Below are 57,671 nucleotides of genomic sequence, written 5' to 3'. Positions count from 1 at the left end.
ACCGACTCCCATACGGTAAACGCCGGCGGTCTCGGCATGCTCGCCATTGGCGTGGGCGGTGCAGACGCCGTGGACGCCATGGTGGGCCTCCCGTGGGAACTCAAGTACCCGAAGATGATCGGCGTGAAGCTCACGGGTAAGCTCCGTGGCTTTGCTACCGCCAAGGACATTATTCTTAAGCTCGCCGGTATCCTTACCGTGAAGGGCGGCACCAACGCCATCATCGAATACTTCGGCGAAGGCGCCCGCAGCCTCTCCGCTACCGGCAAGGCAACCATTGCCAACATGGGTGCCGAAGTGGGCGCTACCTGCTCCACCTTCAGCTACGACGACTCCATGAGCCGCTACCTCAAGGTCACCGGCCGCGCCGACGTCGCCGCCGCCGCCGACAAGATTGCCGAACACCTCAAGGCCGACCCCGAAGTCGAAGCCAATCCGGAAAAGTTCTTCGACCGCGTCGTGGAAATCAACCTCGACGAACTGGTGCCGCACTACAACGGCCCCTTCAGCCCGGACCGCGCTTACGCCGTCACCGACATGGCTGAATCTATTAAGGCCACCGAAACGAAGGCCGAATCTACGCCGGTCGTGAGCGCCGCCCTCATCGGTTCTTGCACCAACTCCAGCTACGAAGACCTGTTCATGGCCGCCAACATGATCAAGCAGGCTCTCGCCAAGGGTCTTACCCCGAAGTGCCCGCTCCTCATCAACCCGGGTTCCGAACAGGTGCGCTACACCGCCGAACGCGACGGCCTCATGGACTTGTTCAAGCAGTTCGGAGCAACCGTCATGACCAACGCCTGCGGTCCTTGCATTGGCCGTTGGGACCGTGCCGGTGCCGACAAGAAGGAACTCAACACCATCGTTCACAGCTTTAACCGTAACTTCGCCAAGCGCGCCGACGGCAACCCGAACACTCACGCCTTTGTGGCTTCCCCGCTCATGGCCGTGATCGCCGCCCTCTCTGGCGACATCCGCTTCAACCCCATGACCGACACCCTCGTGAACAACGAGGGCAAGGCTGTGAAGCTCGACCCGCCGGAACAGTGCGAACTTCCGCCGAAGGGCTTCGAAGTGAAGGACGCCGGTTACCAGGCTCCGGCAGAAGACGGCTCCAAGATTACCGTGACCATCAACCCGGAAAGCAAGCGCCTCCAGGCCCTCGCACCGTTCGCTGCATGGGATGGCAAGGATATCGCAGGCGCTCCGCTCCTGATCAAGGCCAAGGGCAAGTGCACCACCGACCATATCTCCATGGCCGGTCCGTGGCTCAACTACCGCGGTCACTTGGAAAACATTTCTAACAACATGCTCATCGGCGCCGTGAACGCCTTCAACGGCGAAACCAACAAGGTTCTCTGCCAATGCGGTGAATACAAGGAAGTTCCGGAACTTGCCAAGATCTACAAGGCCAAGGGTACGGGCTCCATCGTGATCGGTGACGAAAACTACGGTGAAGGCTCCAGCCGCGAACACGCCGCCATGGAACCGCGCTTCCTCGGTGTGAAGGCCGTGATCGTGAAGAGCTTCGCCCGCATTCACGAAACGAACCTCAAGAAGCAGGGCATGCTCGCCCTCACCTTCAAGAACGCTGCCGACTACGACAAGATCCAGGAACAGGACGTGTTCGACATCGTTGGCCTCACCAAGTTCGCCCCGGGTTCCGAGTTCACCCTCGTCGCCCACCACAAGGATGGTTCCGTCGATAACATCGCCCTCAGCCACACCTACAACGAACAGCAGTGGGCATGGTTCAAGGCCGGTTCCGCCCTCAACCTGATCCGTGCCAACAACAAGTAACCTGAAAAGCTCTAAAAAGTGTCACTTTTTTGGAAATTTGACAAAAACGTGACACTTTTACAAGTTTTGTTTATATATATTGAGTCTATGGTGCCACAACTCGCACCAAAAGGTTTTTAAAAAGGATAATTATGCTTTCTTACGCTGATGCCTACAAAATCGCAGCCGAAGTCCACAAGAATCAAACCGACAAGGCTGGTGGCCCTTACATCGACTTTCTTCAGAACGTCGCAGACTTCTTGAAGAACAAGGGTGAATCCGAGGAAGTTCAGACCCTCGCCATTTTGCAGGACTTGATTACCGATTCTACCAAGAAGACTCCTGAAGAAGTGGTCGCCATGGGCGTTCCGGCCAACATGGTCGAAATGATCCAGAAGATGACTTACCACAAGAACCAGGGTTGGATTGACGAATACAGCTGCAAGCTCATGGCCGAAGGCGTCCCCGCCGAAGAAGCCAACTATGAAGCTCGCGAAAAGGAATTCGTCAAGTTCATGGGCACCCTTAAGAGTGATCCGCTGATGGCCAAGGCCAAGAGCGCCATTCTGAACGTGCTCCTTGAAGACAAGTACATCAAGCGCCAGGAACGCCGCGAACTCAAGACCAAGTTCCGCCTGAAAAAGTACCAGGCCGCTATCGAAGCTCTCGGTGTATAAGCCCAAATATCATTACAAATAGCCCGATTGGGCAACAAAGAATCGACCCCGCGCAAGCGGGGCTTTTTTATTGCCCCTCATCAAAATTTTTTATTGCTTCCGATATAGCCGAACAATCCGTATTTTGCTATTTTTACGCCCGTAATTTAAAAGTCCCCGTAAACCATGCGGGGCGAAAACAAAAAGGAACACAACCATGGCAAATAAAGTCTATAACTTTAGCGCAGGCCCGTCTGTCCTGCCCGAACAAGCACTCAAGGAAGCATCTGCTGCATGCATCGACTACGCAAATAGCGGCATCAGCATTCTCTCCATGAGTCACCGTTCAAAGCCGATCGAAAACATGTTCGCCGAAACCGAACAGTTCCTTCGTGACTTGATGGGCATCCCCGAAAACTACGACATCGTTTTCCTCGGTGGTGGTTGTTCCCTTCTGTTCTGCATGCTCCCGATGAACTTCTTGGACCAGAACGCTACTGCAGACTACGCTCTGACTGGCGTCTGGGCAAACAAGGCTTACAAGGAAGCCAAGCAGTTCGGTAACGCTCTCGCCGCTTGCGACACCAAGTCCGAAACCTACTGCCGCATCGACAAGAACCTGAAGCTTTCCGACAACGCTTCTTACCTCCACGTAACTGCCAACAACACCATCTACGGTACTGAATGGCACAACTTCCCGAAGCCGAAGTCCGGCTTCCTCATGGCTGACGTGAGCTCTGACTTCCTCGCCCGTAAGATCAACGTCTCTGACTTCGGCGTTGTGTACGGCGGCGCTCAGAAGAACATCAGCTGCGCAGGCGTGACCGTGACCATCATCCGTAAGGACTTGCTCGGCAAGGTGAACCGCACCATCCCGACCATGCTCAACTTCCAGACCCACATTGACGCTCAGAACATGTTCAACACTCCTCCGGTATTCGCCGTGTACGTGATGAACCGCACCCTCAAGTGGCTCAAGGAATTCGGCGGTGTCGAAGCCATCGAAAAGGTGAACCGTTCCAAGGCAGCTCTCCTCTACAGCGCCCTCGACAACTCCAAGGTGTTCGTCGGTACCGCTGCCAAGGAAGACCGTTCCATCATGAACGTTCCGTTCGTGTTCAACAAGGACGTCGTTGCAGCCGACAAGGCTGACGATCTCGCTAAGGAATTCCTTGAATTCGCTAAGGCCCGCGGCCTCCAGCAGCTCAAGGGTCACCGCTCCGTGGGTGGCTTCCGCGCATCTATCTACAACGCTATGCCGGTTGAAGGTGTGCAGGCCCTCGTGGATTGCCTCGGCGACTTCGAAAAGAAAGTTTTGGGCTAAGCCCGAAACTTGGCCTCACGCGTAGCGGGAGGCCAATGTTCAATGGCTAATCCAAGAGTGTCATCCTGAGCGGAATGCCGCAAGGCATGAAGTCGAAGGATCTAAACAATTAAAAGGCTTCGGGATAATACCCGAAGTTTTTTATTTTTGTTACTGTGTTTTTATGGTTATTGGGAGTGTTCTATGAACAAGAAAACTAGTTTTATCAAAGCCGCTTTTATTTTTGCGATGGCTTTGACCATGACAACAGCGGCCTACGCCGTGGATGCCTGTAAAGATCAGGAAATGGGACACGTGGGCGAAGGAACCATAGTAGAAGGCGACGCAAAAGGTTCCATCACCGATATTCCTTGGGGATTTCAGCAGTGGTCCCAAAATGAATCCAGTTACATGACCTACTATAGTAATGGCACATATCAAGCTATATGGAGCAATGCGGTCGACTATATGGCCATGGTCGGTTTCTTTTATGATGAAACAGGCATCGATTATACGGAAAAAAACTATGCGGTTGATTATAAATACTCAAAAACAGGAAGCGCACCTTACGGCTATATTGGCGCTTATGGTTGGACAACAAATCCTCTAGTCGAGTTCTACATCATAGATGACTGGTATAGCAAGCCTAGTGAACAATATATTGGCGAAAAGTTCGGCGAAATCACCGTCGATGGAGCGAAATATACTATCCACGCATATCTTCGTCAGCAAGAACCTATCGACTTCGATCCGAGCAATAAGCAAACATACGTGCAGATTGTCAGTGTTCGTGACTCAGCCCGTCAATGTGGACATATCAATATTTCCGCCCATTTAAAAAAGTGGAACGAACTCTTTACTGGACAAACAAAACAGCTTAGAGGTTCTAAAGGCGGCGGATCAGCAAGTCTCAAGCTCGGCAAAATAACCAAAGTATTGTTCATGACCGAAGCAGGCGGGAACGCAACAGGTTCCATTGATTTCACTTACTTTAATATGGAAGAAAACGCTTCGTCTAATAGCGAAGTGATTGAATCAAGTTCATCTTCCGAAGAAGAGTCTAGCTCCTCCGAAAAATCTAGTTCGTCTGTAACGCTTCCCCCTTATGTTTTAGTTGATGCTTGCCAAGATGACGTAAATATGGGACATCCCGGTGAAGGCAACATCATAGAAAAAAACCGTATCGGTTCCATCAAAAATACTCCCTGGCACTTCGAACAATGGTATGACGGAGGCGATGCAGCAATGACTGTTTACGACAACGGAACCTTTAAGTCTGAACTGGATGAAGCTGCCGACTATATTGCACGTGTAGGTTTCCGATATGATTCAACAGGGATTGATCATACTACCAAAGCCTTCGCCGCAGATTATAAATACACTAGGTCTGGAAAAGCAGGAAATAACAACTACTTAGGCGCGTATGGTTGGACAACAAAACCGCAGGTAGAATTTTACATTGTAGATGATTGGTGGGATGGTCCCAGACCCAACGAACTGTATGTGGGCGAAAAGTTTGGTGAAATAGAAGTAGATGGAGCCAAATACTCCATTCACGCGTTTCTGCGCCAGCAGGAGCCCTCCACAACAGGAACATCCACCTTTATGCAAATTTTCAGCATTCGCGAGACACCCCGTAAGTGCGGACATATTGACATTTCCGCCCATTTCAAAAAATGGAACGAACTCTTTACGGGGCAAGAGAAAATCCTCAGAGGTTCTAAGGGCGGTGGAAAAGCGGAACTTAAATTCGGCAGACCGACTGAAATATCGATCATGGCAGAAGCCGGCCATTGTAAAGAATGTTCTATAGATTATACTTATCTGAATATTGTGGACAACGCCTATTCTAGCAGTGAAGCGATTGAATCTAGTTCGTCCGAAGTAGAATCCTCATCTTCTGAAGAAGCGAAATCTTCGAGCAGCAAGGTTCAAGAATCTAGTTCGTCCGAAGAGGAATCATCATCTTCTGAAAGCATTAAATCTTCGAGCAGCAACAAACCGGAATCTAGTTCGTCTGCAGAAGAATCATCTTCATCCGCAGCAGAAAGTTCGTCTTCGGAAGAGGAATATACAACCACTCTGTCGGCAAACATCCACCTCAACAATACTGACAAAAACCTGCAGGTATTCGATATGCAAGGACGTTTCCTGGGAACGACTTTATTTACAAGAGAAACGGATATGCAAGCCACAGTTAAGGCTCTTGTCCAAAGGAGCGGAAACTATATCGTTAGACAGAACGGATATGTCTACAAGATTTCCGTGAAATAGTCACATTCATCTAAAAAGCATTAGAAAGACCTCCGCAAATGCGGAGGTCCTTTTTTTTAACACTTAAAAAAAATTAATCGTCGCTCTTCTTAAACTTGTTGACTACGTCGGGCACAATGTCCATGACCTTGGCCACCAGCGAGCTGTCCTTGCTAATAGGCATCACGCGCACGTCGTCGCCCTTGATCACCAGGAATGCCACCGGTTCCACCGAAGCGCCACCGCCAGAGGCAGAAGTGTCGCCCTTGCTCTGGTGACCGCCAAAACCGAAGCCCACCGACACGCGGCTCACGGGCACAACGGTCGATTCACCGGCCTGAATGGGGTTACCGATAACCGTTTCTGCCTTAGTGATGAAACGGAGCTTTTCTAAAAGAGTTTCTGCAAGTTTTTCAATAGCCATGACTTTAATATAACAAAAAGATTAATAACGTGCCTCAAAAATGCGATCGCTGGCGGTAAAGAACGTGCGTTCCAAGTCCGGCCATGACATATAGCCCCAAACAACGGCCACACGCCCACCGGCAAGACGGCTCGCAATTCCGTTAGAGCCCTCGCCCGCTTCAAAGTAAACGCAATCGTTTGCCGGAACAATTTCGACAGGCGTCACCTGCTTAAGGCCCGAAGTCCAAGTCTTAAACGCATCGGATTCCACCTGATCCCAACTGCGGGCCACATTCCAGCGCAAGTTACCGTCGCGGTAGCTCTGCACCAGCACCGGGAAGGTCGATTTCACGCCCAAGAAGAATCGGGTTTCAATCGAGGCGCGGCCCTGTTCGCGATGTTCAAAAGGCAAGCTCAAGAAGGCCTGCGGGAATCCGCCATGGTAGCCCGGGAACTTGCGCACGTAGTTTTCCAGGTCGGCGCGCTCGTAGCGGCGGTAACTGTCGTGCCTGAAAATAAAAATGCGCTTGTCGGCACGGAAGCTCTGTTCCAAGAAGTTACCCCTCAGAATAGGAATGCTCCCCTGGAAGTGTCCGCTGTTCATGTAGTAATCCAGCGCGTACACATCGCTTTCGAATTCAAGCACCGTCACGCCCAGCGTATCGCCCAACATGACCGCATAGCGGTAGTCGTAGCGGCGTTCAAGGGACGGGATTTCCGCATTCTTCGAAGAATCTGCCTTAAACGAAGCGGGTCTTAAATACTTGTACTGGATCGAGGAATAATCCACCGGCTTTTCAACCTTCTTCTGGCAGCCCGCAACAAGCGTCGCGACACTCGCCGCAAGAGCCAACCTGAATAGTTTAGAAGTGAAAAGCATAGGCGAAAATTAGCAAATAATTATTCTGCGTAGTTACAAAATTCACGGAGCGGGCATTTGCGGCAATGGTCCGTAACCGTCCTGCAAATGAATCCCTCAGAGCCATCTTCTAAGAAGAACTGCAGGCTATGTGAGGCGACGGATGCGGTCAAGGCATCCACTTTGGAATTTCGCACCTGTTCATCGGCGCTAGATTCCATCAGGTACTGCACCAGCGCCACGTACAAATCCGTCGCAAGCTTTTGCTTTTGCGCAGGCTCCAGGTCCGCAAAGCCATCGCTTGCAGGCCCAAGAATGGAGAGGTAGCGGCGAGCGCCCATGGTTAACGGCAAGGGCGGCATTTTAGGCGAAGGCGCACAGTCTAGTCCAAGCCCCACCGGCGAAGGCGCGAGCAAGCGATAGATTGCGGCACAGACTTTCGGGCGCGGGTTTCCCTTGCCCATAAAGTAAATCTCGCCCAAGTCGCGCCAGAGTTCTTCGGGCGTGCGGGACTTGAGCCATTCCTGCAAATTATCATGACGGCGAACAAAGAGCCCCACGCTCCAGAAAATGCCGGCCACATTTTCGAACATGGACCAAGTGCGGCAACCGAAGGCCGATTCCACGCAGTCTTCAATATCGCTGGCCTTGGGCACCGGCAGCGTCCAGAGTTTATCGCCAGGGAATTTTTCGTTCAGCAACTTCAGGAGAGCCGTAAATTCAAAGTAGCTCACGTCCTGAAAAAGCGCCGTTCCTAAAAGGGTCCAAGCAATCCGTTCATTCACGCCCTTTTCAAGCTTCGCCACCGCAAGCACCGGGTCATCGACCCGGGCAAATAACCGCACGAATTCCGCCGTCGCCTTGAACAACGCGGGTTCATCGTGGATAAATCTCTTGACCGAGACCATCGGCAAAAACCTAAAGAATTAGAGGGACTCGCCCACCTTGACTGCCTTGCCGAGGCTAGACTTGAACAAGTCCGGATGGCGTTCGCGGATTTTCTTGTCCACCACCAGAATCACGGTACTACCCATTTCAAAACGGCCCAATTCGCCGCCCTTTTCCACCGTGATCTTTTCTTTGGGCGACCAGTCGTAACGCTTGCAGTTCCTGGGGAGCTTGCCCGCGTTCACCAAAAGTTCGTCCGAATAAGCCACACCGATACGGCCCACGTTGGTGGCACCGACCTTCACCACCAGCATCTCGGAACCATCGTCCAAGCGCAAGTGGCTGGTAAGGCGTTCGTTAATGCAGAACAAGCCTTCCACGCGTTCCACGCTACCCACGTTCACCGGCCAGAGCGTGCCGGGGCAGTAGCTGGCGTCCACCACTTCGGCCTTTGCAGGGCTATGAATGCGGTGGTAGTTGAACGGGGCCAGATAAATCGTTGCAAAGGCGCCGCCTTCAAAGCGCTTCGCCATTTCTTCGTCGCGGAGCAAGTCCTTGAGCGTATAAGTCTTGCCCTTGGCCTGAATCAATTCCTGCTTTTCGTCGAAAGTTGCCGTCTGCGAAAGCACGCCATCCACCGGAGACACAATTTCAGAGTCTGCAATGGGGCGCATTCCGGGCTTGAGCCTACGGATAAAGAGCTCACCGATGTTGGCGTAATGTTCCAGCGGGTATTCCGATTCTTCCATGTTCAGCTTGTAATAAGCGGCAAAGGCATTGCGGGCCTTCTTGGAAATCACGGGCAGTTTAAGGCGGGTCAACGCACCGAAGGCACGGCTAGCGGCATTCTTCGGCAACAACTTCATAAAGACGTAAAAAGCGGTATTCATGGGGCTAAAAGTAGAAAATTCCAAATTGTTAGTCATTGGCCGCCCAAGATTCGTTACCAACGGCAAACAAACTGCACACTTGCACACTAGTTATATTTTTTGTATATTGTGTTCCGGAAGTTTTTGACACTGGAATGTCAAAAAAATTGTCTATCTTTGAATCGACAAAATTTTTAACGAATAACGAGAGTTTCTAATTACTATGGCAGCAGCAAAATATACCGAAGACAGCATTAGAACACTAGAATGGAACGAACACATCCGCGAACGTCCGGGTATGTACATCGGCAAGCTCGGTGACGGTAACAGTCCCGACGACGGTATCTATGTCTTGGTCAAGGAAATTATCGACAACTCCATCGACGAATTCGTGATGGGTGCCGGCAAGCAAATTATTATCGATATTGAAGACCACAGCGCCCGCGTGCGCGACTTTGGCCGCGGCATTCCTCTGGGCAAGGTCATTGACTGCGTATCGAAGATTAACACCGGTGGTAAGTACGACTCCGAAGCCTTCCAGAAGTCTGTGGGCTTGAACGGTGTGGGTACCAAGGCCGTGAACGCCCTTTCCACCAAGTTCATCGTGAAAAGTTTCCGCGACGGTCGCATGAAAGAAGCCGAATTCAGCATGGGTAAGCTCGTGCGCGAAGAACGCGAAAAGAATACGACCGAAAAGAACGGTACCGAAATCTATTTCGAACCGGATGCAAGCATTTTCAAGAATTTCCGCTTCTTGCCGGGCTACATGGAAGAAAAGGTATGGAACTACGCCTACCTGAACAACGGGCTCACGCTCGTGATGAACGGCAAGACCTACAATAGCCCGAACGGCCTTCTGGACCTGTTGCAGAACCACGTGGACGATTCTATCCGCTACCCGGTGGCCCACTTTAAGGCAAACGATATCGAAGTCGCCTTTACTCACGGCAACCAGTACGGCGAACACTACTACAGCTTTGTGAACGGTCAGCACACCACCCAGGGCGGTACCCACCAGCAAGCTTTCCGCGAAGGTATCGTGAAGGGTGCCCGCGACCACTTCAAGAAGGATTTGGACGGCGGCGATGTGCGTAACTGCATTATCGGCGCCATTTCGGTGCGCATTCAGGAACCGGTCTTTGAATCCCAGACCAAGACCAAGCTCGGCTCAACAACGGTGGCTCCGGGTGGCGCCCAGCTGCGTACCTGGATTGTGGATTACGTTGCTCGTGAACTGGACAACTACCTCCATAAGAATCCGGAAACCGAAAAGGCCCTTTTAAACCGCATCACGCAGAACGAACGCGAACGCAAGGAAATCGCCGGCATCAAGAAACTAGCCAACGAACGCGCCAAGAAGGCGAACCTGCACAACCGCAAACTGCGCGACTGCAAAATTCACCTGACCGACGCGAAGAATGCGCTCAACCGCGAAACCATGATCTTCATTACCGAAGGTGACTCTGCATCGGGTTCTATCACCAAGGCCCGCAACGTGCAGACCCAGGCCGTGTTCAGCTTGCGCGGTAAGCCGCTGAACAGCTTCGGCATGACCAAGAAGGTGGTGTACGAAAACGAAGAATTCAACCTGTTGCAGCACGCACTCGATATCGAAAACGGTCTCGAGAACCTCCGCTACGACAAGGTGATTATCGCGACCGATGCTGATGTGGACGGTATGCATATTCGTCTGCTCCTGATGACCTTCTTCTTGCAGTTCTTCCCCGAACTGGTGGAACAGAAGCACTTGTTCATTCTGCAGACTCCGCTTTTCCGCGTGCGCAACAAGCAAGTGACCAAGTACTGCTACGACGAAACGGAACGCGACAGAGCCGCCAAGGAAATCGGCAAGACCGGTCTTGAAATCACTCGATTCAAAGGTCTCGGTGAAATTTCTCCGGAAGAATTCGGCCAGTTCATCGGCGAAGAAATGCGCCTTGAAACGGTGGTGCTCCCGCCCGACGCCTCCTTCGGCAAGATGCTCGCCTACTACATGGGCAACAACACGCCCCAGCGCCAGGATCACATTGTGCAGAACCTCCGCGCCGAAGCCGTGGAAGAGCTCTAATCCGCTTAAAATCATTAAAAAATGCGCGAAATCAATTCGCGCATTTTTTTGTTTTGGGGAAATAGAATTTCTAAACTACGGCCTTGCTTTTCCAGCGACCGCTACGCCAACGCCACAAGTTCGCAAAGGAGCGGTAAAGTTCGTCGCTGGCCATGCCAAGCCAAAGTCCCGGAAGGCCAAGCCCCAACACAAAGGCAAGAATCAGCGAAGTCGCCAGGCCAAGGGTCCACATCATGGCGCTGCCGACGATGGCCGGGAACTTGGAATCCCCCGACGCCCTTAAAGAGGTCGTGACAATATAGTTCACCGCCTTAAAAGGCTGCACCGCCACATCGCACCAGAGACAGATTTTACCGAGGCGAATCACTTCGGGATTATCCGTATACAGCCGAATCAGCTGTTCACCTAAAAGGGCTACCACAATCGAGAGCAAAAGTCCGCTCGTAACGCCGATGGCAAGCGTTTCGCGAACGCGCTTGTTCGCCTTGTCATAATCATGAGCGCCCACCAAGTGGGCCACGAGAATCTGGTTTCCGCTACCGAGACCCACACCAAGAATCACCGAGAGGGCGGCAAAGTTACCCGCAAACACGCGGGCCGTCATGGCTGTCGTGCCCACATACACCACCATCGCCGTAATGAAAACCTGGAACAGCTGGAAGCTAATGGGTTCAGCGGCAGCAGGAAGCCCAATTCGAATCCAGTCCGGCAAAAGCACGCGAGAACGCTTCCAGTCGCGGGATTTACTGTGGTGTTTCACCTTGAGCTTAAGCACCATCCAAAGAATTCCTGAAGAAATGAGCCAGGAAAGGGCTGTCGCAAGGGCCACTCCGTATACACCCATCTTGGGGAGCCCGAAATAGCCCTCGAGAAATACGACATTCAAGGCGGCGTTGCTGGCAATGGTAATCGTATTGCCCACAAAATTCCAAATCGTCAGGCCGTGGGTCGCGATAAGGGCGGTCAAAATGGTCTGCAGAGCGCGAAAAGCAAAACCGAACGAAACCACACTCAAGAACTGCATGGCATACTTGGCCGGGTCATCGGAAAGGCCCATCCAGTGCGGAATCGAACCCGAAAGCGGGTAAACAACTAGCGTCAGGGCAAGGCCAAGGAGAACACTCCCGAAAAGGACCATAGTCTGGGTACTGCTGGCGTGGCTATTCTGCTTGGCACCGATATACTGCGAAACAATGCTTGCCCCGGATTGCGAAAACGCATGCAAAGCCGTAAACAAGGCTCCCAGAATCGGAAGCATGGCACCCACACCGGCGGCAGCCGTTTCTGACGTTCGAGAAAGGAACCAGCTGTCCATCATGGGCTGAATCATGCCCACGGCAAAAGTCAGGATAAGCGGCCAGGAAAGGCTTATCAGGGACCGGTCTTTGACGTCTTTTTTAGTTCCTTGCATAGCACAATTTTAGAAATGAAAAAGGCGCTCCGAAAGAGCACCTTATATAATTAGTGGTCCGCGCTGTATACAGAATATTCAGTTTAGCAGCTACACAACCTTGAAAGCCTGTGTACGGGGCACGGCCTTGATGTTCTTGGTCTTGCCTTTGCCGGGCTGGATCATGAGCACCTTTTCCATACGGGTGCCGTCCATCTTGAGCACGCGGAAGGTATAACCCTTGATAGTGACTTCGGCACCGGGAGACGGAATAATGCCGAGGGTTGCTTGAATCAGGCCCGAAAGGGTTTCCACGTGGGAATTTTCGGGAGCTTCCAGTTCCACGCCGAGCTTGTACTCCAAATCCGAAAGCGTCATGATAGGGTCGAGAATGAATCGGCCGTCCTTGAGGCGCTGCACGTCCTCATCTTCGTCCACGTCGTCTTCGTCCTTGATTTCGCCCACGATTTCTTCGAGAATGTCTTCGAGGGTCACAAGGCCTGCGGTTCCGCCGTATTCATCCACCACGATAGCCAGCTGGTTACCCGTCTTGCGCAGTTCGGTAAGCATGTCGTCAATCTTCTTGTGGTAAGGCACAAAGACCGGCGGCATCACCAGCTTCATGATGTCAAAGGGTTCGTCGCGGTGTTCGGTGTACCATTCCAAGAAGTCGCGGTTCGAAAGAATGCCAACGATGTTGTCGACGGTTTCCTTGTAAACCGGCAAGCGGGAATGGCGTTCCGTATTCAAGACCTTCACCAGTTCATCCAGCGGAGTACCCACTTCGACTGCGCACATGTCTACGCGAGGCGTCATGATTTCACGCACCGGCGTTTCCACGAAGTCGAAGATATTCAAAATCATCTGGCGTTCTTCCTGTTCCAAACCTTCGGCATCCGGATCCGCTTCATCGCTCAAGTCAGCCTGGGCCTGCACGGCGTCGCGGCGTTCTTCGGGCAAGAAGCTCAGCTTGGAATCGTAACCCAGGCCCTTCAAGATTTTCACGAAGAGCAGATGGCAGATCTTAGCCGGCAGTGCAAACGGGAGACGAATGATATTGAACAAGGGAATCAAAACGACAGCAAAAGTATCAGGCTTCAGGTTACCGAGCAAGTTGGCCAGGAACACCGTAATGGTGTAAATAGCAATGCATGCGAGCACCAGGTAGGCGGCAAAAGCCAGGAACCAGTAGTCCTGCACCCAGTTCCAGGGAATCATCTGGAACAGGTAAAAGCCCAGAACGCCCGCACCTACATTGCAGAAAATGCGGCCAATGGAAATGGTCTCGTTAAATCCGGGCAGTTCCACCAAGGAGGCGACCACCTCTTCGCGACCTTCGCGGTCACGGGCGTCACGCTTGGCATAAATGCCACTAAAGGCGGACTTGATCAGCGAAAACGAGAACGAAACGAATACAAAAATGGCAAGGAACGCTATGGCCCAACTTTCAGGTGTTTCCATTAGTCTTTCTCCTTATAGGGGTCCAGACCCAGGAACTCGCATTCACGGGCACGCATCACCTTACGGTCTGCAGCCTTGATATGGTCATAGCCGGAAAGGTGCAAGAGTCCATGGACAATCACACGCTTGAGTTCAGCATAGAACGTGTTGCCGTATTCGGGAGCTTGGCGGCGCACCTGTTCACGGGCGATATAGATTTCGCCAAGCATCGCCTCGTCTTCGGGAATTTCGACGCCCAGTTCGTTCTTCCATTCAAAGGAAAGAACGTCCGTCACCTTGTCGAGCCCGCGGTAGTCGCGGTTCATGACACGCACGAACTCATCGGTGCAGAGCACGATATTCACGTCTTTTTCCTTGCCTTCTTCGGCAAGGAGCTTGCGAGCCATCTTTTCAAACTTGTCCTTATACGGGAAAGTCTCGATGTCCCCCTCGCAAAGGAACTCGATATTATACTTCTTCTTTCGACTAGCAGGGTCAGGCATTAAATATTATACCACTTCTTGAGGACTTCTATGATAGCTTCGGCCTGAGCCTTGCCCGTAATCTTGAACTTGCCCTGAGGCTTGAAATTGCCCTGCATTTTGCGGTAGCGGCGCAGCGACACCTTGGGTTCCGTAAATTCACCAGTCTTCGGGTCCTTTTCCTGGTAAAAGAACATGACGGTGGGCCATGCTCCCTTCGAAAGGATTTCCTTGCCGACTTCCTTGATCACTTCTTCGCCGGTATCTTCGTCGCTGTAGGCAACGGTCAGTTCTTCAACTTCCATATGCGGTCCTATAGTTTATACGTTTACCATACGAACAAAAATGCTTCTTCCAAAATGCTTTGAAAAAAGTCACAGTTTTGTTACCCCGACTATACAATCTTTATCGGGACTGTAAAAAAATACATATATTTACGGACGAATGTAACTGTAAAGCGAGGCTTTATGTCTTTTTCACGTTTTTTTAGGCTTCTAGCAGCCCTACTGGCAATCCTCGTCGGGTTTTCTTTTGCCGCCAAAGTACAATCCGGCAAAGTAAACTACGCTGTAGGCGAAGTTTTTCTGCACAGAAGCGGGGCTAAACAGGTCATCAAGAGCTCCGATCCCGACATGAACAAGCTGAAAAAAGCCAAAAACGTAAAAGAAGGGGACAATATCGAGACCCTCCTGGAATCCGAAGTGATTATCGGCCTCCCCGATGGCAGTTCCTTCAATGTCCAGGAAAACACGATCGTGGCCATTACAAAGCTTTCTTTTGAAAACGGAGAAAACAACTTCATTACCGAAGTCAAAAGAGGTAGCATGAAGTTCGACGTGCAAAAGCAGGCTAACAGCAAGAGCAAATTCAAGTTCAAGACAGGTACCGCCACGGCAGCAATCCGAGGAACGGACGGTTTTGTCGGAACATCCAAAAGTTGCGCGGTGGCTTCGCTTGCAACGGGAAATCTTGATTTTGCAATCAACAATGATGAATCTACACGTGCGATTTCTGGTGGACAGACCATTATTTATTGCAAAAAGAATCTACTCGTGATGGACCTGAAATCTTCGGGTAACCAGGATCTTTTCAAGGCCCTCGACTCCGTTTTGACAGACACCACCTTGTCTGCAGACGCCATCCGCAAAGCTGCCGAAGAAGCTGACAAGAAGATTGTCGAAAAGCAGAACGCCCTAAAGTCCAAAATTCAATGTAACGTCACACCCCTCCCCGACATAGTCACGTCCTCGAAACAAGTCATTACGGCAACATGCTCCGAAGGAACCCACATCCGTATTTTCGACAATCCGGTCCGATCTGATGGCAACGAAATCAAGCTGGATGTGGAATGGGCTCCCAGCACCATCGGTCAAAAGAAAATTCCGCTAACCTGTTTCTTTGACGGAGACAGTTCCACGACTACCCAATGTGGCTTGGTGACCACTTACTACGCAGGCACCACCGACATTGAGGATCTTAAGGGACCGATTCCCCTGACTATCACGTCCTCAACACCGGTAGAAGTATGCGACCCGGCCATGGCAACGATAGAAGGCTTTTTTGACCCGGCAGACAGCAATGCCTCCCTCACCGTTTCTCTGGGTAAATACACATCCCAGAATCTGGTACCCCTAAGCGTGAACGGCAAATTCTCCCATTCCATTCCCGTGTCCGACAAAGCCGGCAACTGGAACGAAAAGAGCATTTACGTGAAATACCAATCCGCTCAAAACGGAAACCAGGAAGCAGAAATTCCCCTCAAGGTGAACAAATCCTGCAAGGCGGTCAACTTGCTCCCTCCCACGGTGGAAATCTATGCCAACAAATGCAAGGCCGAGCTTGCACTTGGCCAAACCAAAGGCGACAAGGCAATTTACACACTCTCCGTGGATAATGTTCCTCAAAAAGAAGTCTACTTTGATAGCGACCGCAAGTTCACCGACAACCTTGTTCGAGGAACCCACATATACAAGTTCCACGTAGAAGACCTGGCCGGCAACAAGGTCGAGCTTAACCAAAAGCTCGAATGCTACCCGCCGCTCAAGACTGTAAAAGTCAATTTTGAAAAAGGAAAAGGTCGTTTCGAAAAAGGAAAAGGCTACGTAGAACGTCTCCGTGTGCCGCCACCGCCACACCGCTACAGCAAGACCTTCTACAGACAGTTCAGTTTCACCGTGGCAGGACTTCCGCAAAACGATCCTGACTACATCAAGGAAATCAAAATTTCCTTGCCGGGTAACACGATCCTGCTTCGCGGTTCCGATTTAACATCTAACCGCATTGATCAGCAGATTGAGTTGACCCGTGGTGAGCCGACCACCATCAATATTACCGTCAAGCTAAAGAGCGAAGAAGTTCTTACGACGCAAAAGACATATGAGGCCCACTAATGAAAAGCACCTCTCTTTTTTCGATTATCGCTCTGACCACCACCTTGGCCTACGCACAGGAACCGGTAACACCTGTTCAAGACTCCGCCAAAGCTCCTGTTGTAGAACCTAGCGCCCAAGTAGCAACCCCCGAAGCCATCCAGCTTGCCGAAGGCACCCCTATTGGCGGAGCGATTCATGGTTTTATCAAGGCAGAACAGTCGCCATACCTGGTAACAGAAGACCTTACTGTAGAAGAAAACCAAGTCCTCGTCATTGTTCCTGGCGTCACATTGCAGTTCGCACCGGGCACAGGACTGTACGTTAAAGGCCAGCTGGTTGTAGCCGACGCCGTGGAATTCATTTCTGCATCGAAGGCCCCCAAAAACGGAGACTGGAAGGGAATTTTCCTTACCGGAAAGGAACCATCTGAAATTAGAAACGCGGTCATTAGCGGAGCCGCCAACGGCATCGTGGCAGAAAATACCACCGTAAGCATTCTCTCCTGCAAAATCGAAAAAACTGCCGGTCGTGGCGTCTATGCCAAAAATTCCAAAATTTCCATTAGCGGGACCCAATTCGAAAAGAATGACGGTGCTGCAGTCCACATCGACAGCTACAGCGACGCCACCATTAGCAATGCAACGTTTAATGACAACAAGGTGGCCCTCTACAACTCGAAACTAGCCATTACAAACGTAGTCTCTTCAAAATTCGAAAACAACGACTACGCCATTTTGGACATGGGCAACAGCCAGTTATCTTTCAACAACACCGAAGTAAACAAGAACAAAGTGGGCGCCAGCGCCAACGATGTTCTGGACAAAAGCGTTATTGAAAGCATTCGCGGAAACGAGACCGACTTTAACAAGGATATTAACGGAGTTGTGCAGACTCTCCCCTCAAGCCCTGAAATTCCGGGCATTGAAAGCCGCCCTGTTGACGCCAAGGACAACATCGGCATCTTGCTGGCTCAAAAGGAAGCGGCAGAATCAAAAGCCGACACCACAAAAAAATCCTGGAGCATTCTCGGAAACGTGATGATCGGGAACAACTATCATCATGTACTGACCCGCAAGAACCATTCCAAGACTACCGAAATTTTGGGGGATACCATTGAACGCGGCCAGCGTTACAAGAACACCTTCCAGGTTCCCGGTTTCGGAACCGAAGCCAGCATTTACTTGTTGATGCAGTCTCCCGACGGCAAGTCCATTGAATTCAGCGGCGACTATACCGGAGACCAATGGAATCGCTTTTCACCGACCCCGGTTACCTTGACCTATACTGACAGCTACAACCAGCTTATCTTGGGGGATTTCACCAAGGTCGGTGGAGAAACCTACATGGAAGGCCTTCCCGTTTTCGGTGCTAGCTACACCCTTTCGCTCCTTAAGAACAACGTGAACCAACCCCTGCTGGAACTGAACGGATTCTTCGGAGAAAACCGCAAGCCTTACCAAATTGGCGACCGCCATCCCGATATTTACAAGAACTACATTGAAGATGGCGAAGCCCAGGCTCAGCGTCTTGCTTACGGAGCCTCCCTCAAATGGGCTCCACTCCGCCGCTTTGACGCAACCTTTGGCGCCATTTATGCAGACGACGAGATCCATGATCCACTCCTGCGTGACGGAGGAAAAAAAGCGTCTATTACCAGCGAACCTCTGCAAAAGTCATTCACCTTGTATGCTGACGGAAACTGGTTGTTCTATCCTGGCGATATCGAACTGAACGGACAGATTGCCGTTGGCCGCGCCGACACGGCTGATGTTTACAGGGAACGGGCCATCAACGAGGTCTTTACCAAAGCCGGTTTAAATACAGCTTCTATGGGCAAGCTTCGCCAGCTCATGATCAGCGAAAGCAAGATCAATTCCCTTTCGGCTGAAGAACTGGACGAAATTTTTGGCGGCAACACCACCTTAAGCCGTAGCAAGATGCGTGACTCCCTGCGCACGCTGGTTCGCGAAGCCAAACAATTAAAGAAGGATTACGAAAGTGACCGAGATGACGATCGAGTACTGGGCCTTAACTGGGGCAGCCAGAATTTCGCCATCGGGGCATCACTCAATTGGAATGTTTACAAGACTACTATTTCAGGCCACATCAAGTACGTAGGTGAAGATTTCTACAGCGCAGGTTCTGCAAACCAGTTGGCAGACACTCGTGAATTCGGCGGAGACATCGAACAAATCATCACCAACTTCTGGACATTGAACTTCGGGTATTTGCTCAATATCGAAAACGCAGCCAGTGGAAGCAAGACCAACCTTCTTGGGCTTGGTGAAGGAACCCGCTGGGGGCTCTTCAACGACGACGATTCTAAATGGTTCGAAGAACACGAACTGGATTATAACAGAACCAAATATATCCAGAACTGGAATTTGGGTAACGGCTTCAAGATTGGCAAGAAGGTCAATGTCAACGTCGGCTACAACCTGGAATACCGTACGCAATATCGTCCTTACCAGCTCCACAGCGACCCTGTTCTGGAAGACGGAATTTATAGGGATGATTGGTTTGCCGCACGCAAGGACAAGGCCGTCACCAAGGTCGCATACAACGGCGACACCACCGAAGTGGACTCCGCTCGTTGGGCAGAATACAATGGACTTTTCGGCGAAGAATACCTGGCCTCCAAATTCCAGGAACGGATTTACAAGAACTCCTGGAGCCTGGAACTTTCCGTTCATGCCAACAAGACCCTCTTTAAGGCCGGTGGACGCTGGACCATCCGCACCGACAATTCCAAGTTCTACAAGGACGACCTGATTGATGGCATAGACCTTGACAATACCACCTGGGCAAAGATGGGTTACTACTTTGGCGGCGCAGATTACTTCGAACAGGCCTACCCCATCTCGGCAACGACGACCTTGAAACAGGTGCAGAACCAGTTCAGTTTCACGCCGCGCTTGAAGAACTACAAGCGTGACGACATGACCGAACGGGAATTCACCATCAATGACGAGCTCGAAATTTCGTTCCTCAGACGTTTCTTGATCCTCACCATTTCAGGTGAATTCCGATACATGACGACAGACTGGGAAGAAAACAACAAAGACTATGATGAAACGGAAACCGACGTGTTGGGTAGCACCAGCTTACGCGTGAACCATACCCAACGCTTGAGCACCGAATGGTACACAGGGGCCGCCCTTTATTACCGTCCTGACAACATCAGTGACGAATACAAGGACATTTACGGCGGCGTCCGCATAAATTACGTGTTCTAGTTATTCCCACGACGGGATCCATAAACTGAACGATAAAGGCAAATAACTTTGCCTTTATTTTTTTATTTTTGAAACAATGTTCACCTACCGCTACAGAGAACTCCCCGTCGCTCTTGTCAAGAAAGGCAAGTATCGCGAGGCTTTGGCCAAAGAACTTCGCCTGCACCCCGAAGAAATCTTCAATTTGCAGGTGGAACGTTTTTCGTTGGATAGTCGTCGCAAGGGAGACCCCAAGTGGTCTTACAATGTGATTTTTGACCTGAAGCGCGAAGTCCGCGCTACGGGAAATCACGCCAAGGGGCTTGTAGCGGCCACTCGTGACAAAGAAAGCCTGGACACCGATCCGCAGCGCAATTCCGTGGCCATGCCCGGTCATGTGGATGTGATTGGTGCCGGCCCCAGCGGACTCTGGGCGGCACTGCATTTGCTGCGCAAGGGTTTTGCCGTTGACTTATACGAGCAGGGCAAATGCGTGGAAGAGCGATTCCGCGATATCAGGCGGTTCTTTGTCGACAGGAACTTTAACGCCTACAGCAACGTGCTTTTTGGCGAAGGAGGTGCGGGAGCATTCAGTGACGGAAAGCTCAACACCCGCACCCGGAACCTGTTCGTGGAACAGGTTCTACACGACATGGTGGATTTTGGTGTAGACGAATCGGTCGTGACCTTCGCCAAGCCCCACATCGGCACTGACCGACTGGTGCTCTTGTTGCGTGAACTGCGTGCCGAAATTGCACGCCTCGGCGGCAAGATTCATTTTAGCACCGCCCTCGAAGATATTGAAATTAAGGACGGCAGGATTGCCGCAATTCAGCTGCGGGACGTTTCTACGCCGCATACGCAAGCGAACTGGCAGCCCTGCGAAGCTTTGGTGCTCGCCGTCGGGCATTCCGCCCGCCACATCTACGAGATGTTGCATGCCCGTGGCGTCGCTCTCGAAAGTAAGGCTTTTGCCATGGGCGTGCGCGTCGAGCACCCGCAGGCCCTCATCAACATGCGCCAGCTGGGCCTGAACGTAGACACAAAGCTCACGGGTTCCGCCGAATATTTTCTCGCCACCCCGACACTGAACAAGACGAGCAGCGCCTACAGTTTCTGCATGTGCCCGGGTGGCGTTCTTGTGCCCTGCGCCTCGGAACCCGGGACCCTTGCCACCAACGGCATGAGTTACAGCCGCCGCAACGGTCCCTTCGCCAACGGAGCCATCGCCGTGCCCGTTGCCGCCAGCGACAAGCTCTTTGGGTGCCTTGAATTCCAGCGCAAAATTGAAAGCGACGCGTTCGCGGTCGGAGGCAAATCCTACGCCGCCCCCGCCCAAAGCATCAAGGCGTTCCTCGCCCACAAAGAAGATAAATCGCTCCCGAAAACCACCTATCCCTGCGGGCTCGTGCAGAGCAATCTCTGGGATTGGCTAGACAAGACCATTTGCAAAAGCCTCGCCGAAGGTTTCCAGAACTTTGACAAGAAAATCCCTGGATTCATCGAAGAAGGCCTGATTGTCGCTCCCGAAACACGCACCAGCAGCCCCCTGCGCATGAGCCGCAATAACGAAACGCTTGAAAGCGTGAATACCCGCGGCCTGTTTGTCTTGGGCGAAGGCGCCGGATACTCCGGCGGAATCGTCACCAGCGCCGCCGACGGCGTGCGACTCGCCCACTACGCGAAAAAGGAAACTTTATGATTACTCGAGTCATTGACCGCAACTTTGCCAACATGCGCCTCGACCGATTCCTCCGCAAGGCGTTCCCCGACGAATCGCTGTCGGTATTTTTCGCCGTCATTCGCAAAAAGAAAGTCCGCGTCAATGGCGTGGTGGGTAAGGCAAACCAGATGCTCGTCGAAGGCGACACCGTCTGCATCTACGAAAACTTCAAGTCCGTCAGCGAAGAAGAAAAAGCCGGCACACCCGCTGCAAGCAACATCATCGCATTGGATAGCGCTCCAGAAAACTCCGGATTCGCAAAGAAAAAGAGCACCTGGGGCAAGGCAACCTCTCCCACCGAAAAGCAGCGCGGCTGGGGCGCCAACGAACTCGACATTGTCATTCAGACCGAAGACTACGTGGTCATCAACAAGCCCTCGGGCCTTGCTAGCCAGCCGGGCTCCGGCACTCGCCCCGGCGAGAGCCTCGTAGAATATCTTTGGGAATGGGGCCGCCGCGAAGGGCTCGACTTCAAGCCGACTATCGCCCACCGCCTCGACCAAGAAACCTCGGGCATGATCATTGCCGCCCTCCACGGCGACACGCTCCGTGAACTCACGCGCATGATCCGCGAACACGAAGTCGACAAGTTCTACTTCGCCCTCGTCAAGGGGAACCTCAAGAAAGACAAGGGCAACATCAACGAGACGCTCACCCGTACCGACGCCGCCAAGGGTTCCAAGATGAAAGTCGGCGAAACCGGCAAGGACGCCCAGAAGGCCGTCACCCACTACCGCGTCAAGCAGCATTACGAAGGTTACGACCTGGTAAAAATCAAGCTCGAAACGGGCCGCATGCACCAGATTCGCGCCCACTTCGCAAGCATCGGTCACCCGCTCCTGGGCGACACCCGCTACGGCGATTTCGCCCTCAACCGCGACGTCAAAAAGCAACTCGGGCTGCACCGACTCTTCTTGCACAGCTGCCGACTGGAATTCACCTGGCACGGAGACAAAATCGTTCTTGACTGCCCGCTGCCCAAGGAACTGCAATCGGTAATCAACCAGCTAAAGCCTTTGCGCTTCGAGCGAAACCATTAAGCATAACAAAAGAAGGAGAACATATGATTAACAGTGCACAAGCATTCGATTTAGCAAACAAAGCACTTAAAGGGAATCGCCTTAAAACTACGGGTTTCACCCTGCTTAGTGGTTTCTTTATGCTCGTCATTTTCTTTACCGTCAACTTCGTAAGTCTTCTTTTTTTAGACTCGGGCGAAGAATCCCCACGGAACTACCCCATCAGTTTTACTTTTTCGCTGATTCAATCTATTTTACAAGATCTTCTAGCCATCGGTTTTTACGCCTATTTTTTCAGAATCTTCAAGAACAAACAATCCGAATTCCGCGATTTATTTGCAGGTTTCAAGAGTTTTTCTAGAAACATCGTCGTTATAATTATCGGCACCCTTGTAGCAGGCCTTTTCTCGTCAATCGTTGAAGCCATTGTTGAGTATTTCCCCAAAATCAAACCGATTGAAGACAACGTTCTCTTTTACGTCATCCTATTCTTGATCATTGCCACCATTTTCTGTTTCGCCATCTACAAACTTTATCCCACATGGATCGCCCTTTTGATGAAGATGTCAAAAGACGACTCCACACCAGCTATTGACTTGATCAAGCAAACCTACAGCCAGGTTTCCGTTTACAACTACAACTTTCTTTGTCTTTCCTTCCGCGTAATGCTTTGGTGTTTCCTCGGTGTATTCACTTTGGGAATCGGATTCCTGTGGATTGTACCTCTTATCAGCATGAGCTACGTCGTTTTCTTTGACGCCATCTTCAACCCCGAAGATTATGCCGCACCTGAATTCCCCGATGCCCCCGCTCAGAACACTCCCCCGGCAGACCCCGAAGAAAATACAACCCCCGAACTGCCCGAAGAATAATCGGACATTATCTACAATATCAAAGACTTCACTGCCAATAAATATTTTATATTACCTTTCAAGAAGAAGGGAAAATATGAAGTACTTACTGGCAGTTTTTTTGTCGCTATTTGTTATTGCCTGCAACAACGACGAATCAGCCCATTTTATAGAACAATCCTCTAACGAAGAACCAGACACTCCCATCGAAAAGGATTCTGTTCCTACAAGTATCGAAATAGAGGGCATGATTCGCCTCGAAAACGGAAGCACCACCATCGGTTCCAACGACGAGGATTACAAGGCCAACGAAAGGCCGGCCATGAAGATTCTGTTGGACTATGATTTTTACATGGGCGTCCATGAAGTGACCTGCGCCGAATACGCAGGCATCGCAAAAAAAGCCAAACTCAAGGCCTTCGGCAAATGCGAGAACGACAGTCTTCCTATTGTAGACATCACCTACTACGATGCGGTCCTGTATGCCAACGCCAAAAGCAAACAGGATGGCTTTGATACGGCATACTCCTATAGCAAGGCCATCTATGACAATGACGGTCATTGCACGGAACTGGAGGGGTTCGCATTCCATCCTGACGCAAAAGCATTCAGACTTCCCACCGAGGCGGAATGGGTATATGCCGCAACAATGGCTTGGAATACAAAGAAAAGCTGGAACAGTAAAAATTCCAATCTCAAGCTACAGCCCGTTTGTGGAATGGGAAAAGATTCCACCGGTTTCTGCGACATGGCCGGTAACGCCATGGAATGGGTAAACGACTGGATGGGAACATTCAAGGACACCTCCGTTACCAACTATGTTGGTGCGCCCTATGGGGGCGAGAGGGGCGAACGCATTGTAAAAGGCGGAAGTTACAATTTTTCTACAAAGGACTTTTCCCCTTATAGCCGCGGAGATGTCTACGCCGTAACCTCCGCAACTAGAGCCGAATATGTAGGATTCAGGCTAGCCTTTGGAAACATTCCCAATGCGCTTTGGATGAACGACAACGGGAAAGCCTCTGAAAGTATCATTACGCCTCTCGTCAATGCAGAAACCATAAAAAAGCTACTGGGAACATACAATGTGATGCTTGCGTTCCGTAACGACATCAACGGCAATATCGCCTACCTGAACTACCAAATCGACCCACCCTCAATCAACGAAATTACGGAAGGAATCGATGCCTACCACCCCGACATTTCTCCGAACGGCAAATGGATTGCCTACTGCACGGGCCTAGAAGGAGTCAGCGGGAAATCTACGCTGTACGTACAAAGCATCGATAGAGATTCCACTCTCCGGGTAAAGCTTAAAGTAGAAAGTGCCGCCATTCCCCGTTGGCGAATTCTTGAAAACGGCGACACAGTAATAGTCTACGTAACCGATGCCGGAAACAACAAAGAGCAAGCCGCGTTTAAATCGGCTTCTACATGGCAGGTTTCTTTCTCCAACGGAAAATTCGGAACACCCCAAAAGCTCTTTGACGGAGCGTTCCACGGAGGCATTTCTGAGGACAATACCCTCACCGTGACAGGAGCAAGGCTTTTGCGAGCCCGTATTGCTAAAAAAGGCTCAACGGCAACGGACAAAGCCAATGATGTCGTCTGGTATGACTCTGCTCAAGCCTGCAACGCATCCCTTTCCCAAGACGGAACCAAGCGCACCGTCTTCCTCGACTTCGCCGGAAAACCGGGCAAAAAATTTGCAGGAGAAAACTACGCCACCCACGAACGTGTCTTTATCGCCGACAGCAACGGAAAGCTGATTCAGTCTATCAAGGCTCCTACAGGCTATACCTTCGACCATACCGAATGGGCTACAAATGGCGAGAATTCCACCATCATCGCAACACTTACCAATTCCAACGGAGCCCATACCAAAATAGCCCTTATCAATCCAACCGACAGTTCAAGCACCGAAATTGCCGAAGGTGACGAGCTTTGGCATCCAAACCTTTGGATAAAGAAAAAAGTCAAAAAAATCCGTCCAAGTAGTTCCGCAACCAGCAGCAATTCCTCATCCAGCGAAACCAACGTCAGCACTTCATCAAGTAGCTTAGACATTTCTAGTAGCAGCTCTTCATTGAGCGACCCAGACATTTCTAGCAGTAGTTCTTCATTGGACAACCTAGACATTTCTAGCAGCAGTTCTTCGTCGAATGACCAAGACGTTTCTAGCAGCAGTAACGAAGAAGAATCCTCAAGTTCCTCTGATGAATTTGACCCCTACACCTTTGAACTTGATCCAGACAGTGCCGGCATCTATTACACAGCGTCGGGTCCAAACAGAGATGCAGACCAATGGCGTTATAAGATGGAATTCCTGTGGCAATATAAAGATACAGCCAATTTAGTCGTTCTAGGTTCATCCCGCGGATATAACGATGTAAACCCACTATTATTCAACGAGTCTATTTTCGCAATCAATCTTGCAGTATCAAAAAACGTTATCTCTGGAACAGACTACTTCTTTAACAATTACGTTTTACCGCACATGAAGAAACTCAAATACGTTGTATTGACCGTAGACAATGATTTATGGCATACCACAGAATCATTCTTTACATCAGATTACAAAGCCTATCCCGGCTATGTTTATGACGCCAATCACAATTTCTGGAAGGACGGAGTTCCCGAAGAATTAGCCGAACTCACCTATGAATCACTCGGAAATTTCAAAGGGCAAACTCTTAGGAATACTCGAGGATTTTATGGAGTAACATCAAGCTCTTGGGGAAATACAGTTATTGAAACAGACAGCAACTGGTTAGCGACAAAACGAGATATCTACTACAAAAATTTCGAATCCCTTAAGGACATGGTCAAAAAATGCTATGAACGGAATATAATCCTTATCGGAGTGATTACTCCACGAAACCCAAAATTCAAAGAAACTGGTTCATTTGGCTCACATGGATTACTGCGTAGCGAAGCCCCCGCCCTCATCCAAGAAATTGCTGACATAAGCAACACATACCCCAATTTCATATTGATGGACGAAAATAAAATGGGCGACCATGACTACACAAGCAAAATGGCGTTTGACTCCGATCATCTTAATGAACTCGGAGCAAAACAGCTTACGACACGTATAGACTCGGTTTTACAAGCTTTAGAATAAAACTTTGTATATTATTTTACGGGGAACGGATGGAAAGGAGAAAATATGAATTATTGGAGAATCCTTTTTTTGTCGCTATTTGTTGTTGCCTGTAGCAACAGCGAATCGAATCGTTCCAGCGAAGAGCCACCCAGCGATGGGGGCGAGGACGTCGTAGGCACCAATACGGAACCGGAAATCGTCGAAATGGAAGGGATGATCCATATAGAGAATGGGTCTGTCACCATCGGATCTGACGACAAGATTTTCAAGGCCAACGAACGCCCCGCCATGAAAGTCAAGCTAGACTACGACTTTTTCATGGACATTCACGAAGTAACCTGCGGTGAATACGCTAGCATCGCCAAAAAAGCAAAGCTCAAGACCTTCGGCAAATGCGAAAACGACAGTCTTCCTGTCGCTGACGTGACCTATTACGATGCGGTCCTTTTCGCCAACGCCAAAAGCAAACTGAATGACAACGATACCGCCTACTCTTACAGCAAAGCCGTATTTGACAACGATGGCCATTGTACCAATCTAGAAGGTTTCGCATTCCATGCCGAGGCAAACGCCTTTAGGCTCCCTACCGAAGCGGAATGGGTCTACGCGGCAACAAAAGCGTGGAATACCAAGAACAGCAGGAACAACGGCAATTCCGAATATAAACTTCACCCAGTCTGCAGCAAGGGAACAGACTCCACCGGATTCTGCGACATGGCAGGGAACGCGATGGAATGGGTAAACGACTGGCTCGGACAATTCCACGACACGACTGTTACCAACTATGTGGGGGCACCCGATGGTGGCGATACGGGTGAACGAATCGTCAAAGGCGGAAGCTATTCCTCTTCAGAAAAGGAACTGAACCCATACAGCCGCGGGGATGTCTATACGGTCACTTCATCGACCAGGGCGGAATACGTTGGATTCAGACTCGCCTTCGGGAGCATTCCCGATGCACTTTGGATGAATGATGACGGGACTTCTGCCACCAGTATCGTGACTCCCCTCGTCGGGCCAGAAAACATCAAGAATCTCACCGGGACATATAATGCAAAGCTTGCCTTTCGTAACGACGTCAGCGGAAACATTTCCTACCTGAACTACAGAAACGGCACACTTTCCATTAAAGAAATCACTAAGGGAATCAACGCATTTCATCCCGAAATTTCTCCAGACGGAAACTGGATTGCCTACAGCACCGGATTTGAAGGCATTTCAGGAAAATCAACGATTTACGTTCAAAGCCTCGAAAGCGACACAACCATCAGCATCAAGCTTAAAACAGAAAGTGCCGCAATTCCCCGTTGGCAAGTCCTTGAAAACGGCGATACAGTCATCGTCTACGTAAACGATGCAGGAAACAACAAGGACGAAGCTACATTCAAGGGCTATTCAACATGGCAGGTAAAATTTGCAAACGGTAAATTCGGAACCCCGCAGAAGCTATTCGATGGAGCATACCATGGTGGTTTCAGTGAAGATCGCACCCTGGCCGTATCAGGAGCAAGAATTCTGCGAGCCCGTGTTGCAAAAAAAGGCTCCACGGTAACAGATAAAGCCAATGATGTCGTCTGGTACGACTCTGCCCAAGCCTGCAACGTATCCCTTTCCCAAGATGGAACCAAGCGCACCGCCTTCCTCGACTTCGCCGGGAAACCAGGCAAAAAATTTGCGGGAGAAGACTACTCCACCCACGAACGGATCTTTATCGCTGACAGCAACGGAAAGCTAATCCAGTCTATCAAGGCTCCTTCAGGATATACCTTCGACCATACCGAATGGGCTACCGATGGTGAAAGATCCATTATCGTAGCAACTCTCACAAATGTAAACGGAGCTCACACAAAAATCGCCATCATCGACCCTGCAGACAGTTCTATCACAGAAATTGCCGAAGGCGACGAACTTTGGCATCCGAACCTGTGGATAAAGAAAAAAGTTAAACCTAGTTCAATCAATAGTAGTTCCTGCATGTCACCAGATATAACAGAAATGAATTCCTGTAGTTCCGTTACACCGCCGGAACTAGAACTTGAGTTAGATCTGGACAGTGCGGGCATTTATTATAAATCAGGCGTGACATTCAAAGCCGTCAATATGCGCATAAAAATGGAACTTCTCTGGAAATACAAGGATACATCGAACACAGTCATGCTCGGATCATCACGTGTTAAAAACAGTCTCATTCCTAATCAACTAAGCAAACCGTTCCACGCTATCAATTTGGGCAATTCAGGCTTTTCTATAAATGAGATTCACTACTTGTATTTCAACTATGTGCAAAACCATGTTAAGAACCTGAAATTTTTGGTAATCGCACTGGATATTGATTTATGGTGGATAAAATACGAAAGCAGCAACAATTTTTTCTATTCAGAAGCTAAAAATATTCCCGGATACATTTACGATCAAAACCACCAATTCTGGAAAGACGGTGTTCCTAGAAATTTATACCAGCTCACCTTTGAATCCATTGGAGGAAACACCTACGCAAAGAAATTTAGGGACACAAGAGGGTACGAAGAATACGAAACAGCCTCTGGATGGAATGAAAATCCTGCAATTAGCCGCGATACAACATGGATGCAAAAAGACCCCTCTCTTTATGAAAATTCGTTCAAATTATTTAAAGACATCGTTGAAAGCTGTAACCAAAATAATGTTTATGTCATCGGCATTATCTTTCCACAAAGTCCAGCATACAAAAATACAGGTTCTTTCGGCTTCAATGGTCCCCAACGCAGCTCAGCAATGGCCGCTATCGAAGATTTCAAAAACTTGAGCAAGGAATACCCCTATTTCATCCTTATGGACGAAAATAAAATGGGCGAACACGACTATTCCGACGATATGGCTAGAGATGAAGAGCACTTAGCCACTCTCGGAGCAATCAAAATCACAAGCCGCCTAGACACCCTTTTAAATACATTGAAATAAAAATTTCTAAATTTACCACCGAAATTTAGCAGGCACGTGTTTTGCACGCGGGTCGTTTTGTGGCACCTGGGCAAAATTCGTGCTAAAGAGGAAAAAGATGAAAGTTTCTTTGAATTGGCTCAGACGTCATGTTGATCTTCCGGAATCTGCGGAAGAAGTTGCAAAGGCCCTCACCGCCGTCGGCTTGGAAGTCGAAGGCATGGAAGAACCGGGCAAGGTTTATGAAAAGCTGGTGGTAGCAAAGGTTCTTACCTGCGAAGCCCACCCGGACAGCGACCACTTGCACATCACGACGGTGAACGACGGCAAGGAAGTCATCCAGGTCGTTTGCGGCGCCCCGAACGTGGCTGCCGGCCAAACCGTTGTGCTCGCTCCGATTGGCGCGGAACTCCCGCTCCCCGATGGCGGTACCCTCAAGATGAAGAAGTCCAAGATCCGCGGCGTCGAAAGCTTCGGCATGATTTGCGCCGAAGACGAAATCGGCCTTTCCGATGACCACGCCGGCATCATGGTTCTCGACGATTCTATCGCCGCAGGCACCCCGTTTGTTAGCCTCGGTCTCTACGACGTATGCTTTGAACTGAACGTGACCCCGAACCGCCCGGACGCTCTCAGCCACCGCGGTGTCGCTCGCGAACTCGCCGCCAAGTTCAACCGTCCGCTCAAGCCCCTCACCTATGAACTCAAGGAAGACTCCGAAGCCGCCAGCTCCGCCGTCAGCCTCGAAGTGGTTCCGGGTTGCGGCTGCTCCCGCTATGTGGGCCGCGTCATCAAGGACGTGAAGGTCGAAAAGTCCCCCGCTTGGCTCGCCAAGTTGCTCCACGCCGTGGGCATGAACAGCATCAACAACGTGGTCGACATCACGAACTTCATTCTGATGGACGTGGGCCAGCCGCTCCACAGCTTCGACATGGACCAGCTCCACGGCAACAAGATCAAGGTTCGCCGCGCCGCCAAGGGTGAAAAGATCGAAACCATCGACCATACCGCCCACGAGCTTCTGGAAAGCGACCTCGTGATTTGCGACGGCGACCGTCCCGCCTGCGTTGCCGGTGTGATGGGTGGCGTCGAATCCGAAATTGTGGATGCAACCAAGAACGTGTTCCTCGAAAGCGCCTGGTTCAACCCGACGATTGTCCGTAAGCAGGCCAAGCGCCTCTGCATTTCCACCGATTCCAGCTACCGCTTTGAACGCGAAATCGACTTCACCACGCAGGACGAATACAGCAAGTACGCCTGCGCCATGATCCAGGAAGTCGCCGGTGGCCGCATTCTCAAAGGCGCCGTCGAATACACGGGCGACGACCACAAGAAGGAACTCAACCAGGTCACGCTCCGCACCGCCCGCGCCGAAAAGATTATCGGCATGAAGATCGAAGCCGCCGACATTGAAAAGTATCTCACGGGCATCGCCCTCGAAGTCGTGAAGAAGGACGCCGAGTCTATCACCTTCAAGATTCCGGGCTTCCGCCCCGACCTCGAACGCGAAGTGGACCTCATCGAAGAAGTGGCCCGCCTCATCGGCTTCGACAACATCCCGTACAGTCTGCCGAAGTTCACCATGCAGCCGAACGAACTTCCGCCGATTGAAGTTTTGAACAGGAAGATCCGCAAGACGCTCTCTGCCATGGGTCTCCACGAATGCCTCTCCCTCCGCTTTACGAGCAAGGCCCGCACCGAAGCTCTGTTCGGTGCCGAAAACGATGACCGTCGCAGCAAGCCCGCCGCTCTCCTGAACCCGCTTTCCGAAGAACTCGGCGTGGTTCCGACGAGCCTGCTCCCGAACTTGCTCAAGTCCGTTGCCGAAAACGAAAAGAACCGTCCCGGTTCCGTTCGCTTGTTCGAAGTGGCCAAGGGCCAGTTCAAGCGCGACCGCAAGGACGTTCGCGATCCGGGCTTCGACGAATCGAACCTCGTTGCCCTCACGATTGCAGGCAACTTCGATACGAACCCGCTCAACGACAAGCCCGCCCAGATTGACTTTGCCGCCTTCAAGGGCTTTGTGCAGAGTTTCCTCAAGCGCGTTGGCCTCGTTGTGGAATTCCGCGTTCCCGCCAAGGCAGAACTCTTCCTCCATCCGGGTAAGCAGACCGAAGTCGTCGCCGACGGCGTGGTGCTCGGCACCATGGGCGCCCTCCACCCCTCCGTGATGGCCGCCCTCGACATCAGCTACGATACCTACGTGATGGAACTCGACATGGACAAGATGGAACACGCTACCCACAAGAAGATCGTGTTCGAACCGTTCAGCCGTCAGGTGCCTTCTAGCCGCGACATCTCCATCGAAGTCGAAAAGACCATGACTCACGAACAGATTCTCGCCCGCATCAAGGGTCTCAACCCGAAGAACCTCGCGAAGATTACGCTCAAGAGCATCTACGAAGGCGACAAGATCGAAGCCGGCAAGAAGAACCTGGTCTACAGCCTCACCTACCAGGCCATGGACCGCACGCTTACCGACGACGAAGTCAACAAGGCTCACAACAAGCTCCGCGACAAGCTCGTCGCAAACGGCGACATCGTGCTCCGCTAATCGCACTTCCTATCAAAAAATTAAACCGCTGAGGCAATCCTCGGCGGTTTCTTTTTCCAAAATTTGCGGCGTATTTGCGCCGCAGGCGGTCTATTTTCAGTCTATTTACTCCAGCGCTTCGCGGATCTGCTGGATGAAGTCCATTTCTTCGGGAGAGACGTTACTTTCGTTGTCGTCTTCGCGAGAAGCATTTGCCACACGGAGCATGGATTCGAGCACCTTGCTCTTGAATTCAGGTGATTCATCCTTCAACGCTTCGATGCAAGCTTGGGCACGGTCTTTGGCCGACTTAAACTTGGCGTAGGTATCGTTGAAATCATCCCAAGAGACTTCCGGGGTAAGTTCGTCATGAATCGCATCCAGCGTATCGCTTTCGGCTTCAGTAGCCGAAGTGGAACCCTCAAGGAGTTTTTCGGTCTCGTTTTCATGGAAAAGACAAGCCACCTGCCAAGAAAGAATCAAAAGAGCCAAATTCGGATTCATAGATTACCTCATCGTTATGGAACAAATTTACTATATTCCCGCGCATGGCATACGTAGCAATGGCCCGAAAGTGGCGTCCGCAATCTTTTTCCGACATGGTCGGCCAGGAACATATCGCAAAGACCCTTCAAAACGCAATTGAAGGCGGCCGTTTGCACCACGCCTTCCTGTTTACCGGAACCCGCGGCGTTGGCAAGACTACCAGTGCCCGTATCCTCGCCCGCACGCTGAACTGCACCGGCGGAGACCCGTTGCATCCCTGCGGACAGTGCGAAAGCTGCAAGGACATTTCGGGCGGGAACCCGATGGACGTCTTTGAAATAGACGCAGCCTCCAATACGGGCGTCGACAACATCCGCGATGTGATTGAGCGCGTGCAGTATCCGCCTGTCATCGGCAAATACAAGATTTTCATTATCGACGAAGTCCACATGCTTTCGACGGGTGCCTTCAACGCCCTCCTCAAGACGCTCGAAGAGCCGCCTGAACATGTGATTTTCATCTTCGCCACCACCGAAGTCAACAAGGTCCCGCAGACCATTTTGAGCCGCGTGCAGCGCTTCGATTTCAAGCGTCTGACCATTGAGCAGATTCGCAGCCGTCTGCGCTACATTTGCGAACAGGAAGGCATCAACGCGACCGACGAAGCCCTGGACATTTTCGCCGAAAAAGCGGACGGCTCCATGCGCGACGGCCTCACCTACTTCGACCAGGCATACGCCTTTACCGGTAACGAAATGAGCGCTGACGCCGTCCGTGGCGTCCTCGGAATTCCGCCGGTGGAACTGTTCTTTACGCTGATTTCGGCTATTGAAGGCCACGACCTCAAGGGTTGTTTCAAGATGGTGGACGAAGCTTGCAAACGCGGCATCGAGTTCACCCCGCTCCTGGACGGTTTCGGCAAGTTCCTTCGCAACCTGCTTTATGCCCGACTCGATGCCTTTACGCCCGACGCCTTGAACATTTCGGAAGAGCTCTACACCAAGTACAAGAGCGTGGTTCCCGAACTCAAGAATGGCGATATCTTGCGCATCAGCAAGCTTTTGATCGACTTGCAGGCAACGCTGCGCTACAGCACGAACCCGCGCCTGCTGGTAGAAACCACATTTGCCCGCATGGCATGGCTCGATAGGCTTACCGACTTGAGGCGAGCGCTTGCCGCCATCAACGACCCGAAAAGCGCCTCCGAAGAGGCGTTAAAAAAAAAAGTAACTGAAGTCCAGAACTATATTGACGCCGAGGAAGAAGCCAAGGCGTTACAGCAACGCGAAGAAAACCCCTTCGCGGCTTTGCAGAATTCCATCGCAGGCCCAAGCAACGGCGACTGCTACAGCCGTTACGAGATTTCTGCCGCCTGGGGCTCCATCAAGTCCAAAATTGCCGATTCCGGCGATTTCGCCTTCTCGGTCGCCCTCAACGACACCGTACTGGAAACTGGCGATTTGAAGGCAACTCCCTTCCCCGTCGCACTGACTTACCTAGGCGACAACGCCAGCGACGCCTGGGGCGTAAAACAGATGGAAGAACACCCCGAGTACATGGACCGTATCAAGCAGATGCTTGAAGACATGCTCCAGACTCCGGTGCTTTTGACCCTGAAAAGCCGCGCCTTCAACGAATCGGAACTCAAGATCCGCAAGCAGGCCCAAATGTCGCCCTACCAGTTGGATTTGGAGAAGGAACCCGGGCTCCAGAAGCTCAAGGAACTCTTTGCCGCCGAACTGATTTACACCCACAGAAGCAGCCGTCCCGTAGCCCCCCAACAGGCCGAAGGCTGCGATGTGGAAAACGAAGAAAACTAGCCCCTTTTACTATATTACCGCAAAAACAACGAGGAAAATACTATGGATATGAGCAAAATGTTGCGTGACCTTCAGAAAATGCAGAGCAAGATGATGAAGGCCCAGAGCGACCTCAAGGCACAAAGTTTCGAAGCCGAAGCCGGCGGCGGAATGGTGAAAGTCGCCATGAACGGTAAGGGTGTTGTCACCATGATCAAGATTAACCCCGATGCCGTCGACAAGGACGACGTGGAAGCTCTCGAAGACTTGCTCATGGCAGCCATCAACGCAGCCGTCAAGAAGAAAGACGAAGCTACCCAGGAAAGCATCAGCGGCATTACCGGCGGCATGAAAATCCCCGGCCTGATGTAACATCAGCATAAATCCAATTTATAAGAACTCTATCTCTTGAACAGCGGGAGTTTCCTGCCAACGAGATATGAGTTCTTTTTTTTATGCCCTCAAGCACAAATCACGCAGTCGTCATACAATAATTAAAAACCATAAAACAAAACACTCCTTTCGCCTTCTATAAGAAGACAAATCGCCACATTTATACCCACAAAGAAATACATTAGCTTGTATACAATTTCTTAATGTTATTGTAAAATTTAAGAATAAAATATTCATTTCAAAATTGGTGATATATATTTAAGAAACCACTAACAAATAAATAAGGAGTGAGAATGAATAAAAAAATCACATCGATAATCGCGATGGGTTGTTTCGGCATTTCTATCGCAGCCACAGCCAACTACGACCTTCTTGGACGCCGCGGGAGTAAAATGAATTCTCCGATGGTCTACAAAGACATCGACTATTCCAAGATGAAGAAGAAAAACGATCAACAAGTCGGTTCTTCGTTAACCTCCAAGGCTTTGGCAAAGGCTACAAATCCTGGATTAAGGGGAGATGCAGATGCCATAACTGGCATATTCAATAACAGAGGCATTGAAAATACCTCACAACCCTATTACATGAAGCGGTATTTTCTACAAGGAACCTATTCTGAAAACTGGTTTAGCGAATTGACAGGATCAAACGGCTATATGGAAAAATCCAACGAGGTATTTATCCCTGTGCCAATGCAACGTACAGAGCCCACAGGGTTTCTGTACGGCACAAGGACAAATCTTCCTACAAGCGCCTATCAGCTCACGACATCGAATTACACATTCAGCGACCCCCAACAGCCATCCCCATACGCCTACTCGAACTACGGCAATACGCAGATGATTACATACATGCCATTTTCTGGCGTCGAAAGCAACGCTCAAAGGTATTCTCTCTGGTGGTACGATTACCCATCATCTCCCCATTATGAATGGGATGACGTCGGCATTTACATGTCCATTGACGCACTTCCGACAAAATTAGACCCCTCAAAATCGGTTCCTTATTTCAAGCTAGCCTCTGGCGAAGTATTTAATCCCACACCCGCATCAGAAATGATGTCCTCTAGGACTTACGACATTCTAAAGGCTTCTACAAAGCATTCAGCAATCTTCGTCGGAAAGGAAAATCCGGTATGGCCTATAGACCACCCTTTAAATCCCGATCATCGCAGTCCCTTGATTTATATGGGAGTTAGAAACCGTCAATACGGGAACGTAGACAACATGGTTGCAAAACAATACTCTTTCGAGTCGATGGCGATTGACAACCTGATTCTCACTACCCGTCGTATAGAAGTTATTGCAGCAGGCAATTTTAATGTTAGAAACAATTCCGGTCACCTGGGCTTAGAAGCTCATGCGGCCAACGCCATTACTGTTGGTGCTGTAGACGCAATCACCAGAAAAATTACGACATACAATTCGACCTATAGCCTATATTGTAAAAAAGGCATTGGTAATTGCAAAGACGGAAACAACGTTTGGGAAGGTTCAAAAAAGCCGGAAATTTACAATTATTCCCATTTCTATTTTGACAACCAGAGCAACAACAATTACCCAAGCGAACAAAAGAGAGTCTACAAAGACAAATCTACAGGAATAGACTATACCTACAATCCGTATTACGACGGTTCAGAAGCCGCAGCAGCCTATACGGCAGGCATGATAGCAAATCTCTTGGCTGCCAACCCGTTCTACCGTTGGCATCCTGAAGTTGTCAAGGCTCTATTACTGTCTTCGGGTGATATCAATATAAACACCCCGTACCCGAATGAAAACCCTGTGACAACAAAGATTCCTTCTTACCGTAGCGTAGTGTTCGATAAGGACCACAATGAAGTATTCCACGAATCACGCTATTGGTTGGGCGAAATCAGCAAGCTGTACACACACAGCACTTCGAACGGCAAAAAGGAAATCCGTTTCTGCGTCAAGCGTCCTACAGACAAGACGAATTTCTCTGCAGCAATTGCCTGGCTGAGCTCCGGTTTTGACATCGATGACGTTCACAGAGTGCCGCAAGATTTCGACCTTTTCGTATACGAAAATAGCACATCTAACGTGAACAACATCGATGTAAATCACCCATTGACAAGCTCTGAAGACGGCATGAACGCATACGAAAAGATTTCATTTACATCAAACGCCAATTATCTTGTATTCCGCATTCTTCTTTGGACCGACAGGACTCCATCGACATCTGAACACATCGATCAGATGGCATTGGGATTCGATGTTGCGGGACTTTAACAATTCTCGCACATAATTTGCGCCAAGCACAAATTTTCACCCCAGCAACCCGTTACCCCAACGGGTTGTTTTTTTATCCCCTAATTTGGGCATTTCGTCCACCAAATCGGCTTTTGACCCTTATATATGGAGCAACTTTTTTTTACATTTGCATCGCAAAAAGTATATAGGAGTAAGAATGCCCAGGCATTTAGCAGCATTATCGGCTATGGCGCTGAGTATCGTAGCCCCGCAATGGGCGGGTGCTACAACCTACACGCGCGACGAAGCAGTCAGGATAGCCCTTGAAAAGTCCTCGGACGTCAAAACTGCCGAAGAAGAAGTCATTTCGGCAAATTCCCAGGTCGATGCCGGTTACGGCAACGCCTTGCCTTCAATCGACCTTGATGCCACCGTCACCCGAATTTTCGGTCTGGACGATGTCAACCCAAGTGACTCTTCGATGGCCATGGAATTGATTTCCTTAGGCCAGGAAAAAGGCTTTGGCGACCCATCTCCGTGGGACGCGATGGCGCTTGGCGCCATCAACGGTGTCGTAAACGGCATGAAATCGCAGGCTTATCGCTGGCAGTCCAGCGTGGGCCTTACCGCCACCCAGATTCTTTACGCCCAAGGTAAAGTCGGCACCGGTATTGAAATCGCCAAGGCCTACAAGCACGTCAAGGAAGTCAACCTTGAAAACACCAAGGCAAACGTCCGCTACAACGTTGAAAACGCCTTTGACCAGCTCATTTTCCTAGATTCATCGATCGTTATCCTGCACCAGTCCAAGGACATGCTTCAGGAAAACCTGAATTTTGTGGAACAGGGGCTCAAGAGCGGCATGATGACCGAACTCGACTTAATTCGCATACAGCTCAAGATGGACCAACTGAACTCACAAATCAACAGCACCGAAAAGAAACGCGTGCTTGCCCGCAATGCCCTGCTTAACACCATGGGCCTTGAATGGGAATCCGAAGTCATGTTCCAGGGGGACCTCCGCGATCCATTGCAGGGCTACACCTACCCCGATACTTCCATGGCGAATGTGAAAAAACGCCGCAAGGAACTGGTGATGCTCGAAGCAAGCGAAGAAATGCTCCAGAAAAACGTTTCTATCGAAGAAGGCGGATACAAGCCCACAATCGTTCTCGTTGGCGGTCTCAAGTACAGCAACAACAAGAACCACTTCTACCAGTGGGACGCTCCGGATTGGGACGACAACATCAACAAGTATGTAGCCTTGAACCTCAAGCTAAACCTCTTTAACGGCATGAAAACCAAGGAAGCGGTCGTTCAGGCAAAATCCAACTTGCGTAGCACCCAAATTCAAAAGGAAACTGCCGAACGCGGATTCCGCGTACAGATTGAATCTTGCGCCAACACGCTCGAAGATGCAAATTCCCAAATCGAAATTGCCAAGCGCCAAATCGACCTGGCTCAAAAGAATTACGACCTGACCAACGACAGTTACAAACTCGGAAGAGAAACCCAGCTGAACCTTCTCAATGCAGAAAACGACCTTCGTACAGCGAAGCTCGGTTACATGCAAGCAATCGTGAATTGGAACCAGGCATACAACGCCCTCCTTCAGGCCACCGGTGAATATTAATAAGAGAGACGAGGAAAGAATGAACAAGACAGTTAAAACCCTCCTGACTATCGCTGTCGCATCGCTGATGCTTGTCGCCTGCGACAAGAAAGAAGAAAATGCCGAAAAGAAGGCTACGACCATCGAAGAAATTCAGAAAGAAAAAGGCAAACCCGCACGCGTGGTAAAGGCCAGCACGGCAAAGCTTACCGATGTCCGCAAGTTCAGCGGCACCATCCAGGGTATCAACCAGAACAGCGCCATCTGCAAGATGGGCGACCCGATTGCAAAGATTAACGTGCAAGTGGGTTCCACCGTGCAGAAAGATCAGGTGATTGCCGAATACCTCTACACGGGCGACAACACCCAATACCAAGAAGCGCAAGAAAAAATCGCTGTTCTTGAAAAAGCAACCGAACGCATGCGTGAGCTCCATGCCAAGGGTGGCGTTAGCCAACAGGACATGGACAGCCAGGAAATGCAACTCAAGGTTGCAAAGATGGGCCTCGAAACCGCCCGCCGCGCAACCTTGATTCTTGCTCCCGAAGCTGGTGTGGTGACCGAAATCAAGTTCAAGGTCGGCCAGACCCCAGGACAGGGCGCTCAGTTTGCAACCATTGCAAAGCTGAACAAGGTTATCTTGAAGCTGAACGTGACCAGCAAGGATATCGGATTCTTCAAGAAGGGCGCAAACGCTACCGTGAAAGTCGCCGACGAAACCTTCACGGGTAAGGTTTCCTTGATTCCGCTGGCAGCAGATCCGACTACCCACTTCTTCCCGGTTGAAATCACGTTCGACAACAAGGCCAAGAAGCTCTTGCCCGGCATGTATGTGACCGCAGAACTGGATGCTCGCCAGGTCGAAGGCATCGTGGTGCCCGCCGAAGCAATCGTTTACCGCAACGGCATTAACATCATTTGGACCGTCACCCCCGAAGGCAAGGCTCTCCGCAAGATCGTGAAGATTGGCGTGCAGACCAAGAACGACATTCAGGTTCTCGAAGGCCTCGAAGGCAACGAAACCATTATTGTTGAAGGCCAGTCCAAGATGAACGACGGCGACAAGGTGCTGGTTGTTGAATAGGAGTTTGCTGAATGATTAAGGCCAGTATCTATAAACCGATTACCATGCTCATGGTCATTTTGACCGTGGTGGTTTTCGGTCTTTATACCTACACAATGATGGTGGTGGACCTGATGCCGAAATTCGACGTTCCCGTGGTCACCGGTACCATCATTTACCAGGGCGCAAACCCTGAAGAAATCGAGACGACCATCATCAAGCCTATCGAAGAACAGGTGGAACTGGTGGACGGTATCGACTACGTGCAGTCCATCTGCCTTGAAAACTACGGTATCGTGGTCGCCATGTTCAACATGGGCGTGAACGTGGACGTGGCTGCAAACGACGTGCGTTCCAAGATTGAACTTGCCGCAGCCGACTTCCCGGACGCTGTGCAGGCTCCGATTATTTCCAAGGTGGACATTAACGGTGCAGCCATTATGTCCATCTCGTTTACCGGTCCGCTGAACTCCACGGAACTCCGCCAGAAGGTGGAAGACGATATTGAACCGTTGTTCACTTCTGTTCCGGGTGTGGCAAGCGTAGACCTGTTCGGTGGTACCACTCGTCAGATTTCGATTGAACTTGATAAAGACAAGATGATCGACCGCAATGTGGATATTTCGACCATCATGGGCATGTTCGGCCAGGCTAACGTAAACCTCCCCGTGGGTGAAGTTGTCGGCAAGCACAAGAATACTTCTGTCCGTACTGCCGGTAAGTTCACAAGCCTCGACGAAATGCGCGACATGGACATTCCGACCAAGACGGGCGTGATTAAGCTTTCTGAAATCGCCGACGTCAAGGACACCGTCGAAAAGATTACTTCTGCTTCTCGCTTTAACGGCATCAACTCTGTTTCTCTCGATATCAAGAAGCGTTCTGACGCTAACGTGGTGGAAGTTTCTAGAGGCGTGCTCAAGCGCATGGCCGAAATCCAGAAGACTTTGCCTGAAGGCTTCGAACTTCACCTGGTTTACGACAAGTCCGAAGCCGTGAACGAAGCTATCGACAACGTGATCCAGAACATCATCATCGCTATCGGCCTTACTTCTGTCTTGTTGCTCTTGTTCCTCGGCAAGTTCTCGACGATGATTATCGCCGCCATTACGATGCCGATTTCCGTGATTGGTGCATTTACGCTCATGTACTTCGCCGGATTCGGCATCAACATGATGTCCCTCATGGCTCTTTCGAGTTCTGTGGGTCTCTTGGTGACGAACTCTATCGTGGTGCTTGAAAATATCAACAACAAGCTGAATCTTGGTTTAGATCCGAAGGAAGCCGCCTACAAGGGCACCAGCGAAATCATGGTGGCCATCATGGCTTCTACGCTGACTAACGTTTGCGTGTTCGTGCCGATTGCATTCATGAAGTCCATTGCAGGTATCTTCTTTAGAACCTTCGGTCTCACCATGGTGTTCGCCACCTTCGTGTCGCTCTTGGTGACCTTCACCTTGACCCCGCTCATGGCTGCCTACTTGTTCAAGGGCAAAAAGCTTGATGAAAACGGAAACGTTATCGAAGGCCAGCGTTCGATAGGAGAAAAGCTATTCGGATTCTTCCCCAAGGTGCTGAATGGTATTCGTTTCGTATACTTGAAGACGCTTTCGTTCTGCCTTTCTGTTCCAGGCGTATTGTTCCAAGTTGTAGCCCTTGTCGCTACGATTTTCCTTGTCGGCGTAATGGCCAAGAACTACCTCACGGTGGAAGTGATGCCTAAGCAGGACCAGGGCATGATTCAAGTGAAGCTTGAAATGCCTGTGGGAACCAACATCGAAACCACAGACAGTGTCGCCCATATTATTGAATCTAGAATCAAGGACGTTCCCGAAATCGTGCATTACAGTATGAACGTGGGAGGTTCTAACGGTATGACGACCACGAACCAGGCCACCATGCGCGTGAAGCTGTTGAAGGACTGGGAAAAGAAGAAGATGCCGGATTGGAAGGGCGGCCATCGCAGCACCGACGAGATTGTGGACTCGCTGCGCCCCTACCTAGCCGACATTCCTGACGCATTCATTTCTATCAAGTCTACCTCCGCTTCCGAAACGAACAACAACTCCGCCGGTGACGTGGTGCTCGAAGTGAGCGGTCTGCACAAGGATTCCGTGGTGAAGGCATCGCAAATCGTGATGGACCGCATCAAGGAAACCATCGACGGTATCGTTGACGTGAAAATGAGCTACGAAGCTGGTAAGCCTGAAATCCGTATGATTCCGAACCGTCAGGCTCTCGCCGATTACGGTGTCACGCTCCAGACCATCGCTACCTACAACTACATTGCAGTGAGCGGTTACGAAGCAGGACAGTTTACCGACGATGGTGAAGAATACGACGTGTATGTGCGCATGATGGAAAAAGACCGTCAGAGCCACAGCGATATCGAAACACTTCCTATCATGACGACCAAGGGTTATGTGAACGCTAACGAACTCTTCTTCATTGAAGACGGTGCAGGTCCGACCCGTATCGACCGTAAACGTAAGCGCACCCGTGTGGACGTTTCCATGAACCTGCTCCCTGGTCACACCACCGGTGAAATCATGGGCAAGGTTGGCAAGCTCGCCGCAGATATGTCTAACGAAGTTCCCGAAGGCATTTCGTTCGGCTTCGGTGGTAACGCTGACATGCAGAATGACATGGTGGCCGAATTCAAGACCGCAATTCTCATGGCTATCATTCTTACCTACATTCTGTTGGTGGCCTTGCTCGAAAGCTTTGCCCAGCCGTTCGTGATTATGACGACGATTCCGATGGGTGCTATCGGTGTGATTCTTTCCCTTATCCTTACGGGCAAGGCTCTTTCGATGATTGCACTCATGGCTATCGTGATGCTTATCGGTGTGGTGGTGAACAACGCCATTCTATTGCTTGACGAAGCTAACAGACTACTCCGAAGCGGCGCCATGGGTAGACGATCAGCCATTTTGACGGCCGGAAAGACCAAGTTCCAGCCGATTGTGCTCGCAACGTTTGCATCTGTGGTGGCCCAGCTTCCGCTGGCATTCGCCCTCGGTGGTAACGTGGCTGCCATGACCCAGCCCATGGGTATCGCATCTGTAGGCGGCTTGATCGTGTCCGCAGTCCTTACCATGTACTTGGTGCCGACCTTCTTCTGGTTGCCGAACGCCATTACCGGCAAGGTGATGAAAAAGGTTGATAAGATTAAAAGAAACAGACACAAGAGTGCATAAAAATTTTAGACAATAGAGAGAGAAGTAGTCCCGGCTCAGCAGAGTCGGGACTTTTTGTAACACGACTCGTTATGACGAGTCGCTTTGGACTAAAAAATTTGCAATCACGTGATTGCACGCTTGTGCGGGAATGTTTTTTATCTTCGCGGTATGGAACCACTGCTTTCTACGAAATGGTGTCGCGAACACGAGATTGCCTTGCTAGGCACTGTGAGCGACATGAAACCACCCTACCCCATCGCCGTCACAAACGACAGCGACGATTTTCTGTTACAAAAAGTGCGGACAGAACTCGGCGCACCTATACAGATCTACATCAAGACCAAGGCCGAGATTTACCAAATCCTGAGCAAAAATTCCGACCGGATTGAAGCGGAGCTTTTCAAGCCCGAACTAGCCCAAACGTCTTCGTGGGAATCGGAGCCCATAATCAACCTTGTTGACAGCCTAATCGAGCAATCCATCAATTTAAAGGCCACAGATATCCACTTGGAGCCCACTGCAGATTCTTTGAGGGTTCGACTGAGACAAGACGGTTTGCTGAACGACTACAAAAGTTTGCCCTTATGGATTAGCGAACCGGTATTGGTCCGATTAAAAATCCTTTCCGAAATCGACATTACAGATAAAAGAATTCCCCACGACGGATCGTTCACCTTTAACGGATTCCACCATAACGCCAATATCCGCGTAAGCACGCTCCCCGTACAGGGTGGCGAAAAATGCGTACTCCGAATTCTTCCGACCACGGGCAAACAGGTTGCCGGACTGTCCGCGCTTCAGTTAAGCCAGCCAAGCTTGCGATTCTTGCAAAATGTATTCAACAGCCCCCAAGGACTCTTTCTTGTTACAGGCCCTACAGGCTCCGGAAAAACCACCACGCTTCACGCCGGGCTCGAAGAAATCTTGCATAAGCAAGTGAACGTCACCACCATCGAAGACCCGGTGGAATACCCGCTAGAAGGGGCCGCCCAAGTGCAGGTGAACGAGAAATGCGGTTTTACCTTCGCCGTCGCGCTCCGAGCCATCTTGCGCCAGGATCCCGATGTAATCATGGTAGGCGAAATCCGCGACAAGGAAACGGCGCAAATCGCCCTCCGCGCTGCCCAAACCGGGCATCTGGTAGTTTCAACATTGCACACCAACTCAGCCAAGGCCGGTTTCACCCGCCTCGAGGACTTGGGCATTTCGCGCACGGCCCTGCAGGAATCGCTCCTGGGCATTATGGCGCAGCGCCTGGTGCGGTGCCGCCCGGCCCAAGGACTCCCCTATTCAGGACGAAGGGCGGTCGTAGAAATCCTTCGGCCCGACGGCACTTACGTTGATGGCACACTCCGCGAAAACGCACTGCACCTAATCAAGAGCGGAATTACAGACGAAGAAGAAATTAAACGGGTAATCGGCGCAATATGAGATGTGGAATATGAGATGTGGAATGTGGAATGTGGAATGTGGGATGTGTAATGTGGAATGTGGGATGTGTTATTATTAATTGTTAATGGTTCATTATTAATTTTTCATTTTTTTCTATATTCTCAGCCATGAAGATTTCCGACCGGACATTGGGCTACATATCGCTCCTGGCCTTGTTCAGCATTTTTGCGATAATCGCCTATTGCATGTGGGATGCCCACCACGAGGCCACCACCATTATCCAGGTCGACTTCGATGAATTGGGCTCCTTGCAGCCCGAAGACCAGGTGGTAATTCGCGGATACACCGTCGGAACCATCGGCAAAGTCCAGTGGCTTGGCGACCGTGCCCGCGTAGAAATCAAGTTCAACCAACCCATCGTGATTCGTGAAGGCACCCAGTTCAACAACATCAACTACGCCATCATGGGTCAACGCAGGCTGGAAATCATTCCATCCAAGACCGGAAAGGTACTCCCCGACGACTACATCCACCAGGGACATTTTGAACCGGGCGTTGCCGAAGTCTTGCGTTACATTGAAAACGTAAACGAACAAGTAGAGACCGTCCGCCAGATTATCTACCTGATAACCAACGGGGACTCCACCCACCGTTCCGCCAGCGACCTGGTAGAATACGTCATCAAGAACGTCGAAGTTACCCTCAGCAACACCGAAAGGGCCCTCCAGACTTTACAACCCGCCCTGAACAATCTCTTTGCCCAAGCCGATGTGGCCAGCAAGAACCTGCACGTAATCACCAAGCAAGCGGACTCCGCCATAGTCACGGTCACCAATACCGTCAACGAAAAGTTGGAACTGGCCGAAAACGCCATGAAGCGAATTTCCGAAGGGGCCGAAAAGACCAACGAAATAATCAACAGCATCGAAGCAGATCCCTTCTACAGCAAGATCCTCTATTCTTCTGAAACGGTGGACAAGGTGAACGAGCTGGTCTCCAAGCTCAACGAAATCGTACGGGCCATCGACACCAAGGGAATCAAGATTCTCGATGAAAACGGAAATCCGGTCAAGCCCTTCGCATGGAAGAACATTAACCTTATCGGAAAGACAGCCCGAGAAAAGGCCCGCGAACGCGCCGAAAAAGCCAGCCTCAATAAAGTCCAAAACGATAGCGCCCAGAGCGAGTAGGCCATGGACTTAAGTAACCTTCCCAAAATGGGACCCAAAAGCCTTGAGGCTCTCAAGTCTGCAGGCATCGTTTCGCTTTCAGATTTTCTGTACAATATTCCCCGCACCTACCTGGACCAGACTAAGGTCAGCTCTATCGGGAACCTGCATGTGGGCGAACGGGCTGTCGTTATCGGCAAGATTATTCGCGGAGGAGTCATTCGCGGTCGAGGCAGCCGATTTGTGGCAACCCTTGCCGACGGCACGGGCGAAATCACCCTTACTTTTTTCAAGGGTGCCTCGTACCAGAGCAGGCGCCTGCAGCCGGGCACACGCTGGCTTGCAACGGGCGTCGTAGGAGAATACCGCGGGCTCCAGATGACGCACCCCGACATGCAGCCCATGGACGAAGACGAGCAGTTCAGCGGCCAGATCCTGCCGGTGTATTCCATGACCGAGGCCATGGTCAAGGCCCGCATTACGCAAAAGGCGTTGCGCAACTGGTACAGCGTTATCTTTCACTTTCCGGCACTGACGATTTCGGGAATTTGCCCCAAGGAACTGACGGACTATTTGCATTTTAACGCGGTGCTGAACAACCTGCGGGTATTGCACAAGCCCGCCGACTTTGACTCCATTCGCAAAGCCAAGCGGGAACTGAAAGTTCTTGAACTGCTCCCCTTCTGCCTGCGCATGGTGAAGCGGCGCGAGAACCAGAAGGTTCGCGGGCACGAAAGACAAATTGACTTGGGCCAGGTCATGCTCGCCAAGTCGCGCTTGCCGTTCAATTTGACCGGCGGGCAGGACGCGGCGCTGAACCGCATCATCGACGGTCTGAACGGAAAGAAGCAATTCCACGCCTTATTGCAGGGTGACGTGGGCTGCGGCAAGACGGTGGTTGCCCTGCTCGCCATGCTGGCCGTGTGCGGCGCTGGCGAGCAATGCGCATTGATGGTGCCCACCGACATTTTGGCACGCCAACACTTTAAGCAGATGAAACCCTTCTTTGAGGCAGCAGGAATGCGCATCCAACTGTTAGTTGGGGCAACCCCCGCCGCCGAGAAACGCCAGATTCTGGGCGAACTGCAAATGGGGCTTTGCCAGGCAGTGATTGGCACCCATGCGCTTTTCTCGAAGGATGTAACGTTTGCAAAGCTCGGATTCGTGATTATCGATGAACAGCACCGCTTTGGCGTGAACCAGCGCGAAGCCCTGCTTTCGAAGGGCGAATACCCCGACTTGCTCGTCATGAGCGCAACCCCGATTCCCCGAAGCCTCGCCATGACTTTATACGGTGACCTTCAGGTGATTTCAATCAAGGAAAAGCCCGCCGGAAGAAAGCCCGTCAAGACGCGCCTTGTAAGCCCCGACAAGCGAAACGACATGAAGAAATTCATTTGCAGCGAGGCCAAAGGCGGAAATCTTTGTTACTGGATCGTGAGCCGCGTCGGTAGCGACGACGAAGGCAACTCCCGCAGCGTCGAAGACGTGGTGAACGAACTCCGCGCATTTGATTCCGATGTTGTCGTTGAAGGCATTCATGGCCAGATGGACGAAGAAGAACGGGACGCAATCCTTAAGCGATTCGCCGCCGGAGAAGTCCATATTCTTGTGGCTACCACCGTCATCGAAGTCGGCGTGAACGTGCCCGAGGCAAACATCATGGCGATCGACCAGCCCGACCGTTTCGGGCTGGCGCAGCTGCACCAGCTGCGCGGCCGTGTTGGCCGTGGCGATGTGCAGGCCTGGTGTTTCTTGATGCTCCCGGACAACACGGTAGTCGATAACACCCTGGAACGCCTGACTCAATTCAGCCACACCGACGACGGCTTTGAAATCGCAGAGCTTGACTTGCAGACTCGCGGCGCCGGCAACCTGGAAGGCAACGAGCAGAGCGGCAGCTGGGTTTTCCGCTGGTTCGACTGGATTGCCGACCAGGAACTCATCGCCCAGACCTTGCAGATGGCCGAAACCATCTTAAAAGACAAGGACTCCTTCGACGAAGAAGCCCGTGAAAAAATCCAGCTGTGGTATAGCGAAAAGAAATCCGCCAACGAAGACGGCGTGCATTAACGCACTTATCGTTACTCTAACATCGGGGCGACCGTCAGAATGACAAGCCCGATCAAGACCACGTTCAAGAAGAAAAAGGAACGCCGTACGATTTTATAGAACAGCGGCAACCAGTGAAACACATGGTCGCTGGGTTGCACCAGTTCCTTGAAACCAAGAAACACGCTGATGGCACCGGTAACAATCATCATCATGGCGCCCACGAAATAACCTTCGTTCCACACGGCAACCGTAAGGATAATTCCCATTAGCATGGCAATTACGCCAATGGCGGCTTCGATGCGTAGAATCAATTTATTCAGTTTTTCTTTATTCAATGTATTTCCTCAGCGGTAGAGTTATAAATATAAAAATTAATCCGGGCCACAAATTACGATGTTGATACCGATTTGTTACCGTAACAACAACGGAAGTAAAACATAATAACGATTTTTTTACAGTGTTTCTAACTTTGGGTCGCCTCAATTAGGAACCCCTATGAAAGCCCATAAAATATTCGTGATTACGGGAGCAATCGCAGCCAATGTCATGGCCGGCGGTTTAAATACAAACACCAACCAGTCCATTGCCTACCAGCGAAACGTAGCCCGCTACGCAACGACTGAAAACGATGCGCCCTATTTCAATCCGGCTGGGACCGCATTCATGAAAGACGGCTGGCATCTATCCCTGAACTCCCAGGCATTCTGGCAGAGCCGCAGCACCGTTACAGAAAGCCCGCTCTTCGATGGCGAAAAGAAATTTGAGGGAAAAGCCCAGATACCCGCCATGCCCAGCATTCACGCCGCATGGCATCACGGCAAGTTGGCCATTTCCGGCTACTTCGGCATTCTTGGCGGTGGCGGAAAGCTGAACTATACCAAGGGCATTCCTTCTTTCGAAGCTGCAGTCGCCCAAATTCCGGGACTGCTTTCCCAAAACGGGCTTGAAACCTCTGCATACGATGTAGACCTTTCCCTTAAGGGAACCTCGTATGTGTACGGCATCGGGCTGGGCGCCGCCTACCAAATCAACGACATGTTCTCGGCCTACCTGGGTGCCAAATTCAGCTACGCCACCAACCATTACGAAGGCAAGCTCAAGAACGTGCAAGTCAATCCGAAAAATGCACAGCTCGGATTGAAAGGCGACATGGTCAAGGCCGCTGCCACATTCAACGCCCTCTCTGACGCCTTAGCAGAAAAAGCAGAGCAGGCCGCTGGCGCCGCCAAGCAATACGCAGCCGCCGGAGACATGCAAACTGCAGCCCAATACGAAGCCCAGGCCAAAGAACTCATCATCAAGTCCAAGACCCTCGAAAGCGTGGCAGAACAAGTTTCTGACCGGGAACTGGACGTAGATCAAACCGGCTGGGGAATCACGCCCGTCGCAGGCATCGCCTTCAAATACAAGCGCTTGACCGCAGGCCTCAAACTTGAATACAACACCTCTATCGAAATGGAAAACGACACCAAGGTTAACGAAGTCGGCCTCGCCAACTACGATGACGGTGTCAAAGCCAACAGCGACATTCCTGCATCGATTTACATGGGAATCACCTACGCCATGTTGGACAATTTCCGCGTCAGCGCCGGATACGGTCACTGGTTTGACTGGTACGCCGATTTGCCCGGCAACCAAGAGCACCACGCCGACGGTACCGACGAATACCTGGCCGGTATGGAATTCGACTTCCTTTCTCGCTGGACCGTTAGCGGTGGCCTCCAGTATTCCAGATACCATCTGGATGACAAGTACCTGAGCGACATGAACATCATGCTGGATAACGTCACCCTCGGCTGCGGATTTGCCTTCCGCGCCACAGACTGGGTCAAGTTCAATGTCGGCTACTTCCACACAATTTACCAGGACTGGACCGAAAAAGAGACCTACGGCAAGAACACCTACAAGCGTACGAGCCGCGGCATCGGCATCGGCGCAGACCTAGATTTCTAAGAAAAAGGAGAAGACCCCTGCTCACCGCAGAGGTCTTCATTTAAGGGGCAGTTGTAAGCCGGGTTTTGTACCTTCTTGCGAAGGCGATGACCATCTCTCTGGACGAATCGTTACCGACCGCCTCAAGCAACCTACCCGAATTCCAGCTGGTGCGGGCCGCCCCAGGTTCACTTGCGTGAACGGAATTCTGCTTGGTCTTGCACCGGATGAGGTTTACCGTGCCACTCCTGTCACCAGGAGCGCGGTGAGCTCTTACCTCGCCATTTCACCCTTACCTGCCTTGCGGCCGGCGGTTTACTTTCTGTTGCACTTTCTGTCGTGTTTCCACGCCTGGACGTTATCCAGCATCCTGCCCTGCGGTGCCCGGACTTTCCTCCAGCATTGCTGCCGGCGGCCATCCGCCACCCCACCCCAAATATAGAAAAACGCCCTCCGAAATGAAAGGGCGCTTCATAAAGTTTAGAATTTGGCGTTTTTTAGCGAGAAAGGCCAAAACGGATGGGGCGTTCACCCTTCACTCGGAGCACGTACACACCGCGATCAAGGTCGCTCAATTCAACTGTTTCGCCAGCAGAGACGGCACCGTTCTTGACGATACGGCCACGCAAATCCGTCACGGCGTAGGCAAGGTTACTTCCCTTCGCCACCGTAAAGCTCAAGTTGTTTTCACCCATGCGGAGTGCAGACGGCTTAGCCAAAGCCACCACAATGCGGTCGGCAACAGCAGGCTTCTGAGTCAGGCCATAAAGGAAATCAAAGACCTTCTTTTGCACCTTCACGTCGTAATCTTCGTAGTCGTAAAATTCGTGGGGCTGACCTTCGACAAAATAGGTATCGTGTTCCACATTGTTTGCCGTAAGTACCGAGTCAATCACGTAGCTACCGTAAAGAGTCGGAGTATTCACATGGAAAGCGAGTGCACTCACCGTTGCAGCAGCAGAAGGCATCAGGTTTTCAAGAACAGCGGCAATGTTGCCCAACGGGCGGCCCGTCTTCCAGACGACCGTACTATCAGCCTTACCATGAACCAAGAGAACCGGCTTTTTCACGTCTTCGATAATCTTAGGATCGTGAACGGCACCCCACAAGGCAGCCACAGCATTCGCCTGAGAGCCATAACCCTGCTCGCCATAAGCATCGAGCGCGCCCAAATTCGGTTTCGTCTTAGCTGCCGGCGGGATTTCGGATTCCTTGTCCATGTAAATGTTTTCGAGAGAAAGGATAGCGCCTGCGCTATTGCCAATCAAATAAACGCGATCCGGGTCAATGCCCAATTTATCGGCGTTAGCCCTAATGTAGCGGACTGCGGCACGAACATCCTGAATTCCGCGGTACACCGTTCTCGAAAAATCGAGGCTATCGACGGTGAGAGCCTTGTCCTTGATGACGGCCGTAATACCCAAGCGGTACTGCACAGCAGCCGTCACGAATCCGCGAGCGGCCAAAGAGTCACAATAAGTAACCGTGTGCTGGTCATAATCGTTCTTGGAACCAGCAGCAAAGGCACCGCCGTGCATCACCAAAACCACCGGGCGCTTCTTTTCAGTGTCTTTTTTCGGCTGGTAAATATCCATCTTCAAGGTGACTTCGGTAAGGTCGGTCTCGTTTTCGTAAAGATAAACGGCCATGCCATTCCCAGTCATCGAAGAAAGCACCAATGCAGTCGAAATGGAATTGAGCGTCTTGAGGTGTTTGACGTTGGAAGCGTAGGTGACATCTCTTTCAACAGAGACATCGAACATGCGGTCTTTGTAACGTTCTGCGGCACCGGCAAAGGCAACCGCGACAGCGATAAGCAGGGCTAGTTTCTTCATATAATCTCCTTACGCGCCAAATATAGCTAAAGGAGATGATTTTGTCTGCAAAAAGCCGATTAAGAATTCGGCTTATTTTCGGAGGCCTTTTTTGCTTCCAGTTCCTTTTGCTTGCGCAAGATTGCTTCGCGGGCAAGTTCCGCCTTCGTCTTCTTTTCTGCAAACAAGTTATCCAGAGCCGAGACGGCCTTGCCGTCGGCATCCTTGGCTCGGGAATTGAAGAACACCGCCAGCAAGAAAAAGACAACCAGGTAACAGGCAACCGCAGACAACAGCGCTACGATTTCGGAACCCGAGGCCGCCTCTACCTTCAGGTAGAGAACAATGGACAAGGGAATAGCGAGCATGAACAAGAATGCGGGCAATTTTTCTTTCATAGTCGCTAAAGTAGAAAATTAACGCGTACCAGCTTGCTTTTTGACCAGCAAGGCAAGGCCCACATCGGCATCATCGGCGGTATACTTATAGTCGGGCTTGTAACCGCGGGCATCGCCTTCCACAAAGCCATCGCCAGAAACCAGCTTGTTGTCGACCATGTTCACGAAGCCCACCGTAGAATCGACCGGAGAGCCGTCTTCGTAGTACCAGCGGTAAAGCGTAACGGGCATTTCGTTGTTGAAGATATTCTTTTCCACCAGGCAGCGGGCAGAATCGGAGCACACCACGCCCGACTTTTCAACAACGTCAAAGAAGTTGTTATAAGCGTGGAGTTCTCCCCCATGAGCAAGGATGCCGTCATCGGTCATAGATGCAAAGTAATTGTGATGCGTAGTCAGGCTCTGCGCCGTATCCATGATGATATCGCCAGCCAAGCCAAAGAGCACGCCCGTCTGGGCGTTTTCAAAGCGCGACCAAGAAATCGTCACGTTGTGGGAACCACGCTTCACATCGACTTCGACCAGCGGGTATTCTTCGAACACGCAGTGATCCACCCAGATATGATGGGATCCGTTATGAATGGAAAGGGCCCTGCGGGATGTAGTATCCTGCACCGTAATGGACGGAGCCGAGAATGTCAGGTTTTCAAAAACCAGGTTGCTGGAAACATCGGTGAGCACACCCATGCCCGTAATGCGAATGTTACGGCCGCGGCCGTCGAACGTCTTGTCAGATTTAAGGCGAAGCGGGGCCTGCAAATTATAGACGCCGTCCTTCTCGAAAAGAATCCAGGTCGGTCCTTCCTTGTAAGCGCATTCACGCAACGAACCCGGAGCGATTACCGCCATCGTCGCCGCATTGCCCGCCGAATCCACATCCGTCGAATCTTCGACAATCACATAGTCTTCGGTAGTCGTCACCAAGCAGATTTCACCTTCGGCCTTGCTAATCTTGCCAGTACTGTCCGTCAAACCGCCAGCCCCAAGGACACCCTTGGCGTAGCCGTCAGCTTGAGCCAACAGCGCACTGTGCTTGCTCCAATCGGCACCGGGGTAATCACTGGTTGCAGCATCTGCAGGCTTGACCACATCCACTGTAGAATCGGAACAATCTACATACAGCGTATCGCCAGTCATCGAAGCCACCTTGGCCGATCCAGCCTCACGCGGATCGCCGAACTGGACTTCAAAACTCCCTGACGGCAACGAATCGATTACAAAATGTCCCGTACTATCGGGAATCACGAACCGGTCCAGCCCCGCAATACGAATCACGGGAGCGGAATCCCCAAGCAGCACATAGCCTTCAATAGAAGACAGTTCACCCAGCTTGATAGTATCGACTTTAGACGAATCCGCACCCAGAGCGTAACTATGGACAGCCCCCGCCGCAGACGTTCCGTCTACATGGCGGGCTTCAATCGTATAGTCCCCCGGTTCCATGGGAATTTCAACGAAACCATTCTCGTCCGTTTCTTTCCATTCGGCCAAGCGCTTTCCATCGGAAAGGTAATCTTCCGGCAGGGCTCGCACGCGGGCATAGGCGGCAGGATTCCCAGCCAGTTCAATCTGCAACGTGATAGCAATTGTAGACTCGGCTTCGGTTCCGCCGGCCACATCCTTTTTGTCGTTGCTACAGGCCGAAAGCAGGCCCGCCCCGAGCAAGGCGGCAAAGCCTGCGCCCAGCGTTCTATACAAAACCAACTTACGCATCTTCACCCCCAACCATAGCCTCACCCACCTGTTGTTCCTGAGCGACAACAGCTTCGTCGGCGATTTCCATTCCGCGAATACGGCGTTTGCGGCCCCTACGCTGCGGAGGCGGATAGGGGTCCGAAAGCGGGAACAGCTGCATTCCCAGCTGGAACACGCGATTAGGCTTTGCGCACTGCCCCACCTTCGCAAGAATTTCGCGGCGGAAACGGCGCACCATTTCTACCAGTTCCTTGTAGGTGTCCTCATCGCAAGCGAATGCCAGCGTCGACAAGTTGCGTTCAGTTCTGCCAAAGCGGTCCATGGCGTCTTGCGCCACATTCAAATTCTGCTGGATGTAGGAATTCACCGCCGTATTGAAAGATTCGGAACCGCTAGAAATCAGGCCTTGGGTCTGTTCATAAAAACCCGTCTGCTCGTTCTTCTTGATCATCGAGAGGCGTTCCAACAGGGCTATCGAAGAACGCACCTGGGATGCCGTAATGGGCGGGCGCACCATCAGGCCTAACGCAGCATCGTCCCCCACGTAGGGGTAAAAAGTCACCAGTTCGCGAATCACCGCATGGTACCAGTGGTCAAAATATTCGAACTGGTCCTTGGCCACGTTTTCGACCTTGCATTCCTTGGTGGCCACCAGCTTTTCCAGGTACTGACGGCTTTCGGAATGGTTTTTGGCCTGGTTAAACGCCACCATGTCGGCAAAATACGACTTCTCGCGGGCGTCGTTACAGAAAATATCGGCAAACACCGACACCAGGCGGCTGGTCAAGTTACGCTTGCCCTGCAAAATCTTGTTGAACATGGACGCATCGAAGCCTGCCCGCTCGGCAATGTAGCGGTGACTGAAACGCCAGTCTCCTTTATGGCGTTCCTCATAGGCATCGCGCAAAAAGTCGCGATAGTTCAAATATTCAAAAAGATTGACCATATTGTCAAAACCCTGAAAATAAAGCTCCCTAACGGTTCTTTAGACAATATAACATATTTACGCCCAAAAGTCCACACTTTCACAAATAAAAAGTCCACGTTTGTAACCGTGGACACATTAAATGCTTGCAAAACGGGCAAAAATGCTTATTTCTGCGGTTTTGAAACCACCGGTCGGATGCGTTTGCCGCACAGGGTCACCACGATTCCGGCCTGCGCGAACATGTAATAAGCCGTATCGCGGCTATTGTTCAATGTAGACTTCGGATCGTAATCGTCCTTGGTCACGAACACTTCGGCAACGCCCGAAAGGCTCACATCCAGAGCGCAACGTTCGCAAGGGAAACCGATCACGTAGAGCTTGGATCCCGGAGGAACCTTGCCGCGAGCATAGTGCAGCGCGTTGATTTCGGCATGCACCATGAACGGGTACTTGTTGGCCTCGAACTCATGATGGCTCAGGACTTCGCCCGAATCGGCATCCAGCAAATCGTAAGCCAGCAACTGCTTTTCGCGGGTGTAGGGCACCGTCTCGTCGTCAAAGCCAGCCGGGGCACCGTTGTAGCCCGTGCTGATCACACGGCCGTCGGCACTTACCAACACCGCCCCCATCTGGGTATTCTGGTCTTTAGAAAGGCGCGCCTGGGCGCACATCATCTGGGTATAGACTTCGTCACGAAGCTTGCTGCGGGATTCTGATTTATTCATGCAATAAAATATAGTCAAAGGTTTATAGTCGCTAACCTATAGCTATATGAAAAGCCCGCCGTTTCCGGCGAGCTTTTCTAAACTTTTTCCGCTAAGTATAAGCGAGCAGAACGAGGCGTGGTTGCGCGTAGCGTACTAAAACGTACGTGAGCGCAACCGCAACGAAGTTATGCGAAGCTTAGACGACGCGGGTCATGCCGGACATGCGTTCGCGGAGCCAAGCACCGATTTCTTCCACCGGATGCTGACGGATGTTCTTGTTCACCTTGATGAGTTCTTCGTTATCCACAGCGGTGGTCTTGCCTTCGCCGTAGATAGCGCCGATGTCGTCCTTCTTCACTTCGTTCTTCATGAAGTCAGCGAGGAGAGGCACGCACTTGTTGGCGAAGAGGTAGCAACCGTATTCAGCGGTGTCGCTGATCACGCGGTTCATTTCGAACAACTTCTTACGAGCGATGAGGTTTGCAATGAGCGGAGTTTCGTGGAGGGATTCGTAGTAAGCGCTCATCGGCTTGATGCCCACGGAGCACATGGTTTCGAATGCGAGTTCCACACCGGCCTTGATCATAGCGGTCATGAGAACGCCACGGTCGAAGTATTCCTGTTCAGAGATAGCCTTATCGGTAGCGGCAACCTTTTCGAATTCGAGTTCGCCGGTTTCGCCACGCCACTTGAGGAGGTCCTTGTCGCCGGCTTCCCAGTCGACCATCATGGTGCTGGAGAACTTACCGGAGATGATGTTGTCCTGGTGTTCCTGATAGAGCGGCTTCATGATGACCTTCATCTTTTCGGCGAGTTCCGTTGCGCGGATCTTGGCCGGGTTGGAGAGACGGTCCATCATGTTGGTGATGCCACCATGCTTCAGGGCTTCGGAAATGGTTTCCCAACCGTACTGGAGCAGCTTGACTGCGTAAGCCGGTTCAACGCCGAATTCCTTGACCATCTTGTCGTAGCAGAGGATGGTGCCGGTCTGGAGCATACCGCAAAGGATGGTCTGTTCGCCCATGAGGTCAGACTTCACTTCGGCAACGAAAGAGCTTTCGAGAACGCCCGGACGGTCGGCATGGAGACCAGCGGCGTAAGCCTTGGCATAGTCCCAACCCTTACCTTCGGGGTCGTTTTCCGGGTGCACAGCGATCAAGCAGGGCATACCGAAACCGCGAACGTATTCGCTACGGACTTCGGAACCCGGACCCTTCGGGGCCACCATAATCACGGTGATGTCCTTACGGATTTCCTGGCCTTCTTCCACGATATTGAAGCCGTGGCTGTAAGAGAGGGCGGCGCCTTTCTTCATGAGCTTCATGATGGCCGGAATCACGTTGTGGTGCTGCTTGTCCGGTGTGAGGTTGCAAACGAGGTCTGCATCCGGAATCATTTCTTCGTAGGTACCGACCTTGAAGCCGTTTTCAGTAGCGTTCTTCCAGGACTGGCGCTTCTGTTCGATGGCTTCCTTGCGGAGCGTGTAAGAGACGTCGAGGCCGCTATCGCGCAGGTCGAGACCCTGATGGAGACCCTGGGCACCGCAACCGACGAACACGATCTTCTTGCCCTTGAGGGCTTCAACACCACGGCTGAATTCAGAATGTTCCATGAAACGGCAGTGGCCAATTTCTTCGAGTTGGCGACGCATAGGGATAGAATTGAAATAATTCATTTTTTGAACCTCTGTTAAATAAATTGTTCCGGGCGAAAATATAGCAAAAAAACACAAAGGGGGGATGTTCCCCCCTGATTGCAGCCGCCTTGTCCGCCCAACGAACTGTCTTCCCCGCCTCCGAGCGGGGACCACCTTTTCCATCTGTGTCCAAGCCGTCTTCCATACACCCCCTCTGCGGGGACACCCCGTAACGCCCCGATCAATCCTTTAGGCAACGGACAGAATACGCGCGGTCCTTATCGACACCCGCAGTTTGCACATAATCGAAGTCATAGGCAAAGAACTGGACCACCGCTCTGTTATAGCATTCAGAGGAACTCCAGAAGTACGCGCGCTCGCCCACGTCGTAGTAATAATCCTTTTTAGCAGTCCTATAATCGGCAGGCAACACCGAGAACCCGAAAGCGTCCGTACCATTGCCACCGTTATACCAACCAGATGTAGACTTGAGAACCAAGGCAGCGGTTCCACCTCCGCCAACGGCCTTGAATAACGCATCCCATTCCGCCTCGCTAGGCAGATGCCAACCATCAGGGCATACGCCACGCTCCTTGACATTCGCGCTCCAGATTCCCGTACTGTCCATAGCGGCACTCCACAGGTAGAGGCGTCCATAGTCGACACAGAACCTATCATCGTTCTTGAAACAGAAACTAGAGGAATCTTCGTCCGCCGTCGGTTCCAGATAGGCGTAGTTCAGATTCTGGGCCATCCACCACTGGTCACCAATTTTAACAGTCTTGTAAATTTGCCCATCACGGTCATCAATCAACTCTCCATATTCACAATTATCTTCTGTTTCCGTTTTACATCCAATTTCAGAACTCGACGAAACACTATCCACACTACTGCTAGACGTTCTAGTCTTTTCGCTAGAACTAGATTGCTTTGCTCCGTTCTGGGATACATTCGAAGAAGACGATTCAACACCCGGGTCATCATTCGGCCCTGCAGACGCCGACGAACTGTCATCGCACCCGACAACAGCAAACGCCACCAAACCCATCGCCACAAGAAACTTTTTC

At 51.2% G+C, this 57,671-nt stretch carries 40 protein-coding genes and 1 other RNA gene (1 of these 41 running past the window's edge); 23 read left to right on the top strand and 18 right to left on the bottom strand.

Annotation, left to right across the window (positions count from 1 at the left end):
- The 4 genes from ACJMNB_RS11435 to ACJMNB_RS11420 all read left to right on the top strand — a co-directional run.
- A protein-coding gene (locus ACJMNB_RS11435; RefSeq protein ID WP_405342547.1) for an aconitate hydratase crosses the window boundary here: on the top strand, positions 1–1,800 show its 3' portion. 474 nt of this gene lie to the left of the window's left edge; 1,800 of the gene's 2,274 nt are visible here — the last part of the coding sequence; its start codon lies beyond the left edge, outside the window; its stop codon occupies positions 1,798–1,800.
- 131 nt (positions 1,801–1,931) lie between these two features.
- Positions 1,932–2,456: a hypothetical protein gene (locus tag ACJMNB_RS11430; protein ID WP_405342545.1), complete on the top strand. Its 525-nt coding sequence runs from the start codon at positions 1,932–1,934 to the stop codon at positions 2,454–2,456.
- A gap of 196 nt (positions 2,457–2,652) precedes the next feature.
- Positions 2,653–3,759, top strand: a complete 1,107-nt coding sequence (gene serC / locus ACJMNB_RS11425) for a 3-phosphoserine/phosphohydroxythreonine transaminase (RefSeq protein WP_405342543.1) — start codon at positions 2,653–2,655, stop codon at positions 3,757–3,759.
- 183 nt (positions 3,760–3,942) lie between these two features.
- Complete coding sequence (locus ACJMNB_RS11420) at positions 3,943–6,012, top strand: glycoside hydrolase family 11 protein (RefSeq protein WP_405342541.1); 2,070 nt, start codon at positions 3,943–3,945, stop codon at positions 6,010–6,012.
- A gap of 73 nt (positions 6,013–6,085) precedes the next feature.
- Here the strand turns inward: ACJMNB_RS11420 and ACJMNB_RS11415 are convergent, their stop codons facing one another.
- From ACJMNB_RS11415 to asd, 4 genes are read right to left on the bottom strand one after another with little or no spacing between them, the layout of a single operon-like run.
- On the bottom strand, positions 6,086–6,415 hold the full coding sequence (locus tag ACJMNB_RS11415) for a GerW family sporulation protein (RefSeq protein ID WP_405342539.1): 330 nt from the start codon (positions 6,413–6,415) through the stop codon (positions 6,086–6,088).
- A gap of 21 nt (positions 6,416–6,436) precedes the next feature.
- A complete protein-coding gene (locus tag ACJMNB_RS11410; protein ID WP_405342537.1) occupies positions 6,437–7,276 on the bottom strand; it encodes a hypothetical protein in 840 nt (279 codons plus the stop codon).
- Between the two features lie 20 nt (positions 7,277–7,296).
- Positions 7,297–8,163, bottom strand: coding sequence for a hypothetical protein (locus tag ACJMNB_RS11405; RefSeq protein WP_405342535.1), 867 nt, complete (start codon positions 8,161–8,163; stop codon positions 7,297–7,299).
- A gap of 18 nt (positions 8,164–8,181) precedes the next feature.
- Positions 8,182–9,033, bottom strand: a complete 852-nt coding sequence (gene asd / locus ACJMNB_RS11400) for an archaetidylserine decarboxylase (RefSeq protein WP_405342533.1) — start codon at positions 9,031–9,033, stop codon at positions 8,182–8,184.
- A 202-nt stretch (positions 9,034–9,235) separates the two neighbouring features.
- Here asd and ACJMNB_RS11395 point away from each other — a divergent pair, with 202 nt between their 5' ends.
- Positions 9,236–11,080, top strand: coding sequence for a DNA topoisomerase IV subunit B (locus tag ACJMNB_RS11395; RefSeq protein WP_405342531.1), 1,845 nt, complete (start codon positions 9,236–9,238; stop codon positions 11,078–11,080).
- A gap of 70 nt (positions 11,081–11,150) precedes the next feature.
- Here the strand turns inward: ACJMNB_RS11395 and ACJMNB_RS11390 are convergent, their stop codons facing one another.
- The 4 genes from ACJMNB_RS11390 to ACJMNB_RS11375 all read right to left on the bottom strand — a co-directional run bounded on the left by ACJMNB_RS11390 (position 11,151) and on the right by ACJMNB_RS11375 (position 14,697).
- The gene (locus ACJMNB_RS11390; protein WP_405342529.1) at positions 11,151–12,491 is read right to left on the bottom strand and encodes an MATE family efflux transporter; all 1,341 of its coding nucleotides are present in this window, start codon (positions 12,489–12,491) and stop codon (positions 11,151–11,153) included.
- Positions 12,492–12,581: 90 nt separating this feature from the next.
- A complete protein-coding gene (locus tag ACJMNB_RS11385) occupies positions 12,582–13,931 on the bottom strand; it encodes a hemolysin family protein (protein ID WP_405342527.1) in 1,350 nt (449 codons plus the stop codon).
- Positions 13,931–14,413, bottom strand: coding sequence for an rRNA maturation RNase YbeY (ybeY, locus tag ACJMNB_RS11380; protein ID WP_405342525.1), 483 nt, complete (start codon positions 14,411–14,413; stop codon positions 13,931–13,933). The genes ACJMNB_RS11385 and ybeY overlap by 1 nt, the downstream gene beginning before the upstream one ends.
- The gene (locus ACJMNB_RS11375; protein ID WP_405342523.1) at positions 14,413–14,697 is read right to left on the bottom strand and encodes a hypothetical protein; all 285 of its coding nucleotides are present in this window, start codon (positions 14,695–14,697) and stop codon (positions 14,413–14,415) included. The genes ybeY and ACJMNB_RS11375 overlap by 1 nt, the downstream gene beginning before the upstream one ends.
- Before the next feature lie 162 nt (positions 14,698–14,859).
- On the opposite strand from ACJMNB_RS11375, the gene ACJMNB_RS11370 reads away from it, so the two are divergent.
- From ACJMNB_RS11370 to pheT, 8 genes are all read left to right on the top strand, one after another.
- Positions 14,860–16,782 (top strand): FecR domain-containing protein, encoded by a 1,923-nt coding sequence (locus tag ACJMNB_RS11370; RefSeq protein WP_405342521.1) that lies wholly within the window; start codon positions 14,860–14,862, stop codon positions 16,780–16,782.
- Entirely contained in the window at positions 16,782–20,000 is a 3,219-nt protein-coding gene (locus tag ACJMNB_RS11365; protein WP_405342519.1) for a right-handed parallel beta-helix repeat-containing protein, read from the top strand. Before ACJMNB_RS11370 ends, ACJMNB_RS11365 begins: the two co-directional genes overlap by 1 nt.
- A gap of 76 nt (positions 20,001–20,076) precedes the next feature.
- Positions 20,077–21,681, top strand: coding sequence for an NAD(P)/FAD-dependent oxidoreductase (locus ACJMNB_RS11360; RefSeq protein ID WP_405342517.1), 1,605 nt, complete (start codon positions 20,077–20,079; stop codon positions 21,679–21,681).
- Positions 21,678–22,742, top strand: a complete 1,065-nt coding sequence (locus ACJMNB_RS11355) for a pseudouridine synthase (RefSeq protein ID WP_405342515.1) — start codon at positions 21,678–21,680, stop codon at positions 22,740–22,742. The genes ACJMNB_RS11360 and ACJMNB_RS11355 overlap by 4 nt, the downstream gene beginning before the upstream one ends.
- A 23-nt stretch (positions 22,743–22,765) precedes the next feature.
- Complete coding sequence (locus ACJMNB_RS11350) at positions 22,766–23,593, top strand: DUF975 family protein (RefSeq protein ID WP_405342513.1); 828 nt, start codon at positions 22,766–22,768, stop codon at positions 23,591–23,593.
- A gap of 76 nt (positions 23,594–23,669) precedes the next feature.
- Positions 23,670–26,696, top strand: a complete 3,027-nt coding sequence (locus ACJMNB_RS11345; RefSeq protein ID WP_405342511.1) for a TIGR02171 family lipoprotein — start codon at positions 23,670–23,672, stop codon at positions 26,694–26,696.
- 45 nt (positions 26,697–26,741) lie between these two features.
- Positions 26,742–29,618 carry a TIGR02171 family lipoprotein gene (locus ACJMNB_RS11340; protein ID WP_405342509.1) on the top strand — a complete coding sequence of 959 codons (2,877 nt, stop codon included), beginning with the start codon at positions 26,742–26,744 and terminating at the stop codon, positions 29,616–29,618.
- Between the two features lie 97 nt (positions 29,619–29,715).
- Complete coding sequence (gene pheT, locus ACJMNB_RS11335) at positions 29,716–32,151, top strand: phenylalanine--tRNA ligase subunit beta (RefSeq protein ID WP_405342507.1); 2,436 nt, start codon at positions 29,716–29,718, stop codon at positions 32,149–32,151.
- Between the two features lie 105 nt (positions 32,152–32,256).
- On the opposite strand, the gene ACJMNB_RS11330 is transcribed toward pheT, so the two are convergent.
- Positions 32,257–32,634 (bottom strand): hypothetical protein, encoded by a 378-nt coding sequence (locus ACJMNB_RS11330; RefSeq protein ID WP_405342505.1) that lies wholly within the window; start codon positions 32,632–32,634, stop codon positions 32,257–32,259.
- A gap of 44 nt (positions 32,635–32,678) precedes the next feature.
- On the opposite strand from ACJMNB_RS11330, the gene dnaX reads away from it, so the two are divergent.
- The 9 genes from dnaX to ACJMNB_RS11285 all read left to right on the top strand — a co-directional run bounded on the left by dnaX (position 32,679) and on the right by ACJMNB_RS11285 (position 47,512).
- Positions 32,679–34,436 (top strand): DNA polymerase III subunit gamma/tau, encoded by a 1,758-nt coding sequence (gene dnaX, locus ACJMNB_RS11325; protein WP_405342503.1) that lies wholly within the window; start codon positions 32,679–32,681, stop codon positions 34,434–34,436.
- A gap of 42 nt (positions 34,437–34,478) precedes the next feature.
- Positions 34,479–34,787: a YbaB/EbfC family nucleoid-associated protein gene (locus ACJMNB_RS11320; protein ID WP_072800809.1), complete on the top strand. Its 309-nt coding sequence runs from the start codon at positions 34,479–34,481 to the stop codon at positions 34,785–34,787.
- 713 nt (positions 34,788–35,500) lie between these two features.
- Positions 35,501–37,060: a S8 family serine peptidase gene (locus ACJMNB_RS11315; protein WP_405342500.1), complete on the top strand. Its 1,560-nt coding sequence runs from the start codon at positions 35,501–35,503 to the stop codon at positions 37,058–37,060.
- Positions 37,061–37,238: 178 nt separating this feature from the next.
- Complete coding sequence (locus ACJMNB_RS11310) at positions 37,239–38,654, top strand: TolC family protein (protein WP_405342498.1); 1,416 nt, start codon at positions 37,239–37,241, stop codon at positions 38,652–38,654.
- 19 nt (positions 38,655–38,673) lie between these two features.
- A complete protein-coding gene (locus tag ACJMNB_RS11305) occupies positions 38,674–39,717 on the top strand; it encodes an efflux RND transporter periplasmic adaptor subunit (protein WP_405342496.1) in 1,044 nt (347 codons plus the stop codon).
- A gap of 11 nt (positions 39,718–39,728) precedes the next feature.
- Entirely contained in the window at positions 39,729–42,896 is a 3,168-nt protein-coding gene (locus ACJMNB_RS11300; RefSeq protein ID WP_405342494.1) for an efflux RND transporter permease subunit, read from the top strand.
- Between the two features lie 150 nt (positions 42,897–43,046).
- Positions 43,047–44,309, top strand: coding sequence for a GspE/PulE family protein (locus ACJMNB_RS11295; RefSeq protein WP_405342492.1), 1,263 nt, complete (start codon positions 43,047–43,049; stop codon positions 44,307–44,309).
- Between the two features lie 128 nt (positions 44,310–44,437).
- On the top strand, positions 44,438–45,460 hold the full coding sequence (locus tag ACJMNB_RS11290; protein WP_405342490.1) for an MlaD family protein: 1,023 nt from the start codon (positions 44,438–44,440) through the stop codon (positions 45,458–45,460).
- A gap of 27 nt (positions 45,461–45,487) precedes the next feature.
- Positions 45,488–47,512, top strand: coding sequence for an ATP-dependent DNA helicase RecG (locus tag ACJMNB_RS11285; RefSeq protein WP_405342488.1), 2,025 nt, complete (start codon positions 45,488–45,490; stop codon positions 47,510–47,512).
- Between the two features lie 11 nt (positions 47,513–47,523).
- Here ACJMNB_RS11285 and ACJMNB_RS11280 read toward each other — a convergent pair whose 3' ends face one another.
- Positions 47,524–47,829 carry a hypothetical protein gene (locus ACJMNB_RS11280; protein ID WP_405342486.1) on the bottom strand — a complete coding sequence of 102 codons (306 nt, stop codon included), beginning with the start codon at positions 47,827–47,829 and terminating at the stop codon, positions 47,524–47,526.
- Positions 47,830–47,989: 160 nt separating this feature from the next.
- Between ACJMNB_RS11280 and ACJMNB_RS11275 the strand changes: the two genes are divergently transcribed.
- Entirely contained in the window at positions 47,990–49,447 is a 1,458-nt protein-coding gene (locus tag ACJMNB_RS11275; RefSeq protein ID WP_405342484.1) for a hypothetical protein, read from the top strand.
- A gap of 38 nt (positions 49,448–49,485) precedes the next feature.
- Here the strand turns inward: ACJMNB_RS11275 and rnpB are convergent.
- The 8 genes from rnpB to ACJMNB_RS11235 form a co-directional block, all read right to left on the bottom strand.
- Positions 49,486–49,857, bottom strand: an RNA gene (gene rnpB / locus ACJMNB_RS11270) — RNase P RNA component class A.
- Between the two features lie 66 nt (positions 49,858–49,923).
- On the bottom strand, positions 49,924–51,261 hold the full coding sequence (locus ACJMNB_RS11265) for a carboxylesterase family protein (protein ID WP_405342482.1): 1,338 nt from the start codon (positions 51,259–51,261) through the stop codon (positions 49,924–49,926).
- A gap of 59 nt (positions 51,262–51,320) precedes the next feature.
- A complete protein-coding gene (locus tag ACJMNB_RS11260; protein ID WP_405342480.1) occupies positions 51,321–51,638 on the bottom strand; it encodes a hypothetical protein in 318 nt (105 codons plus the stop codon).
- Positions 51,639–51,656: 18 nt separating this feature from the next.
- Positions 51,657–53,351, bottom strand: a complete 1,695-nt coding sequence (locus ACJMNB_RS11255) for a right-handed parallel beta-helix repeat-containing protein (protein ID WP_405342478.1) — start codon at positions 53,349–53,351, stop codon at positions 51,657–51,659.
- Positions 53,344–54,279: a TIGR02147 family protein gene (locus ACJMNB_RS11250; RefSeq protein WP_405342476.1), complete on the bottom strand. Its 936-nt coding sequence runs from the start codon at positions 54,277–54,279 to the stop codon at positions 53,344–53,346. The genes ACJMNB_RS11255 and ACJMNB_RS11250 overlap by 8 nt, the downstream gene beginning before the upstream one ends.
- Positions 54,280–54,425: 146 nt before the next feature.
- A complete protein-coding gene (locus ACJMNB_RS11245; RefSeq protein WP_405342474.1) occupies positions 54,426–54,986 on the bottom strand; it encodes a deoxycytidylate deaminase in 561 nt (186 codons plus the stop codon).
- 178 nt (positions 54,987–55,164) lie between these two features.
- The gene (ilvC, locus tag ACJMNB_RS11240; RefSeq protein ID WP_405342472.1) at positions 55,165–56,643 is read right to left on the bottom strand and encodes a ketol-acid reductoisomerase; all 1,479 of its coding nucleotides are present in this window, start codon (positions 56,641–56,643) and stop codon (positions 55,165–55,167) included.
- A gap of 202 nt (positions 56,644–56,845) precedes the next feature.
- Positions 56,846–57,671 (bottom strand): fibrobacter succinogenes major paralogous domain-containing protein (locus ACJMNB_RS11235; protein ID WP_405342470.1); only part of this gene is annotated, 826 nt, incomplete at its 5' end.

The organism is Fibrobacter sp. (assembly GCF_045131395.1).
Taxonomy (GTDB): domain Bacteria; phylum Fibrobacterota; class Fibrobacteria; order Fibrobacterales; family Fibrobacteraceae; genus Fibrobacter.
The sequence above is the reverse complement of the archived record's forward strand: the minus strand, read 5'-3'. Positions and strand labels throughout refer to the sequence as shown.

What these genes read in the sequence shown, in the direction of transcription:
- ACJMNB_RS11430 (WP_405342545.1), top strand. Translation starts at nt 1,932, where the DNA reads ATGCTTTCTTACGCTGATGCCTACAAAATCGCAGCCGAAGTCCACAAG.
- serC (WP_405342543.1), top strand. Translation starts at nt 2,653, where the DNA reads ATGGCAAATAAAGTCTATAACTTTAGCGCAGGCCCGTCTGTCCTGCCC.
- ACJMNB_RS11420 (WP_405342541.1), top strand. Translation starts at nt 3,943, where the DNA reads ATGAACAAGAAAACTAGTTTTATCAAAGCCGCTTTTATTTTTGCGATG.
- ACJMNB_RS11415 (WP_405342539.1), bottom strand. Translation starts at nt 6,415, where the DNA reads ATGGCTATTGAAAAACTTGCAGAAACTCTTTTAGAAAAGCTCCGTTTC.
- ACJMNB_RS11410 (WP_405342537.1), bottom strand. Translation starts at nt 7,276, where the DNA reads ATGCTTTTCACTTCTAAACTATTCAGGTTGGCTCTTGCGGCGAGTGTC.
- ACJMNB_RS11405 (WP_405342535.1), bottom strand. Translation starts at nt 8,163, where the DNA reads ATGGTCTCGGTCAAGAGATTTATCCACGATGAACCCGCGTTGTTCAAG.
- asd (WP_405342533.1), bottom strand. Translation starts at nt 9,033, where the DNA reads ATGAATACCGCTTTTTACGTCTTTATGAAGTTGTTGCCGAAGAATGCC.
- ACJMNB_RS11395 (WP_405342531.1), top strand. Translation starts at nt 9,236, where the DNA reads ATGGCAGCAGCAAAATATACCGAAGACAGCATTAGAACACTAGAATGG.
- ACJMNB_RS11390 (WP_405342529.1), bottom strand. Translation starts at nt 12,491, where the DNA reads ATGCAAGGAACTAAAAAAGACGTCAAAGACCGGTCCCTGATAAGCCTT.
- ACJMNB_RS11385 (WP_405342527.1), bottom strand. Translation starts at nt 13,931, where the DNA reads ATGGAAACACCTGAAAGTTGGGCCATAGCGTTCCTTGCCATTTTTGTA.
- ybeY (WP_405342525.1), bottom strand. Translation starts at nt 14,413, where the DNA reads ATGCCTGACCCTGCTAGTCGAAAGAAGAAGTATAATATCGAGTTCCTT.
- ACJMNB_RS11375 (WP_405342523.1), bottom strand. Translation starts at nt 14,697, where the DNA reads ATGGAAGTTGAAGAACTGACCGTTGCCTACAGCGACGAAGATACCGGC.
- ACJMNB_RS11370 (WP_405342521.1), top strand. Translation starts at nt 14,860, where the DNA reads ATGTCTTTTTCACGTTTTTTTAGGCTTCTAGCAGCCCTACTGGCAATC.
- ACJMNB_RS11365 (WP_405342519.1), top strand. Translation starts at nt 16,782, where the DNA reads ATGAAAAGCACCTCTCTTTTTTCGATTATCGCTCTGACCACCACCTTG.
- ACJMNB_RS11360 (WP_405342517.1), top strand. Translation starts at nt 20,077, where the DNA reads ATGTTCACCTACCGCTACAGAGAACTCCCCGTCGCTCTTGTCAAGAAA.
- ACJMNB_RS11355 (WP_405342515.1), top strand. Translation starts at nt 21,678, where the DNA reads ATGATTACTCGAGTCATTGACCGCAACTTTGCCAACATGCGCCTCGAC.
- ACJMNB_RS11350 (WP_405342513.1), top strand. Translation starts at nt 22,766, where the DNA reads ATGATTAACAGTGCACAAGCATTCGATTTAGCAAACAAAGCACTTAAA.
- ACJMNB_RS11345 (WP_405342511.1), top strand. Translation starts at nt 23,670, where the DNA reads ATGAAGTACTTACTGGCAGTTTTTTTGTCGCTATTTGTTATTGCCTGC.
- ACJMNB_RS11340 (WP_405342509.1), top strand. Translation starts at nt 26,742, where the DNA reads ATGAATTATTGGAGAATCCTTTTTTTGTCGCTATTTGTTGTTGCCTGT.
- pheT (WP_405342507.1), top strand. Translation starts at nt 29,716, where the DNA reads ATGAAAGTTTCTTTGAATTGGCTCAGACGTCATGTTGATCTTCCGGAA.
- ACJMNB_RS11330 (WP_405342505.1), bottom strand. Translation starts at nt 32,634, where the DNA reads ATGAATCCGAATTTGGCTCTTTTGATTCTTTCTTGGCAGGTGGCTTGT.
- dnaX (WP_405342503.1), top strand. Translation starts at nt 32,679, where the DNA reads ATGGCATACGTAGCAATGGCCCGAAAGTGGCGTCCGCAATCTTTTTCC.
- ACJMNB_RS11320 (WP_072800809.1), top strand. Translation starts at nt 34,479, where the DNA reads ATGGATATGAGCAAAATGTTGCGTGACCTTCAGAAAATGCAGAGCAAG.
- ACJMNB_RS11315 (WP_405342500.1), top strand. Translation starts at nt 35,501, where the DNA reads ATGCAACGTACAGAGCCCACAGGGTTTCTGTACGGCACAAGGACAAAT.
- ACJMNB_RS11310 (WP_405342498.1), top strand. Translation starts at nt 37,239, where the DNA reads ATGCCCAGGCATTTAGCAGCATTATCGGCTATGGCGCTGAGTATCGTA.
- ACJMNB_RS11305 (WP_405342496.1), top strand. Translation starts at nt 38,674, where the DNA reads ATGAACAAGACAGTTAAAACCCTCCTGACTATCGCTGTCGCATCGCTG.
- ACJMNB_RS11300 (WP_405342494.1), top strand. Translation starts at nt 39,729, where the DNA reads ATGATTAAGGCCAGTATCTATAAACCGATTACCATGCTCATGGTCATT.
- ACJMNB_RS11295 (WP_405342492.1), top strand. Translation starts at nt 43,047, where the DNA reads ATGGAACCACTGCTTTCTACGAAATGGTGTCGCGAACACGAGATTGCC.
- ACJMNB_RS11290 (WP_405342490.1), top strand. Translation starts at nt 44,438, where the DNA reads ATGAAGATTTCCGACCGGACATTGGGCTACATATCGCTCCTGGCCTTG.
- ACJMNB_RS11285 (WP_405342488.1), top strand. Translation starts at nt 45,488, where the DNA reads ATGGGACCCAAAAGCCTTGAGGCTCTCAAGTCTGCAGGCATCGTTTCG.
- ACJMNB_RS11275 (WP_405342484.1), top strand. Translation starts at nt 47,990, where the DNA reads ATGAAAGCCCATAAAATATTCGTGATTACGGGAGCAATCGCAGCCAAT.
- ACJMNB_RS11265 (WP_405342482.1), bottom strand. Translation starts at nt 51,261, where the DNA reads ATGAAGAAACTAGCCCTGCTTATCGCTGTCGCGGTTGCCTTTGCCGGT.
- ACJMNB_RS11260 (WP_405342480.1), bottom strand. Translation starts at nt 51,638, where the DNA reads ATGAAAGAAAAATTGCCCGCATTCTTGTTCATGCTCGCTATTCCCTTG.
- ACJMNB_RS11255 (WP_405342478.1), bottom strand. Translation starts at nt 53,351, where the DNA reads ATGCGTAAGTTGGTTTTGTATAGAACGCTGGGCGCAGGCTTTGCCGCC.
- ACJMNB_RS11250 (WP_405342476.1), bottom strand. Translation starts at nt 54,279, where the DNA reads ATGGTCAATCTTTTTGAATATTTGAACTATCGCGACTTTTTGCGCGAT.
- ACJMNB_RS11245 (WP_405342474.1), bottom strand. Translation starts at nt 54,986, where the DNA reads ATGAATAAATCAGAATCCCGCAGCAAGCTTCGTGACGAAGTCTATACC.
- ilvC (WP_405342472.1), bottom strand. Translation starts at nt 56,643, where the DNA reads ATGAATTATTTCAATTCTATCCCTATGCGTCGCCAACTCGAAGAAATT.